The organism is Lysobacter sp. N42 (assembly GCF_004344885.1).
In genome coordinates, this window is the sequence record NZ_SKFB01000024.1 from 1 (window position 1) to 52,585 (window position 52,585).

The 52,585-nt window shown below is 72.2% G+C and carries 42 protein-coding genes, 1 tRNA gene and 1 pseudogene; 13 read left to right on the top strand and 31 right to left on the bottom strand.

From position 1 onward, the window contains the following. From EYQ95_RS19610 to EYQ95_RS19625, 4 genes are all read right to left on the bottom strand, one after another. A partial coding sequence (locus EYQ95_RS19610; RefSeq protein WP_132329622.1) for a LemA family protein occupies positions 1 to 686 on the bottom strand: 686 nt, incomplete at its 3' end. Positions 687 to 827: 141 nt separating this feature from the next. After that, positions 828 to 1,559, bottom strand: a complete 732-nt coding sequence (locus tag EYQ95_RS19615) for a TerC family protein (protein ID WP_132329624.1) — start codon at positions 1,557 to 1,559, stop codon at positions 828 to 830. Positions 1,560 to 1,601: 42 nt separating this feature from the next. Then, entirely contained in the window at positions 1,602 to 1,985 is a 384-nt protein-coding gene (locus tag EYQ95_RS19620) for a diacylglycerol kinase (protein WP_132329626.1), read from the bottom strand. A 125-nt stretch (positions 1,986 to 2,110) separates the two neighbouring features. Beyond that, on the bottom strand, positions 2,111 to 3,145 hold the full coding sequence (locus tag EYQ95_RS19625; protein ID WP_132329628.1) for an isoaspartyl peptidase/L-asparaginase family protein: 1,035 nt from the start codon (positions 3,143 to 3,145) through the stop codon (positions 2,111 to 2,113). 394 nt (positions 3,146 to 3,539) lie between these two features. Here EYQ95_RS19625 and EYQ95_RS19630 point away from each other — a divergent pair, with 394 nt between their 5' ends. After that, positions 3,540 to 4,736: a S8 family peptidase gene (locus EYQ95_RS19630; protein WP_132329630.1), complete on the top strand. Its 1,197-nt coding sequence runs from the start codon at positions 3,540 to 3,542 to the stop codon at positions 4,734 to 4,736. 46 nt (positions 4,737 to 4,782) lie between these two features. On the opposite strand, the gene EYQ95_RS19635 is transcribed toward EYQ95_RS19630, so the two are convergent. The 5 genes from EYQ95_RS19635 to EYQ95_RS19655 form a co-directional block, all read right to left on the bottom strand. Next, positions 4,783 to 6,015 carry an ABC transporter permease gene (locus EYQ95_RS19635; RefSeq protein WP_132329632.1) on the bottom strand — a complete coding sequence of 411 codons (1,233 nt, stop codon included), beginning with the start codon at positions 6,013 to 6,015 and terminating at the stop codon, positions 4,783 to 4,785. Further along, positions 6,012 to 6,761 carry an ABC transporter ATP-binding protein gene (locus EYQ95_RS19640; protein ID WP_132329634.1) on the bottom strand — a complete coding sequence of 250 codons (750 nt, stop codon included), beginning with the start codon at positions 6,759 to 6,761 and terminating at the stop codon, positions 6,012 to 6,014. Before EYQ95_RS19640 ends, EYQ95_RS19635 begins: the two co-directional genes overlap by 4 nt. Beyond that, on the bottom strand, positions 6,758 to 8,257 hold the full coding sequence (locus tag EYQ95_RS19645) for an efflux RND transporter periplasmic adaptor subunit (protein WP_132329636.1): 1,500 nt from the start codon (positions 8,255 to 8,257) through the stop codon (positions 6,758 to 6,760). The genes EYQ95_RS19640 and EYQ95_RS19645 overlap by 4 nt, the downstream gene beginning before the upstream one ends. Before the next feature lie 87 nt (positions 8,258 to 8,344). After that, positions 8,345 to 9,619: a HAMP domain-containing sensor histidine kinase gene (locus tag EYQ95_RS19650; protein ID WP_132329638.1), complete on the bottom strand. Its 1,275-nt coding sequence runs from the start codon at positions 9,617 to 9,619 to the stop codon at positions 8,345 to 8,347. An 11-nt stretch (positions 9,620 to 9,630) separates the two neighbouring features. Next, a complete protein-coding gene (locus tag EYQ95_RS19655) occupies positions 9,631 to 10,341 on the bottom strand; it encodes a response regulator transcription factor (protein ID WP_132329640.1) in 711 nt (236 codons plus the stop codon). A 95-nt stretch (positions 10,342 to 10,436) separates the two neighbouring features. Here EYQ95_RS19655 and EYQ95_RS19660 point away from each other — a divergent pair, with 95 nt between their 5' ends. After that, the gene (locus EYQ95_RS19660) at positions 10,437 to 10,784 is read left to right on the top strand and encodes a DMT family protein (protein ID WP_132329642.1); all 348 of its coding nucleotides are present in this window, start codon (positions 10,437 to 10,439) and stop codon (positions 10,782 to 10,784) included. Between the two features lie 73 nt (positions 10,785 to 10,857). Here EYQ95_RS19660 and EYQ95_RS19665 read toward each other — a convergent pair whose 3' ends face one another. Continuing rightward, positions 10,858 to 11,169 (bottom strand): hypothetical protein, encoded by a 312-nt coding sequence (locus EYQ95_RS19665; protein WP_132329644.1) that lies wholly within the window; start codon positions 11,167 to 11,169, stop codon positions 10,858 to 10,860. Between the two features lie 23 nt (positions 11,170 to 11,192). Here EYQ95_RS19665 and EYQ95_RS19670 point away from each other — a divergent pair, with 23 nt between their 5' ends. Next, entirely contained in the window at positions 11,193 to 11,489 is a 297-nt protein-coding gene (locus EYQ95_RS19670; RefSeq protein ID WP_132329646.1) for a DUF962 domain-containing protein, read from the top strand. Positions 11,490 to 11,499: 10 nt separating this feature from the next. On the opposite strand, the gene mazG is transcribed toward EYQ95_RS19670, so the two are convergent. Genes mazG through nudE form a run of 3 tightly spaced genes read right to left on the bottom strand, consistent with a single transcriptional unit; the run spans position 11,500 to position 13,695 of the window. Then, entirely contained in the window at positions 11,500 to 12,327 is an 828-nt protein-coding gene (gene mazG, locus EYQ95_RS19675) for a nucleoside triphosphate pyrophosphohydrolase (RefSeq protein WP_132329648.1), read from the bottom strand. Further along, positions 12,320 to 13,153: a 3'(2'),5'-bisphosphate nucleotidase CysQ gene (gene cysQ / locus EYQ95_RS19680; RefSeq protein ID WP_132329655.1), complete on the bottom strand. Its 834-nt coding sequence runs from the start codon at positions 13,151 to 13,153 to the stop codon at positions 12,320 to 12,322. Before cysQ ends, mazG begins: the two co-directional genes overlap by 8 nt. Then, positions 13,150 to 13,695 (bottom strand): ADP compounds hydrolase NudE, encoded by a 546-nt coding sequence (nudE, locus tag EYQ95_RS19685; RefSeq protein WP_132329657.1) that lies wholly within the window; start codon positions 13,693 to 13,695, stop codon positions 13,150 to 13,152. Before nudE ends, cysQ begins: the two co-directional genes overlap by 4 nt. A gap of 41 nt (positions 13,696 to 13,736) precedes the next feature. On the opposite strand from nudE, the gene bioA reads away from it, so the two are divergent. Together bioA and EYQ95_RS19695 are read left to right on the top strand one after the other, a co-directional pair. Next, entirely contained in the window at positions 13,737 to 15,152 is a 1,416-nt protein-coding gene (bioA, locus tag EYQ95_RS19690; protein ID WP_132329658.1) for an adenosylmethionine--8-amino-7-oxononanoate transaminase, read from the top strand. A gap of 129 nt (positions 15,153 to 15,281) precedes the next feature. After that, on the top strand, positions 15,282 to 16,016 hold the full coding sequence (locus tag EYQ95_RS19695; protein WP_132329660.1) for a 16S rRNA (uracil(1498)-N(3))-methyltransferase: 735 nt from the start codon (positions 15,282 to 15,284) through the stop codon (positions 16,014 to 16,016). A 54-nt stretch (positions 16,017 to 16,070) separates the two neighbouring features. Here EYQ95_RS19695 and EYQ95_RS19700 read toward each other — a convergent pair whose 3' ends face one another. The 7 genes from EYQ95_RS19700 to pilG all read right to left on the bottom strand — a co-directional run bounded on the left by EYQ95_RS19700 (position 16,071) and on the right by pilG (position 28,277). Continuing rightward, positions 16,071 to 16,538: a chemotaxis protein CheW gene (locus EYQ95_RS19700; protein WP_132329702.1), complete on the bottom strand. Its 468-nt coding sequence runs from the start codon at positions 16,536 to 16,538 to the stop codon at positions 16,071 to 16,073. Between the two features lie 253 nt (positions 16,539 to 16,791). Next, positions 16,792 to 18,267 (bottom strand): chemotaxis protein CheB, encoded by a 1,476-nt coding sequence (locus tag EYQ95_RS27050; protein ID WP_132329662.1) that lies wholly within the window; start codon positions 18,265 to 18,267, stop codon positions 16,792 to 16,794. Further along, positions 18,254 to 24,778 (bottom strand): Hpt domain-containing protein, encoded by a 6,525-nt coding sequence (locus EYQ95_RS19710; protein ID WP_132329664.1) that lies wholly within the window; start codon positions 24,776 to 24,778, stop codon positions 18,254 to 18,256. The genes EYQ95_RS27050 and EYQ95_RS19710 overlap by 14 nt, the downstream gene beginning before the upstream one ends. 115 nt (positions 24,779 to 24,893) lie before the next feature. After that, the gene (locus tag EYQ95_RS19715; RefSeq protein ID WP_132329666.1) at positions 24,894 to 26,912 is read right to left on the bottom strand and encodes a methyl-accepting chemotaxis protein; all 2,019 of its coding nucleotides are present in this window, start codon (positions 26,910 to 26,912) and stop codon (positions 24,894 to 24,896) included. A 34-nt stretch (positions 26,913 to 26,946) separates the two neighbouring features. Next, positions 26,947 to 27,495: a chemotaxis protein CheW gene (locus EYQ95_RS19720; protein WP_132329668.1), complete on the bottom strand. Its 549-nt coding sequence runs from the start codon at positions 27,493 to 27,495 to the stop codon at positions 26,947 to 26,949. A 1-nt stretch (position 27,496) separates the two neighbouring features. Then, a complete protein-coding gene (locus tag EYQ95_RS19725; protein ID WP_132329670.1) occupies positions 27,497 to 27,862 on the bottom strand; it encodes a PleD family two-component system response regulator in 366 nt (121 codons plus the stop codon). A 16-nt stretch (positions 27,863 to 27,878) separates the two neighbouring features. Continuing rightward, a complete protein-coding gene (gene pilG / locus EYQ95_RS19730) occupies positions 27,879 to 28,277 on the bottom strand; it encodes a twitching motility response regulator PilG (protein WP_132329704.1) in 399 nt (132 codons plus the stop codon). A 173-nt stretch (positions 28,278 to 28,450) separates the two neighbouring features. Here pilG and gshB point away from each other — a divergent pair, with 173 nt between their 5' ends. Both gshB and EYQ95_RS19740 read left to right on the top strand, forming a co-directional pair. After that, positions 28,451 to 29,404, top strand: coding sequence for a glutathione synthase (gene gshB / locus EYQ95_RS19735; protein ID WP_132329672.1), 954 nt, complete (start codon positions 28,451 to 28,453; stop codon positions 29,402 to 29,404). Positions 29,405 to 29,413: 9 nt separating this feature from the next. Then, positions 29,414 to 30,292 (top strand): energy transducer TonB, encoded by an 879-nt coding sequence (locus EYQ95_RS19740; RefSeq protein ID WP_132329674.1) that lies wholly within the window; start codon positions 29,414 to 29,416, stop codon positions 30,290 to 30,292. A 30-nt stretch (positions 30,293 to 30,322) separates the two neighbouring features. Here EYQ95_RS19740 and EYQ95_RS19745 read toward each other — a convergent pair whose 3' ends face one another. The 5 genes from EYQ95_RS19745 to mrcB all read right to left on the bottom strand — a co-directional run bounded on the left by EYQ95_RS19745 (position 30,323) and on the right by mrcB (position 37,234). Then, on the bottom strand, positions 30,323 to 31,432 hold the full coding sequence (locus EYQ95_RS19745; protein WP_132329676.1) for a hypothetical protein: 1,110 nt from the start codon (positions 31,430 to 31,432) through the stop codon (positions 30,323 to 30,325). Next, the gene (gene tsaB / locus EYQ95_RS19750) at positions 31,429 to 32,133 is read right to left on the bottom strand and encodes a tRNA (adenosine(37)-N6)-threonylcarbamoyltransferase complex dimerization subunit type 1 TsaB (RefSeq protein WP_132329678.1); all 705 of its coding nucleotides are present in this window, start codon (positions 32,131 to 32,133) and stop codon (positions 31,429 to 31,431) included. Before tsaB ends, EYQ95_RS19745 begins: the two co-directional genes overlap by 4 nt. Positions 32,134 to 32,278: 145 nt before the next feature. Continuing rightward, positions 32,279 to 34,291 (bottom strand): ATP-dependent DNA helicase, encoded by a 2,013-nt coding sequence (locus EYQ95_RS19755; protein ID WP_243699993.1) that lies wholly within the window; start codon positions 34,289 to 34,291, stop codon positions 32,279 to 32,281. 1 nt (position 34,292) lies between these two features. Then, the gene (locus EYQ95_RS26880) at positions 34,293 to 34,814 is read right to left on the bottom strand and encodes a tetratricopeptide repeat protein (RefSeq protein WP_132329682.1); all 522 of its coding nucleotides are present in this window, start codon (positions 34,812 to 34,814) and stop codon (positions 34,293 to 34,295) included. Continuing rightward, positions 34,811 to 37,234 (bottom strand): penicillin-binding protein 1B, encoded by a 2,424-nt coding sequence (gene mrcB, locus EYQ95_RS19765; RefSeq protein ID WP_132329684.1) that lies wholly within the window; start codon positions 37,232 to 37,234, stop codon positions 34,811 to 34,813. Before mrcB ends, EYQ95_RS26880 begins: the two co-directional genes overlap by 4 nt. Positions 37,235 to 37,349: 115 nt before the next feature. Between mrcB and EYQ95_RS19770 the strand changes: the two genes are divergently transcribed. Beyond that, on the top strand, positions 37,350 to 39,458 hold the full coding sequence (locus EYQ95_RS19770; RefSeq protein ID WP_132329686.1) for a glycosyltransferase: 2,109 nt from the start codon (positions 37,350 to 37,352) through the stop codon (positions 39,456 to 39,458). A gap of 24 nt (positions 39,459 to 39,482) precedes the next feature. Here EYQ95_RS19770 and EYQ95_RS19775 read toward each other — a convergent pair whose 3' ends face one another. Further along, positions 39,483 to 41,636, bottom strand: coding sequence for a bifunctional (p)ppGpp synthetase/guanosine-3',5'-bis(diphosphate) 3'-pyrophosphohydrolase (locus EYQ95_RS19775; protein ID WP_132329688.1), 2,154 nt, complete (start codon positions 41,634 to 41,636; stop codon positions 39,483 to 39,485). 75 nt (positions 41,637 to 41,711) lie between these two features. Here EYQ95_RS19775 and EYQ95_RS19780 point away from each other — a divergent pair, with 75 nt between their 5' ends. Together EYQ95_RS19780 and EYQ95_RS19785 are read left to right on the top strand one after the other, a co-directional pair. Further along, positions 41,712 to 42,200 (top strand): hypothetical protein, encoded by a 489-nt coding sequence (locus EYQ95_RS19780; RefSeq protein ID WP_132329690.1) that lies wholly within the window; start codon positions 41,712 to 41,714, stop codon positions 42,198 to 42,200. Between the two features lie 75 nt (positions 42,201 to 42,275). Continuing rightward, positions 42,276 to 42,689, top strand: coding sequence for a hypothetical protein (locus EYQ95_RS19785; RefSeq protein WP_132329692.1), 414 nt, complete (start codon positions 42,276 to 42,278; stop codon positions 42,687 to 42,689). Here EYQ95_RS19785 and EYQ95_RS19790 read toward each other — a convergent pair. Beyond that, entirely contained in the window at positions 42,682 to 46,911 is a 4,230-nt protein-coding gene (locus EYQ95_RS19790) for a DUF3418 domain-containing protein (RefSeq protein ID WP_243699996.1), read from the bottom strand. The two genes, EYQ95_RS19785 and EYQ95_RS19790, sit on opposite strands and share 8 nt — an antisense overlap. A 190-nt stretch (positions 46,912 to 47,101) precedes the next feature. On the opposite strand from EYQ95_RS19790, the pseudogene EYQ95_RS19795 reads away from it, so the two are divergent. Both EYQ95_RS19795 and recQ read left to right on the top strand, forming a co-directional pair. After that, positions 47,102 to 47,578 (top strand): annotated as a pseudogene (locus EYQ95_RS19795) (Dps family protein); the annotation flags it as partial. Positions 47,579 to 47,942: 364 nt separating this feature from the next. Beyond that, the gene (gene recQ, locus EYQ95_RS19800) at positions 47,943 to 49,769 is read left to right on the top strand and encodes a DNA helicase RecQ (RefSeq protein ID WP_132329708.1); all 1,827 of its coding nucleotides are present in this window, start codon (positions 47,943 to 47,945) and stop codon (positions 49,767 to 49,769) included. Between the two features lie 12 nt (positions 49,770 to 49,781). Here recQ and EYQ95_RS19805 read toward each other — a convergent pair whose 3' ends face one another. Continuing rightward, on the bottom strand, positions 49,782 to 50,027 hold the full coding sequence (locus EYQ95_RS19805) for a hypothetical protein (protein ID WP_132329696.1): 246 nt from the start codon (positions 50,025 to 50,027) through the stop codon (positions 49,782 to 49,784). A 303-nt stretch (positions 50,028 to 50,330) separates the two neighbouring features. Between EYQ95_RS19805 and EYQ95_RS19810 the strand changes: the two genes are divergently transcribed. Then, a tRNA-Lys gene (locus tag EYQ95_RS19810) sits at positions 50,331 to 50,406 on the top strand. Positions 50,407 to 50,478: 72 nt separating this feature from the next. On the opposite strand, the gene queC is transcribed toward EYQ95_RS19810, so the two are convergent. The 3 genes from queC to ybgF all read right to left on the bottom strand — a co-directional run. Beyond that, positions 50,479 to 51,189 carry a 7-cyano-7-deazaguanine synthase QueC gene (queC, locus tag EYQ95_RS19815; protein ID WP_256432847.1) on the bottom strand — a complete coding sequence of 237 codons (711 nt, stop codon included), beginning with the start codon at positions 51,187 to 51,189 and terminating at the stop codon, positions 50,479 to 50,481. Positions 51,190 to 51,370: 181 nt separating this feature from the next. Next, positions 51,371 to 52,045 (bottom strand): 7-carboxy-7-deazaguanine synthase QueE, encoded by a 675-nt coding sequence (gene queE, locus EYQ95_RS19820; RefSeq protein WP_132329698.1) that lies wholly within the window; start codon positions 52,043 to 52,045, stop codon positions 51,371 to 51,373. Between the two features lie 73 nt (positions 52,046 to 52,118). Further along, positions 52,119 to 52,585: tol-pal system protein YbgF (gene ybgF / locus EYQ95_RS19825; protein ID WP_132329700.1), on the bottom strand; the 467-nt coding region annotated here is incomplete at its 5' end.

The window sequence follows — 52,585 nt, forward strand, 5'->3', positions numbered from 1 at the left end:
GGGGGAAGCGGCTGCGGGCTGGCCGGCTGCGCGCCGGGCGTGGCCGGCCCCGCCTCGGGCAGCACCTGCGGCCGCGGCACGCGGGCAGGCGCCGGCTGCGGCGCCGTGCCGAAGTCGACCGTGGGGGCGTTGGAGATCTGCGCCTCGTTCTCCACGGTGAAGTTCGGCTTGCGGTCGTAGCCGAACATCATCGCGGTGAGGTTGACCGGGAAACGCCGGATGTAGGTGTTGTAGTCCTGCACCGCGGCGATGTAGCGCTGGCGCTCGGTCGAGATGCGGTTCTCGGTGCTCTCGAGCTGCGTCTGCAGCGCCATGAAGTTCTGGTCGGCCTTGAGCTGCGGGTAGTTCTCGCTGACCACCAGCAGGCGCGAGATCGCGCTCTGCAACTGCCCCTGCGCTTCCTGGAACTGGCGCAGCGAGGCCGGGTCGTCGGCGTTGACGTTGATGCTGCCCACCCGCGCGCGTGCCTCGGTCACCTGCGTCAGCACCTGCTGCTCGTGGCTGGCGTAGCCGCGCACGGTGGCCACGAGGTTGGGCACGAGGTCGGCGCGGCGCTTGTAGACGTTGAGCACCTGCGACCAGGCGGCGTCGACCGCCTCTTCCTTCTCCTGGATGGTGTTGTAGCCGCAGCCGCTGAGCGAGGCGGCGAGCAGGGCCAGCAGGAAGGCGGTGAGCAGCTTGCGCATGGGTCTCCTCGTTCGGTTCGGTCGTCGCGCCGGCGGTGGCACTGGACACCAGCGGCAATAAATACGATGTGACGGCAGGGCCGCGGCGACCGTCCGTCCAGAACCGCAAGAGGAAAGGCCGGCTTTCGCCGGCCTTTTCGCTCAGTCGGGCAGCACCTGGCGGTTGGCCCGCCGCTTGGCCGCGAGGTTGAGCACCTCGACCATGGCCGAGAAGCCCATGGCGGCGTAGAGGTAGCCCTTGGGCAGGTGCAGGCCGAAGCCGTCGATGACCAGGTAGGCGCCCACCAGCACGATGAAGGCCAGCGCGAGCATCTTGATCGTCGGGTTCTCGTCGATGAAGCGGCCCAGCGGCTTGGAGGCCAGCAGCATCACCGCCACGGCGAGCAGGATCGCCGCCACCATGACCGGGCGCTGGTTGGCCATGCCCACGGCGGCGATCACCGAGTCCAGCGAGAACACGATGTCGATGACGGCGATCTGCGCGATCACCATGCCGAAGGATGCCGCGGGGCGGGTGTGGATGTCGGCGTCCTCGGCCTCCCCGGCGATCAGGTCGCGGATCTCCGCGCCGCCCTTCACCAGCAGGAACAGGCCACCGACGATGAGGACCAGGTCGCGGATCGAGACGCCGTGGCCGAAGATCGTGAACAGCGCATCGGTCAGGCTCGCCAGCCAGGCGAGCGTCAGCAGCAGCGCGATGCGGGTGATGCAGGCCACCGCGATGCCGAAGCGGCGCGCCGTGTCGCGCTGGTGCGCGGGCAGCTTGCTGACGGCGATCGAGATGAAGACCAGATTGTCGATGCCCAGCACGATCTCGATCGCGCTCAGCGTCACCAGCGTGATCCAGGTCTGCGGGTCGAAAAGCATTTCCATCGTGCGGGTGTTCCTAGGCGGGCGCGGCGGGGCGCGCGGGGATCAGGGGAGAAGACGCGGGCCGAGGATGGCCGCCCATGTCACCACGACGGCGATCATGGAAACGAACACGGCGGCCGAGCCCATGTCCTTGGCGCGGCCGGCGAGCTCGTGGAACTCGGCGCCGTAGCGCTCGATCACCGCCTCGATGGCCGAGTTCAGCAGCTCCACGCTCATCACCATGAGCATCGAGCCGATCAGCAGCGCGCGCTCGACGCCGCTCGCGCCCAGCCACCAGGCCAGCGGCGCGAGCACGGCGAAGAGGTAGACCTCCAGGCGGAAGGAGGACTCGTGGCGCCAGGCGGCGCAAAGCCCCTGCAGCGACCAGCGCGTGGCCTTGATGATCCGCAGGGGGTGGCGCGGCAGGTGGCCGATGGTGTCGGGCATGGGGGCGGGCCGCGGCGGCGGCGCTGGACCGCCGGGACGGGCGGTGTCGGAATCGGGACGGCCGGGCGACCGCGGGACCGCGGATTCTGCCACAGCGCCGGGACGGACTCCGCGGCCGGGGCCGCTCAGCGCGGCGAGGGCACCGTCTCCTCGTGGACCGCGGTGCCCCGGCTGCCGTCCGGCCGGATCCAGCCGCGGAACATGCTCCCGCTGTTGAAGGGCATGGCGATGTTGCCCTCGCGGTCCAGCGCGATCGCGCCGCCATCGCCGCCCATGGCCGGGATCACCCGGTTGATGACCTCGTCGGCGGCCGCCTGCAGGCTGTCGCCGCGGTAGGCCACGCGCGCGCAGATGTCGTGCGCGGCGGCGGCACGGATGTAGTACTCGCCCCAGCCCGTGCCCGACACCCCGCAGCGCTCGTCCGCCCAGGTGCCGGCGCCGATGACCGGCGAATCCCCCACCCGACCCCAGCGCTTGTTGGTCATGCCCCCGGTGCTGGTGGCCGCGGCGATGCGGCCCTCGCGATCGAGCGCGACCGCGCCGACGGTGCCGAAGTAGGGCGGCTGGTCGCTGTCGGAGGCGCGCAGCGCGGCGCGCCCCTCCTTCTCGGCGCGCTGCGCCTTCTCCAGCTGCTCGCGGCGATGCGGGGTGTCGAACCAGGCATTGGGCACGCGCTCGATCTCCGGCAGCGTATCGGCGAAGGCCTCGGCGCCGGCCCCGGCCAGCATCACGTGCGGGCTCTTCTCCATCACCGCCCGGGCCAGCCGGATCGGATTGCGCACGGTGGTGACGCCGGCCACGGAACCGGCGCGCCGCGTGCTGCCGTCCATGATCGACGCGTCGAGCTCGTGCCCGCCCCTCGCATTGAAGACGGCGCCCTTGCCGGCGTTGAAGCGCGGGCTCTCCTCCAGCACCCGCACCGCCGCCGTCACCGCGTCCAGCGCGCTGCCGCCGGTGCGCAGCACGGCATCGCCGGCGTCCAGCGCCCGGTTGAGCGTGGCGTGCACGTCGGCGAGGTCGGCCGGCGACAAGGCCTCGCGCGGCACGAAGCCGGCGCCACCGTGGACGACCAGCGCCGGGCGGCCGGTCGGGGCGGCAGGGGGCTGGGCGGTGGCGGTCATGGAAGCAAGGCTCAGGGCGAGAGCGGCGAGCGCGCGCATGCGGGAGTCCATCGGGGTGCAGCGAGCGAGGATACGGCGATCGCGGCCGTCCGGTGGATGGCCGCTGAAGGTGCTTGGCCGCGTTTAGGCATGCGCAGGCCGGCGATGCAGCGCAACATGAAATTACCGCGGCGTCTTCACACTCGGTGACCTCGCGGAGCCGCGCCAATACGGCCGCTTTCACCCATGAAAGCCCCTGACGGCGGCGTGGGCTTCAGCCGCTTTCACACGGGCCTTCACACCTGCGATGCGTGAAGACGTGAATCCATACGGCGGCGTCCGGTTGACACGATTCAGACCCGGTTCGAAGTCTCGCCGCGCACCGCCGTTTGGCGATGCACGCCGCGGCGCACCCCGCGGCGCCATCCCGAGCCCCCGCCGAAATGGAGTTGCCATGAACCGCAAGTACGCACTCGCCGTTGCCGTGTCCGTCGCCCTTGCCTCGTCCGCCGCCACCGCGGGTGAATTCGCCCGCGCGCAGAACCGCGTGGAAGGCCGCTACATCGTCGTCCTCAAGCCCGACTCGATCGCGCCGCAGGCGCGCTCGGCCACCGCCGATGCCCGCCTCGCGATGCTCGCCGACGCCGCCGAGGCGGCGACGGTAGACCTCGCCGCCAGGCACGGGGGCCGGGTCGAGCGGCTCTACCGGCACGCCATCCAGGGTTTCGTCATGGATGCCGACGAGCGCGTGGTCGCGCGCATGCTCAAGGATCCCCGCGTCGCGCTCATCGAGGAGGACGGCTACGTTTCGATCAGCGCGACGCAAAGCAGTGCGACCTGGGGCCTGGACCGCTCCGACCAGCGCGCGCTGCCGCTCAACGGCACCTACGTCTACGACTACACCGGCTCCGGCGTGCGGGCCTACATCATCGACACCGGCATCCTGCGCACGCATTCGCAGTTCGGCGGCCGCGTGCAGACCGGCTACAGCGCGATCAACGACGGTCGCGGCAGCACGGACTGCAACGGTCACGGCACGCACGTCGCCGGCACCGTCGGCGGGTCGACCTACGGCATCGCCAAGAGCGTGACGCTCGTGCCCGTGCGCGTGCTGGGCTGCAACGGCTCGGGCACCAACTCGGGCGTGATCGCCGGCATCGACTGGGTGCGCACCAACCACGTCAAGCCTGCGGTGGCGAACATGTCGCTGGGCGGTGGCGCTTCGTCGGCGGTGGATACGGCAGTCAACAACCTCAACAATGCGGGCGTGACCGTCGTGGTGGCAGCCGGCAACGACAGTGCCAATGCCTGCAACTATTCGCCCGCACGTGCCTCGGGCGCATACACGGTGGGTTCGACGGCCTCGAACGACGCCCGCTCGTCGTTCTCCAACTACGGCAGCTGCCTGGACATCTTCGCGCCCGGCAGCTCGATCACCTCGGCCTGGCACACCAGCACGACGTCGACCCGCACCATCAGCGGCACCTCGATGGCCGCGCCGCACGTGGCCGGCGCCGCGGCGCTGTACCTGCAGCGCAGCCCGTCGGCCTCGCCATCGACCGTCAAGAGCTGGCTCACCAACAATGCGACGACGGGCCGCGTCACGAGCCCGGGCACAGGCTCGCCCAACCGCCTGCTCTACACGCGCTGACCACGCTCGACCGCAGGCGAAGGCGGCCTCCGGGCCGCCTTCGTCGCTACTGCGAGCGCAGCGCCTCGATCGGATCCAGCCGCGAGGCCTTGCGCGCGGGGTAGTAGCCGAAGAACAGGCCGGTGGCGATCGAGAAGCCGGCGGCGAGCAGGATGACCTGCGCGTCGAGCCGGGCGGGAAGCGACCCGAACTTCTCCACCGCCAGCGCGCCCAGCACGCCGATCACGATGCCCAGCGCGCCGCCGATGAGCGAGATCAGCATGGCCTCGGCGAGGAACTGGCGGCGGATGTCGCGCGGACCCGCGCCCACCGCCATGCGCAGGCCGATCTCCCGGATCCGCTCGGTCACCGACACCAGCATGATGTTCATGATGCCGATGCCGCCGACGATCAGCGAAATGCTGGCCACCGCACCCAGCAGCAGCGACATCAGGCGCGTGGCCTGGGTGCGCGTGGCGACCACCTCGGCGATGTTGCGCACGCTGAAGTCGTCCTCCTCGCCGGGCTGGATCCTGTGGCGCTGGCGCAGCAGGGCTTCGATCTCGCCCTGCACGTAGGCCAGGTCCTCCGCATTCGCCACGCCGACCGCGATTCCGGTCACCGCGCCCGGCGGCAGGCCCATCGCGCCCATCAGCCGGCGGCGCGCCGTCTCCAACGGCACCACCACGATGTCGTCCTGGTCCTGCCCGAAGCCGCCCTGTCCCTTCGACTTGAGCACGCCGACGACGGTGAACGGCACACGGCCCATGCGCACGGTCTGCCCGATCGCCTCCTCGTCGCCGAACAGCTCGCGTCGCACGGTCTCGCCGAGGATCACCACCTTGCCGCCGTTGTGGTCGGACGGTTCGAAACCCTCGCCGCTGGCGATCTCCCAGCCGTTGATGGCGAACCAGTCCGGCTGCACGCCCTGCCACTGCGAGGACCAGTTGTTCTCCGCGTACACGATCTGCGTGCCGCCGCGCAGGCTGCCGGAGATGTACTGGATCCCGGGGATCTCGTCGCGGATCGCCTCGGCGTCGTCGAGGTTGAGCGTGTTCGACGAGCCCGCGCCCATGCGCACGCCGCCGAAGCCGCGGCTGGAGCCGCCGAAGATGTCGAGGCGGTTGGACCCCAGGCCCGAGACGAGCTTGTCGATCTCCGCCTGCGTGCCCTGCCCCACCGAGACCATGACGATGACCGCGGCGATGCCGATGATCACGCCCAGCGAGGTGAGTGCGCTGCGCAGCCAGTTGCCGCGCAGCGAGAACGTGGCGGTGCGGACGACCTCGGCGAACCTCATGCGCCGCCTCCGCGCGCCGCGCCGGCCATTGCCCGGGCGACGCTGGCCAGCTGCGCGGCCTCCTGCTCGGTTTGCGCGTGCAGCTCGCCGTCGCGCATGACGAACACGCGGTCGGCGCAGGCGGCGACCTCGGCATCGTGCGTGATCAGCACCACCGTGTGGCCCTGGTCGCGAAGGCTGCGGAACAGCGCGAGGATCTCCTCGCCGGTCTTCGTGTCGAGCGCGCCGGTGGGCTCGTCCGCCAGCAGGACGGGCGGGCGGTTGATCAGCGCCCGCGCGATGGCCACGCGCTGCTGCTGGCCGCCCGACAGCTCGCTCGGCCGGTGGTGCACGCGCGTGCCCAGCCCCACCGCCTCCAGCGCGGCCTGCGCGCGCGACAGGCGCTCGGCGGGTGCGACGTCGGCATAGCCCAGCGGCATCGCCACGTTCTCCAGCGCGTCCAGCCGCGAGAGCAGGTTGAAGCCCTGGAAGACGAAGCCGATCTTGTGCAGCCGCAGGCGCGCGCGCTCCTCGGCGTCCAGCGTGGAGACGTCCACGCCGTCGCAGAGGTAGGTGCCGTGGCTGGGCGTGTCCAGGCAGCCGATGAGGTTCATCAGCGTGGACTTGCCGGAGCCCGAGGGTCCCATGATCGCCACGAACTCGCCGCGGCCGATGACCATGTCGACCCCGCGCAGCGCGACGACCTCGGCCTCGGTGCCGGCCGAGTAGACCTTGCCGAGGCCGCGCGTCTCGATGACCGCGCTCATTTCGCCGCGCGCTCCGCCCCGGTGATCACCACGTCGCCTTCCTTCAGCGCGCCGGAGACCTCGGTGAAGCTGCCGTCGCTGGCGCCCACGCGCACCATCACGCGCTCGGGCCGGCCCGCCACCAGCCGGTGGACCGGTGCGCGGCGCGCGGCGGCGAGTTCGGTCAGGCCCGCATCCCAGCGCTGCTGCTGTGCGGGCGCGAGCGTGGCGCGGAAGGCGGCGAACTGCTGGGCCATGCGCTCGAGCATGCGCTGGCGGAAGGCACCGGAATCGACGGGACTGCCGCCCCTGCGGTTGCCGCCCGGGCCACTGGGGCCGCCGGCGAAGAGGCGGTTGCTCCCCTGGCCCGCTGCGGCGGTCGCCTGCCGCGCCTGCTGGCGTTCGCGCATGCGGGCCATCGCCGCGTCGAAGGCGCTGCGCTGCACCGGCGCCAGCGACAGCGATCCGGCCAGCTGCTGCAGGTCGTCGGCCACGCCGCCGCCCGCCCCGCCCGCCGCTGGCGCCGTGGCGTCCTCGTCCGCCGGCTTGTAGCGCAGCGCCGCGTTCGGCACGCGCAGCACGTTCTCCTTCTGGCTGACCACGATCTCGGCATTGGCGGTCATGCCCGGCAGCAGCGCGCCGTCGGCGTTGTCGACCGCGATGACCACGGGATACGTGACCACGTTGTTGGTCGTCGTCGCCGACAGCCGCACCTGCGCCACGCGCCCGGCGAAGCGGCGCTCGGGGAAGGCGTCGACGGTGAAGATGGCCGCCTGGCCCACCTTGACCTGGCCGATGTCGGCCTCGTCCACGGCCAGCTCGATCTCCATCTTCGACAGGTCCTCGGCGAGCTTGAACAGCTCCGGCGCCTGCAGGCTGGCGGCCACGGTCTGGCCGGGCTCGATCGTGCGCGTGAGCACCACGCCGTCCACCGGCGAGCGGATCTCGGTGCGCCCCAGGTTCAGTCGCGTGGTGCGCGTGCCGGCCTGCTGCTGCGCGATCTGCGCGCGCGCCGCGGCGAGCTGCGCGCGCGCCTGGTCCAGCGCGGCACGGGCAAGGTCGACTTCCGCGCGCGCCACCAGCTGCTGTCGGCCGAGGTCGGACTTGCGGCGCCAGTCGGCCTCGGCATTGCGCAGCGCGGCCTCGGCCTGCGCGGCGTTCGCCTGCGCGCTGTTGATGGCCGCGTTGCCCTGCGCGATCTGCGCCTGGAACGTGCTCGGGTCCAGGCGCGCCAGCACCTGGCCCTTGCGCACACGGTCGTTGAAGTCGACCAGCACCTCGGTCACGCGCCCGGAGATCTCGCTGCCGACCACGACGGTGGAGATCGCGCTCAAGGCGCCCGTGGAGGAGATGCTGACGCGGATGTCGCCCCGCTCGACCTGCGTGGTACGCCAGCCGCCGCCTTCGGCCCCGCCGTCACGCCGGGACCAGGCCCAGGCCCCCAGGGCGAGGGCGGCGACGAGCACGGTGGCGACGAGCGCGGGCGTGCGCCAGCGGGCGCGGGTCGGGGTGGGCATGGGGCGAGTGCTCATTGGAGGGTCGTGGGAACGCACGCCGTGAACGCATGCGCGCGCCGCCGGTTGACCGCGCGGCGCGGGATGGGTTCAGCGGCGGAAGCGGATGACCGCCACGGTACCTTCCCCGGGCTGGCTGTGCAGTTCCACCGGCCAGCCCATACGCTCGCCCAGGCGTCGCACCACCGACAGGCCGATGCCCATCCCGTCGCCGCGCTCGCGGTCCTCGCGGTAGAAGGGATCGAAGGCTTTTTCGACGGCCTCGGCGCTCATGCCGATGCCGGTGTCGCGCACCTCGATGCGGTCCGGCGCCAGCACCACTTCGATGCGTCCCCGTTCGGTGAAGCGCACCGCATTGCTGAGCAGGTTGCCCACCATGAGGGAGAGAACGCGCCGCGGCGCGTCGATCGGCCCCCCGCCCTGGTCGAGAACGGCCAGTTCCACCGGCTTGCCGGCCAGGAGCGGGCGCAGGACCTCGACCTCCGGGTCGACCACCTCGTGCAGGTCGAAACGTTCGGATTCGGCGTCGATCTCGGCATCGCGCGCGAGGATCATGAAGGCATCGATCACCGACTGCATGTCGTGCCCCGCCCGCTGGATGCGCGACACCGCGCGTTGGGTGCGCGGCGGCGCGTCGGGATCGCCGGCCATGATGTCGGCGGCGACACGGATGACGGTGAGCGGCGTGCGCAGCTCGTGGCTGGCGTCGCGCGTGAACTTGCGCTCGCGTTCCAGCGCCTCGCCCACGCGGCCGGCCAGGCCGCGCAGCGCGAACGCGAGCCGGCGCACCTCGGTGCCCGAGTCCAGCGGCAGATTGCCCGGGGAGAGCGCGGCGGCATTGGGCGCGCGCGCGTCCCAGTGCGCCACCACGTTCGCCAACCAGCTCACCGGCCCCACCATGCGCTTGGACGTACGGTAGGTCAGCCAGGCCGAGAGCAGCGTGACCGCCAGCGCCAGCAGCAGGCTCAGGCCGCCGGTCCAGAGGATGGCGCGGTCGCTGAGGCTGGCGTCGAACTCCAGCGCGACGGTGCCCTGCGGGCGGCGGTCGACGATCACCGCCCTGCCGCCCCACAGGGGCACGTGCGCACCCGGCGGCAGGCTGCCCAGCCCGTCGGGCAGGCGCGAGGCATCGCCGCCCGCCGGCACGAAGTACGTGCGCATGCGGGAGTTGCGCGGCATCGCGGCACCGGGGTCGCGGGCGAGGCTGGCCCAGGTGGCCTCGACCTCGTCGCGCAGGCGCTCCTGCACGAGCGCCTGGCGCACGCCCAGTTCGATGCCCAGGATGCCCAGCGCGAGCACGAGGCTCGCGATGAGCGCCTGGACGATGAACGCGAGTTTGATGCGGCGGGGAAGCGCGTTCGCCATGGAGTCGCCGGTTACTCCGGCGGCTGCGAGATGTCGGCGATCCGGTAGCCTGCGGACTGGACGGTGTGCAGCAGCTGCTTGTCGAATGGCTTGTCGATGGTCTTGCGCAGGTTGTAGAGGTGGCTGCGCAGGGTGTCCGAATCCGGCAGGCCGTTGCCCCAGATCTCGCGCTCGATCTCCTGGCGGCTCACCACGCGGGGCGACTCTCGCATCAGGATCGTGAGCAGGCGCAGGCCGATCGGCGAGAGCTGCAGCTCCACGCCGCCGCGGGTCACGCGCAGGCTGGCGGGATCGAGCACGAGGTCGGCCACCTTGAGCACCTCGCCACCCACCTGGCGGCGCTCGCGGCGGATCAGGGCGCGCAGGCGCGCTTCCAGCTCCTGGATCGCGAAGGGCTTGGTGAGGTAGTCGTCGGCGCCGGCCGACAGGCCGGTGAGCTTCTCGTCCAGCGTATCGCGCGAGGTGAGCATGAGCACCGGCGTCGACTTGCGCGCTTCCTCGCGCAGCCGCTTGCACACTTCCACGCCGTCCAGGCGCGGCAGCATGAGGTCGAGCACGATCACGTCGTAGCTGTTCTCTGCGGCCAGGCGGTAGCCGTCGAGGCCGTCGGCAGCATAGTCGACCTCGAAGCCGCGGCTTTCGAGATATTCGCCCATCATTTCGGAGATGTTGCGGTTGTCCTCGATGATGAGCACGAGGCCGCCGTCGCGGTTGGTCTGCATCGGAAAGAGCCCTCCTTCAGTTTTGTGAAAGGTGCCCGGCGTGAAGTCTAGGCGCCGTGAAGACCCGTGAATTCACTCAGACGCCCCCCACGACCATGAACGACCGCACCGCCGCCCTGCTCGCGCCGCTCCTGCTGCTGGCCTCCAACGTCTTCATGACGTTCGCCTGGTACGGCCACCTCAAGTACCGCAGCGCCCCGCTGACGCTGGCGATCCTGGTGAGCTGGGGCATCGCCTTCTTCGAGTACACGCTGATGGTGCCGGCCAACCGCATCGGCGCCAGCGTCTACAGCGCGCCGCAGCTCAAGGGCATGCAGGAGGTGATCACGCTGCTGGTGTTCGCCGGCTTCTCCGCCTGGTACCTGGGCCAGCCGCTGAAGTGGAACCACTGGGCGGGCTTCGCGCTGATCGTGGTGGCGGCCTGGCTGATCTTCCTGGACTGAGCCGGCCCGCGATGGCGCCGGAGCCGGCGGCGTACGCGCCACCGCGTGCCCGCCACGGCCAGCGATCACGCGGCTAGGGCAGCGTGAACTTCCTCGCCATGCGCTGCGGCCAGAGCGAGGTGAACTGCGCGCCTCCGTTGAGGCGGTAGGCGGCCGACAGACCCTTCTCGACGCCCGCCCGCTCGAAGACCTCGCGCGCCTTGCGGAAGGCCGCACGCGGGTCGGCGGTGAGCATGAAGAAGTTGATCTCCTTGGCGCTCACGTCGAAGCCTTCGGGCTCGACGGCGGCGCCCAGCGCGGCGGCGAGGTCGGCCTCGATCGTCGACAGGAAGGCCTCGCTGTCGAGCGATTTGCGCCAGAGCTTGATGACGAGCTGATAATCCATGGGCCTATCCTGGGGGACGCGGCATGAAGCGCTTCGCAAGTTTCCGGGAGTTCTACCCGTACTACCTGGCCGAGCACGGCCACCGCACCAGCCGGCGGCTGCACTTCGTCGGCAGCTGCGGCGTGCTGGCCTTCATCGCCCTCGTGCAGCGCGACGCCCGCTGGCTGCTGGCCGCGCCGGTCTGCGGCTACGGCTTCGCCTGGGTGGGGCATTTCGTGTTCGAGAAGAACCGGCCGGCCACGTTCCGCCATCCGGTGTATTCGCTGATGGGCGACTGGGTGATGTTCAAGGACATCCTCACCGGGCGCATCCGCTGGTGAGGCGCGCGGCTCACGCGCCGCGCTTTTCCTCGGCCTTCGCGCGCAGCCAGTAGGCGTCCTGGGCGTCGAGGTCGAGCGATGCGAGTTCGACCCCGTCGGCCGCCGCGAAGCGCTCCATCGCCCGGAAGCGGCGCTCGAATTTCGCGTTGGCGCGGCGCAGCGCGGCGCCGGGGTCGACCTTCGCATGGCGCGCGAGGTTGGCCGCCACGAACAGCAGGTCGCCCAGCTCGTCCTCGAGGCGGTCGCGCGCCCCGGGCTCGCCGCGCGCGAGTGCATCGAACTCGGCGCGCACCTCGTCGATCTCCTCGTGCAGCTTGTCGATCACCGGGCCCGGGCCGGGCCAGTCGAAGCCGATGGTGGCCGCGCGCTTCTGCAGCTTCACGGCGCGCTGCCACTCGGGCAGGCCACGCGCGATGCCGGCGAGCACGGACGTGTCCGCCTCGCCCCCGTGCTCGCGCTCGGCGCGCTTGATGGCCTCCCAGTTCGCGGTCTGTGCCTCCGCGTCCGCAACGGACGCATCGCCGAACACGTGTGGATGGCGGCGCTCCATCTTGTCGCTGATGGCGGCGACCACGTCGCCGAAGTCGAAGGCGCCCTGCTCGCTCGCCATCTGGGCGTGGAAGACCACCTGAAGCAGCAGATCGCCCAGCTCGCCGCGCAGGTCGTCGAGGTCGCCTCGCCCGATGGCATCGGCCACCTCGTAGGCTTCCTCGATGGTGTAGGGCGCGATGCTGGCGAAGCTCTGCTGCACGTCCCAGGGACAACCGCGCTGCGGATCGCGCAGGCGCGCCATGATCGCCAGCAGGCGGCCGATGTCGCGGGCCGCCGCGTCAGGCATTCGCGCCACCGTTCGCGGCTTCGGCCCAGTCGCGCCAGGGTTGCGCCGGGTCGCCGATGGCGACGAAATCGCCGTTGAGCAGCGTGTCGCGCAGGTTGTAGCGCAGCGGGCGCCCGCGGGGATCCACGACCGCGCCGCCCGCGCCTTCCAGGATGGCCTGGCCGGCGGCGGTGTCCCATTCGCAGGTGGGGCCGAAGCGCGGGTAGAGGTCCAGCCCGCCCTCGGCGATGCGGCAGAACTTGAGCGAGGAGCCGAGGTTGAGCTGCTCGACCTCGCCCGCATGCGCCTGCATCGCGGCGATGAAGGCCTCGCTGCGGCCGTCGCGGTGCGAGCGGCTGGCCGCCACGCGCAACGGCGCGCGGGCGTTGCGGATGGCGATGGAGCGATCGGCCGCATCGACGGCCTCGCGCCGGAACGCGCCCTGCCCCGCGCCGCCATGCCAGGCCACGCCGGTCACCGGCGCCTGGATCACGCCCCAGACCGCCACGCCGTGCTCGACGAGTGCGATGTTCACGCTGAACTCGCCGTTGCGCTTGACGAACTCGCGCGTGCCGTCGAGCGGGTCGACGATCCACAGCCGCGGCCAGCTGCGGCGGATGTCGGGCGCGACCTTGTGCTCGGCCTCTTCGCTCAGCACCGGCACGTCGGGCGTGAGCCGCGACAGGCCGTCCATGATGCAGCGGTGCGAGGCGAGGTCGGCCGCGGTCAGCGGCGAGGCATCGCCCTTGTGGGCCACGCCGAAATCGCCTTCGTAGACCTCGAGGATCGCGCGGGCGGCATCGAAGGCGAGCGCGATCACGTCCTCGCGCAGGGTGGGGTCGATCATGCGTTCGCCTTCAGCCATTCGCGGGCGATGAACAGGGCCGCGATGGAGCGGCCCTCGGAGAAATCCTCGCGCAGGATCAGCTCGTGCAGCGCATCGAGCTTCCAGGGCACGAGCTCGAGCGGCTCGGGCTCGTCGCCGGGCAGGCGCTCGGGGTAGAGGTCGCGCGCGATCACCAGCTGCGCCGTGTGCGACATGTAGGTCGGCGCCAGCGTGAGCTCGCGCAGGCGAAGCAGCGAGCGCGCGCCGTAGCCGGCCTCTTCCTTCAGTTCGCGGTCGGCGGCCTGCTCGGCGGTTTCGCCGGCGTCGACGCGGCCCTTCACCAGCCCCAGCTCGTAGCGGTGGAAGCCGGCGGCGTATTCGCGCACCAGCAGCACGGTGTCGGCATCGAGCATGGGCACCACGATCACCGCGCCATGCCCGCGGCCGTGCAGGCGCTCGAACTGGCGGCGCTCGCCATTGCTGAACTCGAGGTCCAGCCGCTCCATGCGGTAGGGGCCGGCCTCGTGCTCGGTCACGCGGTGGATGGTGGGCAGCGTCTTCATGCATGCCCCCGGCGGGCCGCGCGCGGCGGGATAATGGCGGGATGAACGGGTTCGATCACGATGCGGCCATCCTAGCAGCCGGCCGCGAACGCCTTGCCGATGGCTGGCGCCAGCGCGACCTCGAGGTGCTCTGGCACCCCTGCACGCAGATGCGCGAGCACCCGCACGTGCTGCCGCTGGTGCCGATCGCGCGTGGCGAGGGCGAGTGGCTGGTGGGCATGGACGGGCGGCGTTACCTCGACGCGGTGTCGAGCTGGTGGACCTGCATCCACGGCCACGCCGAGCCGCGCATCGCCGCGGCCATCGCGCGGCAGGCGGCCACGCTGGAGCACGTGATCCTTGCCGGCTGCACGCATGCGCCCGCCGTGGAGCTGGCCGAGCGCCTGCTCGCCATCGCCCCGCGCCAGCCCGGGCGCGCGCCGCTGGCGAAGGTCTTCTATGCCGACAACGGCTCGGCCGGCGTGGAAGTGGCGCTGAAGATGGCCTTCCACTGGTTCCGCAACGCGGGCGAGCCGGGGCGCACGAAGTTCGTCGCGCTGGAGAACGGCTACCACGGCGAGACGCTGGGCGCGCTCGCGGTGGGCGACATCCCGCTGTACCGCCGGGTCTACGCGCCGCTGCTGGCCGAGGCGCTGTTCGCCCCGTCGCCCGACGCCTTCCTCGCGCAGCCCGGCGAGGACGCCGAAGCCTGCGCCCACCGGGCCGCCGACGCCCTGGCGGCATTGCTGGAGGCCCACCGCGGCGAGGTCTGCGCGCTGATCCTCGAGCCGCTGGTGCAGTGCGCCGGCGCCATGCGCATGCACCATCCGGCCTACCTGCGCCGCGCGCGCGAGCTCTGCGACGCGCACGGCGTGCTCCTGATCGCCGACGAGATCGCCGTGGGCTTCGGCCGTACCGGCACGATGTTCGCCTGCGAGCAGGCCGGCATCGCGCCGGACCTCCTGTGCCTGTCCAAGGGCCTCACCGGCGGGTCGCTGCCCTTGGCGGCGGTACTGGCCACGCAGGCGATCTTCGACGGCTTCCTCGACGACTCCCGCGAGCGCGCCTTCCTGCATTCGCACAGCTACACGGGCAACCCGGTGGCCTGCGCGGCGGCGCTGGCCTCGCTGTCGATCTTCGATTCCGACGACCTGCTCGCCCGCAACCGCGCCACCGCCGCCGCCATGGGCGAGCGCGCGACGGCGCTGCGCGCGCATCCGGGCGTGGTCGACGTGCGCCAGACCGGCATGGTCGTCGCCATCGAGATGGCCCACGACACCGCCGCCCGCGACGGCACCGCGGTGGAGATCGCCGGCGGCCGCGGCCTGCGTGCCTACCGCCACGCCATCGATCGCGGCGTGCTGCTGCGCCCGCTCGGCGACGTGCTGTACTGGATGCCGCCTTACTGCATCGGCGACGAGGCGCTGGACCACCTGGCCGACGTCACGCGGAGCGCGATCGATGCGGCGATGGGCTGACTGCATGCACGGCGTCGCACCCGGGCTGCGCCTGCCCGGCGGCAATGCGGCCGGCCCGCTCCCGGCCTGCGCCCCTTGCCGCCCGGGGCTCCTCCATCCGACTTCCCGCGCCTTCCACCGCGAGCCGCCATGCGCCTGACCCGCGTCCACATTCCGCAACCGCTGCACGAGGGCGCCGAGGTCGTGCTGCCCGAGGGCCCCGCGGCCCACCTGACGCGCGTGCTGCGGCTGGCGCCGGGCGATGCCTGCATCGCGTTCAACGGCGACGGCCACGACTACGCGGCCACGCTGGCCTCAGTGGGCAAGCGCGAGGCGCGGCTGCGCATCGGCGCGGCCGTGGCGGTCGACCGCGAATCGCCTCTGCGCCTGGTGCTGCTGCAGGGCGTGGCCAAGGGCGAGAAGATGGACCTGATCCTGCAGAAGGCCACCGAACTGGGCGTGCAGGCCATCGTGCCGGTGTGGTCGCAGCGCAGCGACGTGAAGCTCGACGGCGAGCGCGCCGCCCGGCGCCTGGAGCACTGGCGCGGCGTGGTGGCCTCGGCCTGCGAGCAGTGCGGGCGCGCGGTGGTGCCCACGGTGGAGGCCCCCGTGCCGCTCGGCGGCGCCCTGCAGGCCCTGTCGGACGTCGGCCTGCGGCTGCTGCTGGACCCGCACGGCCCGCATGCGATGCGCTCGCTGGAGCTGCCGGGCACCGCCGCCTGCATCGCCGTCGGGCCCGAGGGCGGCTGGTCGCCGCTGGACCGCGAGCAGTTGCAGGCCGCCGGATTCAGCGGCCTCCGCCTCGGGCCGCGCATCCTGCGCACGGAGACGGCGGGGCTCGCGGCGATCGCGGCGCTGCAGGCACGGTTCGGCGACCTGGCCTGAAACGACGAACGCCGCGACGGGCGCGGCGTTCGTGGGCGCAGCAGGGAGCTGGCGTCAGGCCGCTTCGCGCTGGGCCTGCAGCAGGTGCTCGATGCGCAGCAGGTCGGGCAACAGCGCCGGCTCGTCGTTGAGGCGCACGCGCGCCTGGATCGCATCCGGCAGCGCCTCCCCGCCCGCTTCGACCTCGAGTGCGCTGCGCGAGACGGTGACCAGCCGCGGGAAGCCCTGCGTCAGGATCGCGAAGTAGGGAATGCGGCGGTCGCCGCCGAGCGCCTTGAGCACGATCACCTTGCTGCCCAGGCCCGGCTGTTCCTGGCCGATGCCGGCCAGGCGCGAGAACGCGATCAAGGGCAGCTGCCAGCCGCGCCAGCGGAAACGGCCCAGCAGCCAGTCGGCCGAGGCCTCGACAGGCTCCGGCTCGGCATAGGACAGCACCTCGGCGATGGTCGCGTTCGGCAGCAGCAGGCGGCCGCCGCCCACCTGGATCAGCACGCCGCGGATGTCGCCGGATTCATGCGGCACCCAGCCTGCGGCTGCTGCCGGGGCCGGCGCGGAGGGCGTGGCCGCCGCGGCGGGTGGCCGTGCGGCGCCCGTGTCCTGCGCGAGCGCCACGACCGGCTCCGTGCCCTGCACGGGCGCGGCGGCTTCGACCGGCGCCTCGTCGGCTTCGTCGAGCTCGGCCAGCGCAACGGCGCCGCTGGCCGCCTGCGGCGTACCGGTGGCGGCGGGTGGATGGGGACGACGGTTTCGCTTCTTCTTGGACACGACGGACCTCTCAGGAGCTCCAGCGACGGGCGAGCCGGCGCGCGAGTTCGGCGGGCGCGGCCGCGACGGCGCCGCGTGCGGCCAGCGCCTCGGGTGCGGCGGGGTCGTAGCAGCCATCGCTCGACTGCGCGCCGAGCCAGGTGGCCTGCGCGGCGAACGCGGCCACGCGGTCGACCTCACCCACGTCGCTTCCGCTCAGCAGCACGATGGCGCCGCCCGCGGGCAGCGATTCGAGAAGGCCGATGCCCGCGGCGAAGCGCAGGCCGCCGGAGGCGTCCAGGCCGACGTCGTCGCCGACCACGTAGACCGTGCCGGTGGTGACGGCGCGTCCGGCCTCGGCAAGCGCGACGGGCAGCGCGGTCGCGCGCTGCATCTGCGCGACCAGCTTGTCGTAGCGCGCGCCGTCCAGGCGCTGGCGGACAAGCACGGGACAGGGAAAATCGGCAGGCAGCGCGCCCAGGAACTGGCGGACCGCGTCGGGCCCGCCCAGACCCGCCATGACCAGCACGACGCCCGGGGCCGGCGGTCCGTCATCGACCAGCTGAAGGCCCGAGATGCGCCGTTCCAGCTCGGCCAGGTCGTGCGTCCCGCGAGCGCGGGCAGGCGCGACCGGCGCGGCGTCGTCCGCCAGGCTGAGCTCGCCGAAGCCCGGCCGTGCCGGCGCAGGCTCGGGCTCGACCGGTGCCGGTGCCTCGGCCGTGCCGAAGCCGTCCACCAGGCCGCCCTCCCAGTCGCGCGCCGGCACGCCCAGCGGGGCGGGCTCGGGCAGCTCGGCGTCGAGTTCGGCCAGCAGCGGATCGAAGTCGCTGGCGCTGAAATCCGGGCCCGTGACGGGCACGGGCGCGCCTTCGCGGATGTCGGCCGGGGCATCGAGCGCCGCGGCGTCGAGCAGGGCCGGGTCGAACGACGTGGCGTCGAAGGCGCCGGCGTCGTACTCCAGGCCTTCGATGCCGATCACCGGCGCGGCGGTTTCCGCAGTCTCCGCGGCGGCGGGATCGAAGATGGAGAAATCCAGGCCTGCCGCCGCGTCGGGCGGGAGGTCGGCGACCGAAGCCCCGCCCTCGTCGTCCGACGCGATCAGTTCCTCGATCCGCACCGAGAGCGCATCGATCGCGGGCACCTCGCCCGCGCCCGCCGGGGGCAGCACGTCACCGGAGCGGTGCAGCTTGGCGGCCAGGTGCCGGCGCCAGCGCGCGGCCTCCCAGCCTTCCCTGGACAGCGCGACGTCGGCCTCCTCGAATATCACCTCCACTGCAGGATCGCCGATGACCGCATCGAAGCGCCCGAGGGCATCCTCCGCCGCGGCATCGAGCACGATCATCAGCACCTGCGGCGCGGCCGCGCGCACCGCCTGCGGATCGGCCGAGGTCGGGTCCTCCTCGGCGACGAGTTCCACGCCCACGTCCAGCAGCGCGGCGCGCACGCAGTCGCGGGCGGCGCCGGGGCGCGCGAGCAGCGCGACGCGGCGGGACTCAACCGTGCTCACGGGCGATCCCGAGCAGGTCGAAGACGTTGCGCATCAGTTCCGGCTCCTGGTACGGCTTGCCGAGGTAGCGGTTGACGCCGAGGTCCATCGCACGCTGGCGATGCTTGTCGCCGGTACGCGAGGTGATCATCACGATGGGCACCTCGCGCAGGCGCGGGTCGGACTTCATCGCCGCGGCCAGCTCGTAGCCGTCCATGCGCGGCATCTCGATGTCGAGCAGCATGAGGTCGGGCACGCGCTCGGCCATGCGCTCCAGCGCGTCCACGCCGTCCTTCGCGGTGAGCACCTCGAAGTTGTGGCGCTCGAGCACGCGGCCGGTGACCTTGCGCATGGTGACCGAGTCGTCCACCACCATGACCAGCGGCACCGCGCGCTTCTCGACCGCCGGCGCCACCGGCTGGTAGTCGCGCGGCAGCGTGGCCTGGCGGCGCACCAGCGGGGCGACGTCGAGGATCACGACGACGCGGCCGTCGCCCATGATCGTCGCGCCGAAGATGCCCGGCACCGAGGCGACCTGCGGGCCGACGGGTTTGACCACGATTTCGCGGTTGCCGATGACCTGGTCCACGGTGACCGCCGCGCGCAGCTCGCCCGCGCGGATGAGCAGCAGCGGCACCTGCAGCAGGCCTTCGGCCTTGGCCGGCGCCTGGCCGAGCAGGCGGCCGAGGTCGTGCACGGCATAGTCCTCGCCGCCGTAGCGGAAGCTGCCGCCGTCCTCGCTCGCCATCGCGCGGGCGAGGTCGTCGCGCGAGATGCGGCCCACGCCGCGCACCGACGCGATCGGCACGGCGAACGCGGTCTCGCCGATGCGCACGAACACCGCCTGGGTGACCGCGAGCGTCTGCGGCAGGCGCAGGGTGAAGGTCGTGCCCTGCCCCGGGACGGACCGGATGTCGATGGTGCCGCCGAGCTGGCGCACCTCCGACGCGACCACGTCCATGCCCACGCCGCGGCCGGCCAGGCGGCTGACCTCGTCGGCCGTCGAGAAGCCCGGCTCGAAGATCAGCATGTCGAGGTCGGCGTCGCTCAGCGCCACGCCCTCGCGGATCAGGCCACGATCGAGGCCGCGGCGGCGGATCGCGTCGCGGTCGAGCCCGCGGCCGTCGTCGCCCACTTCCAGCACGACTTCCGAACCTTCGCGGCGCACCGCGATGCGGATCGTGCCCTCTTCCGTCTTGCCGGCGGCAACGCGCTTGTCCGGCGGTTCGAGGCCATGCGCGACGGCGTTGCGGAGCATGTGCTCCAACGGCGCCGTCATGCGTTCGAGCACGTTGCGGTCGAGTTCGCCCTGCGTGCCCTCGAGCTTGAGCACTACCTGCTTGCCGAGCTCGCCCGACGCCTGGCGCACGACGCGGCGCAGGCGCGGCAGCAGGCCGTCGAAAGGCACCATGCGCGTGCGCATGAGGCCTTCCTGCAACTCCGACGACACGCGGCTCTGTTGCAGCAGCAGCGTCTCGTACTGGCGGGTCAGGTCGTCGAACGTGGTCTGCAGCGAGGTCTGGTCGGCCGCGGACTCCGAGAGCGCACGGGTCAGCTGCTGCAGGGTGGAGAAGCGGTCGAGCTCCAGCGGGTCGAACGTGGCTTCCGCATCCTCGCGCTGGTAGCGGGCGACGATCTGCGCTTCCGTCTCGATCTCGAGGCGGCGCAGCTGGTCGCGCATGCGCGTGTTCGTCGCTTCCATTTCCGCGATCGCGGTGCGGAAGGCGCCGAGCTGCTGCTCCAGTCGGGCGCGATAGATCGCGACCTCACCGGCGTAGTTGACGAGGCGATCGAGCAGGTCGGCGCGGATGCGCACCTGCTCCTGCGGGGCGCGGACGGCGATGTCGTCGTCCTCGGCCAGCAGCGGCTGGTCCCCGAGCGGCGCCGACAGCGGTTTGAGGTCGGCGACCGGTGCCGGGGCCTGGACCGGGGCCTCTTCGCCTCCGCCCGCGAAGGCCGGCATCGGCAGGCGCTCGCCGCGGGCGCGCGCCTCGAACATCGCGATCAGCGCCAGCGGCATGCCGATGGCACGGCGATCGCCGACGCGGGTGACCATCGCATGCAGGCGGTCGAAGCCCTGCTCGAGCAGGCCCACGCCGTCGCGGCCGAGCTCGCTGCGGTGGTCGACCACCGCTTCCAGCAGCGATTCCATGACGTGGCCGAGTTCGCCCACCGCCATGATGCCGGCCATGCGCGCGCCGCCCTTGAGGGTGTGCAGGTCGCGCTGCAGGCCGACCAGCGTCTCGCGGTCCTCAGGCTGCTCGCGCAGGCGCGCCAGCAGGCCGTCGGAGTGATCGAGCAGGTCGGCGCCTTCCTCGACGAAGATGTCGACCAGTTCCGGGTCCAGGCCCGTCAGGTCCAGCGCAGCGTCCGGGTCGGCCTCGTCGACGACGCCGGCCGGCATCGCCTCGCCCGCCTGCGCTGCGGCGACCGCAGCGGCGATGGCGGCACGGACCTGCTCGACCATGCGCTGCTCGGCGGCCATGCGTTCCAGGCGTTCGGCCTCGGCGCGCTGCGCTTCCAGACGCAGCTGCTCGCGCCGCTGGGCTTCCTCCTTCTCGCGCGCCTGGCGCTCGGCCTCGGCACGCTCGGCTTCGATGCGCTCGCGCTCGGCACGCTCGGCCGCCAGCCGCTCTTCCTCGACGCGGCGTGCTTCGGCCTCCTCGGCCTCGCGACGCGCGGCCTCCGCGCGCTCGGTTTCGATGCGCTCGGCCTCGAGGCGCTCGGCTTCGGCCCGTGCCGCCTCTTCCGCGGCGAGGCGCTCGGCCTCGAGGCGCTCGGCCTCGAGGCGCTCGGCCTCGGCACGCGCGGCTTCTTCCGCGGCAATGCGTTCGGCCTCGACGCGCGCCGCCTCTTCCGCCGCAAGGCGTTCGGCTTCCAGGCGTGCCGCTTCTTCGGCAGCAAGGCGTTCGGCCTCGACTCGTTCGGCTTCCAGACGCTCGGCTTCGGCGCGTGCCGCCTCTTCCGCCGCAAGGCGCTCGGCCTCGACGCGCGCGGCCTCTTCCGCCGCAAGGCGCTCGGCCTCGATGCGCGCGGCCTCTTCCGCCGCAAGGCGCTCGGCCTCGGCACGCGCGGCTTCTTCCGCGGCAATGCGTTCGGCCTCGACGCGCGCCGCCTCTTCCGCCGCAAGGCGTTCGGCTTCCAGGCGTGCCGCTTCTTCGGCAGCAAGGCGTTCGGCCTCGACTCGTTCGGCTTCCAGACGCTCGGCTTCGGCGCGTGCCGCCTCTTCGGCGGCAAGGCGCTCGGCTGCGCTCCATTCGGCCTCTTCGGCGGCCCGACGCTCGGCTTCCAGGCGGACCTGCCCGGCGGCTTCGGCCTCGATGCGCGTGCGTTCGGCCTCCTCGGCCGCAAGGCGTTCGGCTTCCAGGCGCGCCGCTTCGTCGGCGGCCAGGCGCTCGGCCTGTGCACGCTCGGCTTCGATGCGGGCCTGCTCCTCCGCGGCCAGGCGTTCGGCCGCGGCCAGGCGTTCGGCCTCGGCCACCCGCTCGGCTTCCTCGGCAGCGGCGCGTTCGGCTTCGGCGCGCACCTGCGCTTCGCGCTCCTCCGCTGCCAGGCGCTCGGCCTCCGCGCGCGCGGCCTCCTCGGCGGCGAGGCGCTCGGCCTCGGCCTGCTCGGCTTCCAGCCGGGCGAAATCCTCGTCGGCCGTGGTGTCCACCACCGCATGGCGCACGTCCGGCAGGCCGTCGCGCAGCGCGATCATGCGCTCGGCCAGGCCGGCGAACTGCGGCACGTGCGGGCGGTCGGCCTGGAGGCTCGCGAGGGTGCTGCGGATCGCCGCGGCGACCTCGCCGATGGCTTCCACGCCCTCGACCGTCGGCACCGCGCCGCTGGCCAGCAGGCGCCTGATGTAGGTCTCGGTCGGACCGGTGATCGCCGGGATCACCGGAACTTCCGTCATCGCGAAGGCGCCGTTGAGCGTATGGATCGCGCGCTGCAGGCGGTCCTCGGCAGGCTGCGGCTGCGGGCGCGCGCCCTCCAGCCATGCGTCGATGGTGGCGAGGTGGCCGTCGACCTCGGTCGCGAGGATCTCCAGCAGAACCGGGTCGACGTAGGCAGGCTCGCCTTGGTCTTCGAAGACCGGCAGCGTCGGCACGGGGGTCGCGGCTTCGGCCACGGGCTCTTCGGCCGCCACCACGGGCGCGGGCGCTGCCGAGGGCGCGTACACGGCGTCCTCCCCTGCGGCCACGCGGTCGGCCACCGCCTCGATCGCGGCCAGGTCGGCCGACACGGACGCCTTGCCCGCCAGCGCCTCGTGGAACTGCGGCAGCACGGAGGCGGCCAGGTCCACCAGCCCGATCACCGCGGAAGACGCGGGGCGCGTGCCGTCCAGCACGCGGTTGAGCATGTTCTCGATCTTCCAGCTGAACTCGCCCAGCACCTTGGCGCCGACGAGGCGGCCACTGCCCTTGAGCGTGTGGAAGACGCGGCGGATCGGGCGCAGGCGCTCGGCATCGTCCGGCGCCATGCGCCACGCGGGCAGCAGCGCAGCCAGGTTGCCCATTTCCTCGGCGAGCTCCTCGAGGAAGACCTCGCGGATGTCGTCGTCGATGTCGGCGCTGGCCTCGAAGCCACCGAAGATGGCGTCGTCCGCGGCCGGCGCCACGGGCCCGGCGTCCACGACGGGCGTGGCCGCCTGCGCGGCTTCCAGCTGCGCGTGATTGGTCGACTCGTCCTCGTGTGCCTGCAGCTCGACGGTCGCGAGCGCATTGGTCAGCTCGTCGATGAGCGCCTCGGCCTGCGGATCGGCCGCGTCCTGCGGCGCGATCGCCGCGGCCTCGGCATCGGCCAGGGCGTCGACCACCACGTTCTCGGCGGCGGGGAACGCCGTGGCCGCCATCGCCGGCGCGCGAGCAGCGGCGTCGGGCACCGGCCAGTAGTTCAGCAGTTCGAGGCTCGAACGCGCGATGTCGAGCATGCCGTCGCGGTTCGGGCGATGGTCGCGCAGCGCTTCGAGGTAATACTCGAGGCTGGCCAGCGCGTCGGCGAGCGCGTCGAGCTGCTGGCCATCCGGCACGCGGCGGCGCGCGATGAGCTCATGCTGCGTGTAATGCGCGATCGCCTGCAGGTATGCGGCCGGCGCCGGCAGGTTGACCATGCGCATCGCGCCGGCCACCTCGTCCAGCAGCCGCGGGACTTCGGCGAGTTCGGCATGGTCCCAGCCGGTCTCCACGAAGGCCACGAACGACTGGCGGGCGTCGCCGAAGTTGGCGATGGCCTCGCGCACGACGATGTCGAGCACCTTGCGCGATTCGCGCGCCAGCGCGTCGTCGTCGACCTGCTCCTGGTCGAGGCCCAGGCGGGCGACCTGGTCGTCCAGCGAGGCGTCGACGTAGAGCAGCGCGCCCGCGATGTCCAGCAGCGCGTGCTCATCGGCCGGGCGGCGGCCATGCACCACGTCGGCCATGGCGTCGCGCTGCTGCATGACCACCGAGCGCGCGACGCCCAGGCCCATCATGCCCAGCGTGTCACCGACCTGGGTCAGGGCGTCGACCTGCGGGCGCAGCTCGGCCACGTCGATGCGGCCGGTGCGCAGGTGGATGTCCAGCGCGTCCTTGACCCGCAGCAGGTCTTCCTTGATCGCCGCCGACACGGTATCGAGCAGGGCGCGGTTGCGGCCGCTGAGCGACCCGCGCGCGTGCGCCAGCTCGCTTTCACTGGGGCGCTGCGTATCGAGCTCGAAGGTGGCGCGCAGGTCGTCCAGCTGCGGATGCGGGGTGGCGTTCTGCGCCACGTGGTACAGCAGCTGGCGGGTGGGCTCGGCCATGGCGTCGCCACGGGCGAAGGCCATGCCGTCCTGGTGCTCGCGCAGCACGCGCTCGACGCCGGCGAAGGCCTGGCGCAGCGAGCGGCTGGGCGCGATCGCGCCGTCGTGCATGGCCTGCGCGACGCTCGCCGCGACCCACAACATGCGGCGCTGGGCCTCCGTCGACGCGGCGCGCACGCCCTCGCCCAGCACGTCCGCCAGCGCCGCGGCGTCCGCCGGGGCGCCGTCTTCCGGCCAGCGCGCGAGTTCACCCGACAGGCGGGCGACGGCATCCGCCGCGGCACGCGGCGCGTCGGCGCCGGGCGCGACGGTTTCCGGGAGCGGCCGCTCGATGTCGGGCGCGAACAGCACGCTCTCGGACAGCCCCGCCTCGCCGCGCGCGGCGCGCAGCTCGTTGAGCAGCGGCAGCAGCACGATCGGGATGTCGCGGTGGCCGCCCTGCAGGCGCTCGAGGTAGTCCGGCAGCTGCACGAGACCGCGCAGCAGCGCCGCGCAGGCCTCGTCGCGGTCGGGCACGCGCGCATTGGCGAGGGCTTCGGCCAGGCGCTCCATCTCGCCGGCCACCATCGCCGGCGCGTCCAGCTCGATCATCGCCAGCGTGCCGTGCACCTGGTGCAGCAGCGCCACGCAGGAATGCATGCGCGCCGCGTCGCCGGGATCGTCCAGGAAGGTCTCGATCTCCTGCCGCGCCTGGCGCAGGGTCTCGTCGATCTCCGGCTTGATCCAGCCGAGCGTGGTCGTGTCGATCACTTCGCGCATCGCGATCATCGTGCACCTCGCGCCGTGTCGCCCGCGCGCCTCGCGTCCCCTTCAACGGGGAGCGCGCTCGAAGCGCGGGGGCGGCCAGGTGCGTGCCAAGTCATTCGTAAGTGTCCGTTCGCGATCAGGCCGGGAGCTTGAAGTCGGCGACCGAGCGGCGCAGGTCGGCGGCGAGCTGCGCCAGGTTTCCGATCGAGGCCGCCGTCTGGCTCGCGCCCTGCGAGGTCTGCGCGGTGATGGACTGGATGGTGGTCATCGTCTGGGTGATGTTCGACGCCGCGTAGGACTGCTGCTGCGCCGCCGACGAGATGTTCTGGATGAGGTTCGACAGGTCGGTCGACACCTTTTCGATCTCGCCCAGCGCCGTACCCGCGTCCTCGGCCAGCCGCGCACCGGCGACCACTTCCGAGGTCGTCTGCTCCATCGAGCTGACCGCCTCGTTGGTGTCGGACTGAATCGTCTGCACCAGCGTCTCGATTCGCTTGGTCGCGTTGGACGCGCGTTCGGCGAGTCGCTGGACTTCGTCGGCCACGACCGCGAAGCCGCGGCCGGCCTCGCCCGCCGAGGCCGCCTGGATCGCCGCGTTCAGCGCGAGGATGTTCGTCTGCTCGGAGATGTCGTTGATGAGTTCGACGATCGAGCCGATCTCCTGCGAGCTCTCGCCCAGGCGCTTGATTCGCTTCGAGGTTTCCTGGATCTGGTCACGGATGCTGTCCATGCCCTGGATCGTCTGGCGCACCACGCCCGCGCCCTTGGTCGCGATCTGCACCGAGCGCTGCGCCACGTCCGCGGATTCGGCGGAGTTCTTCGACACTTCCTCGATCGAGGCCGCGATCTCGTTGATTCGCTCCGAGGCCGAGCCGATCTCCTGCGCCTGGTGCTCGGCGGCTTCCGCGAGCTGCATGGCGGTGGCCTGCGTCTCCTGCGCGCTGGCCGCGACCTGCACCGAGGTGTCGGTGATCGTCTGCACGAGGCTGCGCAGCTGCTCGACCGCGAAGTTGATCGAGTCCGCGATCGCGCCGGTCATGTCCTCGGTGACCGTCGCCTTCACCGTCAGGTCGCCTTCCGCGAGCGAGCCCATCTCGTCCAGCAGGCGCATGATGGCCTCCTGGTTGCGGTCGTTGAGCTCCTTCGTGGTCTGGTAGCGGCGCTGCTGCTGCTTGTTGAGCGAGTAGAGCAGGCCGAGGATCGAGAGCACCGCGGCCAGGCCGGACAGGATCGAGATCCAGACGTTGCCGAGGACGCTGGTGTCGGTCAGCGAGCCGGTCGAGGTGAAGGCGCGGAAGACGTCGCGCGCCTCGGTCAGAAGCTCGTCGGAGTTGGCACTGATCGCCGCGGCGGCGGTCTGCGCGCCGATCAGGTTGCGTGCGGAAGCCGTGATGGCGTCCACGTCCTTGCGCATCTCGGCCCACTGCTTCTCGGCCTGGCCCAGCTGCGCGAGCGCGGCGCCGTTGGTGAGCGCGGTGATCTGCCCCTGCTGGCCGCGGCGCAGGCCGTTGAGCACGTTCGTCAGGCCGTTGGCGTCGCGCGCCAGCGCATCGGCGGCGATCTGCGCGTTCTGGCCGCCCGCGCGGATCTCGGCGATGCGGCGTGCCATGTTGCCAGTGGCCACCACCTGGCGCAGCGCGATGTACACCTGCGAGGCCGGCGAGCCGGAGGCCGACATGGCGCGGACGAGTTCGTCGAGCGTGGCCTGCAGGCCCGGCACCTTGTCGGTGAAGCTGTTGGCGCGGGTGGCGAGCTGCACGATCGCCTCCTGGCTCTCGAGCACCTGGTCGGCGCTCTTGCCGAGCGGCGTCCAGGTCCGCGTCAGGTCGGCGATCGGGCCGGACACGCCCGCCGTGCTGCCGAAGTTGTCGTTCAGGCTGCGCACGTTCTCGTCGATCTGCGCCTTGGCGGCACGGAAGCGTTCGAACGCCTGCGCATCACCGCCCACCGCCTGCTGGCCCTGCGCGGCAAGCGTCTGCGAGAGCACCTGCAGGTCCGACGCCGCGCCGCTGGCGCCGGAGAGCCGGCCGGCCTTCCAGGTCGCGTAGCCCGTGTTGGCCGCGAACACGAGAACCGACACGCCCAGCACGGTCAGCCAGGTGTTGACGCCGATGTTGCGTCCCTTGCCGGCGACGGTGTCCATAACGCTGCTCATGGTTGAACCTCGGTCTGTTGCTCTTGATGCGCCGTCAGACGGCGGCCTGTCGGAATTCGGGGGTGCGGGCGAGGCGGTCGAGGCTGAAGATGCCCCACAGGTGCCCGCCCACGCGGTAACCACGCTCGACGAAGTGCGCGTAGCGGCCCTGTGCCAGCGGCTGGAGCGCCTCGTCGTCGAGCTTCTGCTCCTCGACGAAGGAACGCTGGCCGAACAGCTCGTCCACCAGCACGGCCACGTCGCCGCCGGGCTGGCGCACCAGCAGCACGCGCAGGGACTCGTGCAGCACCGTGCGCTCGCCTTCGAGGAACTGCTTCATGTCGACGATCGGCAGCAGCTGGCCGCGGACGTTGGCCACGCCGAGCATCCACGGCTGCGTGCCGGGTACGGGCGTGATCTGCGGGACGGTGAGGATCTCGCGCACCTCGCCGAACTCGGAGGCAAGCCGGCGGCTGCCGACGCGGTAGCCCACGCCGCGCCAGAGGCCCGGCGCGTCGAGCTGCTCGGGCAGGCCGGGCACGTGCGCCAGCGAGCGGCGCTCGTAGTCGGCGAGGACGTCGAACGGGCTCGTGGCGAGGTCCATCTCAGGCACCCAGCAGTTCGTTGATGCGCGAGATCAGCTCGTCCTCGCGCGGCGGCTTGACGATGTAGTCCTTCGCGCCCTGGCGAAGGCCCCAGGCCTTGTCGGTCTCCATGCCCTTGGTGCTGACGATGAGCACGGGGATGGACTTGGTCTCGGCGTCACGCGACAGCGCGCGGGTGGCCTGGAAGCCGTTCATGCCGGGCAGGACGACGTCCATGAGCACGAGGTCGGGCCGCTCGCGGCGGCAGGCCTCGATGCCGTCCTCGGCGCTGCCCGAGGTCAACACGACGTGGCCGTTGCGCTCGAGCAGCTGGGTCATGACCGCCGACTCGGTCGGCGAGTCCTCGATCAGGAGAATGCGTGCCATGTGCCTTACCCCCCGGTCAGGCGTTGACGTGCTTGCGGATCGCGTCGAGGAGTTCCTCGCGCGTGAACGGCTTGGTGAGGTACTGCTCGGAGCCGACGATGCGGCCGCGCGCCTTGTCGAACAGGCCGTCCTTCGAGGACAGCATGATGACCGGCGTGGAGCGGAAGCTCTGGTTGTTCTTGATCAGCGCGCAGGTCTGGTAGCCGTCCAGCCGCGGCATCATCACGTCGACGAAGATGATCTGCGGCTGCTGGTCGGCGATCTTGGCCAGCGCCTCGAAACCATCCGAAGCCGTGACCACGTCGCAGCCCTCTCGCTTGAGCAGCGTCTCGGCCGTGCGGCGGATGGTCTTCGAGTCGTCGATGACCATGACCTTCAGACCGCCCAGGCTGCCGGTGCGGGCGTCGTCCTGCATTCCGTATTCCCCCAGCGCCACGGAAACGGTGGCGCGCAAGCCTTTATTCCAAGCCCGGAAGGGGCTGTCAAGCAGGCAATTTTCGTCACCACGAACCTGAAGTACTGGCAATTTGCGTCAGGCTCGGCCGACCCCGGCTGCTACCATCGGCCGACCCCGCCCGTGCCCGAGCCATGCCCCTCAACATCGTCGTGGTGATGGATCCCATCGGGTCCATCAGGATTGCCAAGGATTCCACCTTCGCCATGCTGCTGGAGGCCCAGCGCCGCGGCCATGCGCTGTGGTACGTGCTGCCCGGCGGCCTGGGCGTGCGCGACGGCCGTGCGACCGCGAGCGTCGCGCCCCTGAAGGTCGCGGACGATCCGCGCGGATGGTTCGAACTGGGCGATGCGTCACAGGTCGAACTGGACGGCCGGCACGTCGTGCTGATGCGCAAGGATCCGCCGGTGGACGAGCAGTACGTGCACGACACCCAGATCCTCGGCATCGCCCAGCGCGCGGGCGCCCTCGTGGTGAACGATCCGCAGGGGCTGCGCGACTACAACGAGAAGCTGGCCGCGCTGGAGTTCCCGCAGTGCTGCCCGCCGACGCTGGTCACGCGGGACGCCGCCGCGATCAAGGCCTTCGTCGCCGAGCATGGCGACGCGGTGCTCAAGACGCTGGACGGCATGGGCGGCCGCTCGATCTTCCGCGCGCGGGTGGGCGACCCCAACCTCAACGTCATCCTCGAGACGCTCACCGACGGCGGCAGGCACCTGGCCATGGCGCAGCGCTACATCCCGGAGATCGTCGAAGGCGACAAGCGCATCCTGCTGGTGGACGGCGTGCCGGTGGACTACTGCCTGGCCCGCATCCCGCAGGGCGACGAGTTCCGCGGCAACCTGGCCGCCGGCGGGCGCGGCGAGGGCCGTCCGCTGACCGAGCGCGACCGCCGGATCGCCGCCGAGGTCGGGCCGGACATGAAGGCGCGCGGGATGCTCTTCGTGGGCCTGGACGTGATCGGCGGCTGGCTGACCGAGGTCAACGTCACCAGCCCCACGTGCATCCGCGAGCTGGATGCGCAGTTCGGGCTCAACATCGCGGGCCTGCTGTTCGACGCGATCGAAGCGCGCGCCGGGAGCCGCTGAGCCGGTCGGATGGCGACGATCGAGCCGGCCCGGACGATCTCCGACGAGGGCGCGCGGCGGCTCTCGATGGCCCTGGCGCTGTCGGTCGCGCTGCATACGGGGCTGATCGTGGCCGTGGGCTTCGCGCCGGAAGCGGCCGCGCCGGTGGTGCCGACGCTCGATGTCATCTTCACCGAGACGCAGTCCAGGCTCACGCCGAAGCAGGCCGATTTCCTCGCGCAGGCCAGCAACGTCGGCGGCGGCGAGCACGAGAAGACCACGCGCCCGCGCGAGGCGCAGAGCGGCACGTCGCCGCAGCCCGAACCGGGCGTGGCGCCGCGCGAGCTGCTCGCGCAGTCGCCCGCGCCCTCGGCGGCGCCGCGCGAGCGCGTCGCAAGCACGCCGCGCGGCGAAACCGTCGTGCCCATGCCCGAGGACACGCCGGCCCCTGCGACGCGGCCGCTGCCCGTGGGGCGCGAGAAGATCGAGCGCGACATGCGCATGGCCCGACTGGCCGCCGAGATCCACCTGCGCTCGGAGCGCTATGCCAAGCGGCCCAAGCGCAAGTTCATCTCGGCCAGCACGCAGGAATACGTCTGGGCCGAATACCTGCGCGGCTGGGTGGACCGGGTGGAGCGCGTGGGCAACCTCAACTATCCCGACGAGGCGCGCCGGCGGCGGCTGGCGGGCCAGGTCGTCATCACCATCGCGATCCGCCGCAACGGGTCGGTGGAACGCGCGGACATCGTGCAGTCCAGCGGCATCCGCCTGCTGGACGAGTCGGCCCTGCGCATCGCGCGGCTGGCCGAGCCCTATGCGCCGCTGCCGCGCACGCAGGAAGATCCCGACATCCTGCACGTCACGCGCACGTGGCAGTTCCGCCCCGAAGGCGCGCTGGTCGACGACTGAGCATCGCCAGGGCCCGTCCGCCCCGCCCGCCTAGGGCGCGATGCGGACCGCGCCGGGATGGGCGCGCACCTCGTGCCAGGGGAGCAGCGTCCACTCCGGGTATTCGCAGGCGCGGGCCACGCGCGGGAACGACGGCCCCAGGTACAGGCCGGCGTCCGTGGCGTACCAGGACGGCAGGCTCCACACCTCGGGATCGGTGTAGTCGCAGCCCTCCGACTCGCCGTCGCCGGCGATACGACGGGGATGGTGGCGCGCCATCGCCTCGGCCAGCCATGGGGCCAGCACCGCCTGCCGGTACTCGAAGAACGCGGACTCGCTGGCGCCGCCGATACGCGGCGGCGTGCCCGTGCCGAGCCAGAGCACGTCCTCCAGCGCGAGGTCGCGACCGGTGCGCGGGTCGAGGTTGAGCGGCACGTCGCCGAAGTCGGGATGGGCCCCGCCGCAGCTGTAGCTGACGAACACGCTCACGCTCAGGAGCGTGGGCGCGATGCGGCGCAGGGTGGTGCGCACGGCGTAGTCGCCATGGGGCAGTCCCTGGCATTCGGCGGCGTTGGCGATCTCGGCCCAGTGCCGCTGCGCGAGGAGGCGATTCAGGCGGGCGCGGGTCGCCGCGTCGTAGCCGGCGACGATGCGGAACAGCTCGACGCCGGAAACCGGCTCCACCTGCCAGAGCAGGCGGTAGGGCCCCACCGCCTGCTCGCGCCCGGGGCGCAGGCGCCGGCCGGCGACCCGCAGGGCGGCATAGGGGTCGCGACGCGCGAGTTCGGCACGCTCGGGGTCCTGTGCGGCCGTGCGCGCCGGCGTGAGCCGCACGGGCAACCGCCGGCCGTCGGCGCGGCGCCAGTCGCCCACCAGGACATCGGGGCGCGAGGCGTCGAGCGTCCACTCCGGGTCGTCCGGCGTCGTCTCGTAGCTTTCATGCTCGCGAAGGCTCAGGCGCGCGCCGTCGCGCATGCCCTCCAGCTGCAGGTCGCGCCCGTGGCGCTCGTAGAAGTAGCGACCGAAGACCTGCGCGCCGTCGTCGGAGAGTTCGACCACGACGCGTGCGTCGCCGATGCGCCCGGTCCAGGCGCGCGTGCCCGCAGCGGCCGGCATGGCCACCGACGCAAGCGCCAGCAGGACGGCAAGCCACGCCCTCACCGCCGCGACTCCCGCAGCGCCTGCTGTTCCCGCAGTGTCAGCGCCACGTTGTCGCGCAGGTAGGCCGGCTCCACGCGCTCGGGCGCGAGCGCCTCGCCCCGCGCGAAGGCACGCGCGGCCAGTGCGGCAATGTCCGCGGCATGCGGCAGGGCGGCGGCGTCCGCGCCGGCCAGCTGCCCGGCGAGGCGAGCCGCCAGCACGCCGCCCGCTGCCGCGAACCCCGTGCCGGCGCCGCGCCAGCCGTCCCCGTCCACGGCCACGCCGTCGGGTGCCTGCAGGCGCTCATCGTCGAGGGCGACCAGGTCGCCGCCATCCATGCGGAACGCGCCGACGTAGAGCTCGCCCATGCGGGCGTCGATGGCGGCGAGCACCGGCGTGCCCGCATGCGCCTGCGCCGCGGGCCGCGCAAGGGCGGCGAGCGTGGAAACCGGCACCAGTGGGCGGTCGAGCCCGAGCGCGACGCCCTGCGCGATCGCGATGGCCAGCCGCACGCCGGTGAAGGCGCCAGGGCCGCGTCCGACGGCGATGGCGTCGAGATCGCGCCGAGGTACGCCGGCCTCGGCGAGCAACGCATCTGCCCAGGGCAGCGCGAGTTCGGCATGACGACGCGGTACGACGTCGTAGCGCTCCCTCACCTCGCCGTCGATCCACAGCGCGACGGAACAGGCTTCGGTGGCGGTTTCGAAGGCGAGCAGTTTCATCGACGGGATTCGGGATTCGGGACAGGCTGCGGGGTCGTCGGGCGGGCCCGGTCGCACAGCCGCCGCGGAGCGCGCGAGCCGGACCGCGGCCGGGAGCGGGCGATCGGGATTGTGCGCGAAGCCGGGGGCACCGTACTTGCCGGCGCTACGTCGATTCCACCGGAGCATCCGCGAAGAAGTCGATCACGTCGTCGACCCGGCGCGTCCTGGGAAACGGTGGCAGCGAGTTCATGAACACGCTGCCGTACTGCCTGCCGGTCAGGCGCGGGTCGCAGAGCACCAGCACACCGCGGTCGGTTTCCGTGCGGATCAGCCGCCCCACGCCCTGCTTGAGCGCGATGACGGCCTGCGGCAGCTGCTCGTCGCGGAAGGGCACGCCGCCGCTGCGCCGGATGGCGTCCAGCCGCGCCTCGAACACCGGATCGTCCGGCGATGCGAACGGCAGCTTGTCGATCACCACCACGCTCAGCGCGTCGCCCGCCACGTCGACGCCCTCGCGGAAGCTCGCCGCGCCCAGCAGTACGCCATTGCCCGATGCGCGGAAGCGCTCGAGCAGCACGCCGCGCGGCGCCTCGCCCTGCACGAACAGGGGCCAGGGGCCGCCCTTGAGCAGCTCGGCGGTCTCGCGCAGCGCGCGGTGCGAGGCGAACAGCAGGAAGGCGCGGCCGCCCGAAGCCTCCAGCACCGGGCGCACGGCGTCGACCAGTGCATGCTGGTAGTCACGCGATCCCGGGTCCGGCATGCGCGGCGGCAGGTAGCACAGCGCCTGCGTGCCCCAGTCGAACGGGCTGGGCACGAGCATCGTGGCCGGCTGCCACAGGCCCAGCTTGATCGCGAAGTGCTCGAAGCGCGAATTGACCGCGAGCGTGGCCGAGGTGAACACCCAGGCCGCCTGCGTGCGCGCGCGGTGCTGCGCCAGCGGGCCCGAAACGTCGAGCGGCGTGCGCGAAAGGCGGAAGCCGCGCGCGGTGAGCTCGTACCAGAGCACGTTCTCGTCGCCGGCGCGCCTGTCCGCGGACTCGCCCTGCCCGTCATCGTCCGCATCCCGGGCGTCGACCCCGATGGCCGTGTCCTCGCCGTCGCGCCAGCGCTGCAGCCGTCCGCGGAACTCGATGGCCCGCGCCGCGCAGCTGTCGAAGCCCGGCGACGTCGCGGCCAGGGCCTGCACCGCCGCCAGCAACGCGGCCAGGGCCTGGTCCAGAGCGTCGAATGCCGCCTCGGCCCCGGGCGACTCGGCCACGCGCTTGCGGGTGCCGCGCACGGGCAGCTCATCCATCGCGATGCGCAGCGTGCGCACGCGGTGCTCGAGCGCGCGCGCGGGCTCCTGCACCGTGGCCGCGGCGCCCGTGACGGCGCGCGCCTCCGCCAGCACGTCGCGCGCGAGCTCCACCAGCGGCCGCGCGCTCAGCGATTCGCCGAAGAACTGCGCGGCCAGCTCGGGCAGCTGGTGGGCCTCGTCGATCACGAAGGCCTCGGCACCGGGCAGGATCTCGCCGAAGCCTTCCTGCTTGAGCGCCAGGTCCGCCAGCAGCAGGTGGTGGTTGACCACCACGATGTCGGCGGCCTGCGCGCGCTGGCGCGCCTGCACGACGAAGCACTCGCTGAAGAACGGGCATTCGGTGCCGAGGCAGTTCTCGGCCGTGCTCGTCACCAGCGGGATCAGCGGGGAGTCGTCGGTGAGATCCTCGAGCTCGGCGAGGTCGCCCATGCGCGTGCGGCCGGACCAGGCCACGATGCGCTGGAACTGGGCGACCTGCTCGCGCGAGGTGAAGCGCGGCTCGCCCTGCGCCTGCCGCATGCGGTAATGGCAGAGGTAGTTCGCGCGGCCCTTGAGCAGCGCGCTGGAATGGCCCACGCCCAGCGCGTTGCGCACGCGCGGGAGGTCGCGGTGGTAGAGCTGGTCCTGCAGCGCGCGGGTGCCGGTGGAAACGATCGTCTTCTTGCCCGAAAGCAGCGCCGGCACCAGGTAGGCGAAGGTCTTGCCGGTGCCGGTGCCGGCCTCGGCCAGCAGCGTGCCGCGCTCGACGAAGGCGTCGGCGATCGCGGCGGACAGGTCCTGCTGCGCGGGTCGCGTCCGGAAGCCGGCGATCTCGCGCGCGAGCGCACCGTCGTCGGCGAGCGCCTCGCGGCACGCGCGTGCCAGTTGCGAGCCGGCCACGTCAGTAGCGCGGTGGCGGGGTGACGGTACAGGCCTCGCGCTCGCGGCGCGCGGCCTCCGCGCGCGTGGCGGCGCCCGCGTCGCCCAGCCGGGCCTGCGCGAGCGCCACCTGCAGCCGCGTCTCCTGCTGGCGGCGGCAGAGCGGGCCGACCTTCGGACCCGATGCATGGCTGCGCTCGGCCAGGGCCAGGGCCTCGTCGAAACGCCCCTGCGCCAGCGCGACTTCCGCGCGCGCCTGCAGCAGCGCCGGATCGTCCGCCGCGATCTCCAGCGCCTGGTCCAGCGCCTGCGCGGCGGCGTCCAGGCGTCCGGCGGCCTCGTGGGCCGCGGCCTGCGCCTGCAGGTCGGCGACGCCGGGGTCGACCAGCGGACGCACGGCAAGCTCGTCGGCCGAGGCCACGCCGGCCGCACGCACGGCCTCGACGGCGGCCCGCGTGTCCACTTCCACGCGCGGCACCACCGGCGTGCCGGCACACCCGGCCAGCGCGAACACCGACATCAGGACGGCGGTTCGCTGCCTCATTCCTGGTCGACCGGCACCGGCTCGGGCGGCAGGCGACGCGCGGGATCGGCCGGCACCGACGGCTCGGCCGGCTGCGGATCGCCGCCGCCGAACAGCGACTCCCAGAAGCCCGGCCCCTCGGCGTCGGCCGGCGCCGCCGGCTGCGCGGCCGGGCACGGCACCTGCGCCGGCGCGAAGCCCCGCACGAACGGGAAGCGCTGCGCGCCCGGGCAGCCGTCCTCGGTGGTGTTCGAGCCGATCACCCAGCGCCAGTCCAGCCCCTCCTCGGGCACGCGCAGCGGCGAGGTCGGCAGCCGCGCGAACAGCGCGGACCAGACGCGCATGCCGCCGGTGGCGCCGTAGAGCCCGGTGGGCTTGTTCTGGTCGTTGCCGACCCAGACCACCGCCAGGTGATCGCCCGTCCAGCCGGCGAACCAGCTGTCCTTGCCATCGTTGCTGGTGCCGGTCTTGCCGGCGGGCGACAGGCGCCCGAGGCCGTCGGCCACCAGCTGGCGCGCCGTGCCATTCGTGACCGCGCGCTGCAGTGCGACCGTGATGAGCCGCGCGGCGATCGCGTCGCCTTCCTGCGCCGGGGCCGGCGCGGTGTCGTAGCGGTTCACCGCGCGGCCGTCGGCATCCAGGACGCCGCGCACGGCGCGCAGCGGCTGGATGCGCCCACCCGAGGCGAGGAACTGGTAGAGCTGCGCCATCGCATACGGACTCTGGTCGACCGAGCCCAGGATCAGCGCCGGATTCGGCTCGGCCTCGATGCCCGCCAGCGTGCGCACGAGCTCGGCCAGGCGCTCGGGCGTGACCTGCATGCCCACGCGCACGGTGGCCTGGTTGTACGACTGGGCCAGCGCGTCGATCAGGCGCACGGTGCCGTGGCTGCGGCCGTCGGAGTTGTCCGGCGACCAGCGGCGCCCGTCGGTGCGCACGGTGATCGGCGTGTCCTGCACGTAGGTGGCGAGCGAGTAGCGGTCCGGCTGGGCGAGCGCGAGCAGGTACACGAACGGCTTGAGCAGCGAACCCACCGGCCGCTGCGCCTCCACCGCGCGGTTGAAGCCGTGCTCGGCCACGTCGCGTGCGCCGACCACCGCCACGACCTCGCCACGGTGCACGTCGGTGACGACCATGCCCGCCTGCAGCGGCACGCGGCGCTTGCCGATCGCGTCCAGCGTGCGCGTCACCGCGCTTTCGGCATAGGCCTGCGCCGAAGGCGACATGCCCGTCATCACGCTCAGGCCCGCACCCATGAGCGCGTCGGTGGGGTAGTCGCGCGCGAGCTGGCGGCGCACCAGTTCCACGTAGGCCGGGAAACGGTTCGGCGCGAGCGTGGTCGGCTTCGCCGTCACGCCCAGCGGTGCCTTCGCCGCGCGGTCGTGCTCGGCCTGGTCGATCAGCCCGGTCTCCAGCATCTCCCCGAGCACGAGGTCGCGGCGATCGCGCGCACGATCGGGGTTCTTGCGCGGGTCGTAGTACGACGGCCCCTTCACCAGCCCGATCAGCAGCGCGACGTGTTCGGTCTTGAGGTCGGCCAGCTCGCGGCCGAAGTAGAACTCAGAGCCGGCCGCCACGCCGTGGATCGCCTGCGAGCCACGCTGGCCCAGGTAGACCTGGTTGAGGTAGGCCTCGAGGATCACGCTCTTGTCGTAGCGCGCCTCGATCAGCATCGCGTACAGGATCTCCTTGAACTTGCGCCGCCAGGTCTGCTCCTTGCCGATGCCGAGCAGGCCGCTGCGCGCGAGCTGCTGGGTGAGCGTGCTCGCGCCCTGGCGCTTGTCGCCCTCGCGCACGTTGACGAACACGGCGCGCAGCATGCCGCTCATGTCGATGCCGAAGTGGCTGTTGAAATCGCGGTCCTCGACGGCCTGCAGGCCGGTGACCAGCAGCTCCGGCACCTCGTTGATGCGAACCAGGCGCCGCTCCTCCTGCTTCTGGCCGTAGAGCGTGGCGATGCGCGCGGGGTCCAGGCGATGCGCGCGCAGCGTGCGGCGCGTGTCGGCATCGCGCACGCCGGCGATGCGGCCGCCCGAGAGCGTGACCTCGACGCGCCGCGCGCGCACCACGCCGTCCACGTCGTTGAAGCCCCGGCTGGCGATCGTCCAGCGCGAACCATTGCGCGCGTAGGAGCCCGGGCGACGCCCGTCGCCCTCGCGGTACGCCGCGGCCTCGAGCTCGGTCTTCAGCGTGGCCGCATCCATCGCCACGCCGGGCGCCACCACGAGCGGTCGCGCGTACACGCGCGTGGGCAGCTGCCAGCGCAGCTGGCCGAAGCGCTGGCCGACCTCGTGGTTCAGGTAGAGCGTGTAGGGGATGAGGAACCCAAGGCCCAGCGCGACGGCGGCGAGCGTCCAGGTGACCAGCCGGCGGCGCCAGCCGGAGGCCGGGGCGGCGCCGGTGTCGTCGGCATCGTCTTCGTCGTAATCGATTCGGGCCACGGAGTGCGAGAATGAAGGGCTGGCGCCCGCCTGGGGCGAGTCTAGCGCAGGCGGCCACGCGCCCCGCCCGATGCCGCCGGCCGCGATTCACGCCCGATTGGAGTCCCGTTTGCCGATGGCTGTCACGCAGGCCCGCTGGGCCGACCTGCGCTTCTATGTCTCCCGCCTGCTCGGCCTCGTGCGGCGCGCGCGCACCAGCCTGCGCACGCGCGGCCTGCGCGCCACCTTCGAGCGGATCGCGGCCCACCTGCGGCCCGCGCCCGCCGCCGCGCGCGCTTCCGTCTACCTGCCCGCCCCCGCGCCCTTCACGCCCTTCACGCTGCCGTCGAGCGACGCGCCGGTGGCCAGCATCGTCGTGCCCGTCTACGGCCAGATCGCGCACACGCTCACCTGTCTGCGCGCGATCGCCGCCCATCCCCCGCGTACGGCCTTCGAGGTCGTCGTGGTGGACGATGGCTCGCCGGACGATACCGCGCGGGTGCTGGCCAACGTGGAAGGCCTGCGCTTCCACCGGCGCGCGGCCAACGGTGGCTTCATCGCCGCCTGCAACGACGGCGCCGCGCTCGCGCGGGGCGAGTACGTCGTGTTCCTCAACAACGATACGGTGCCGCAGCCGGGCTGGCTGGACGAGCTGCTCGGAACGTTCGCCACGCATCCCGATACCGGCCTCGTCGGCGCGCAACTGCTGTATCCGGACGGACGGCTGCAGGAATGCGGCGGGATCGTGTTCTCCGATGCCAGCGCCTGGAACGTGGGGCGCTTCGGGGATCCTTCCGATCCGCGCTACTCGTACGTGCGCGAGGTCGATTACTGTTCGGGTGCGGCCATCGCGATTCGGCGCGCACTGTTCGAGGAGATCGGCGGGTTCGACGCGCGCTACGCGCCGGCCTACTACGAGGACACCGACCTCGCCTTCGCGGTGCGCGAACGCGGGCTGAAGGTGCGGGTGCAGCCCTTCGCGAAGGTCGTCCACGTCGAAGGCGCGACGGCGGGCACCGACGAGACCCGCGGTGCGAAGGCCTACCAGGTACGCAACCGAGGGGTGTTCGCCGCCAAATGGTCGCAGGCGCTGCAGCGCCAGCCGAAGCGGGACGATTCGACGCCGCCGCAGCTGGCACGCGGCACCGCCGTACTCGTAGTGGATGCCCTCACGCCCGACCCGACACGCGATTCCGGCTCGGTGCGCTTGGTGAACATCATGCGGCTCCTGCTGCGGGAAGGCGCGCACGTGACGTTCCTGGCGGCGAACCGGCGCCATGACGGCGTGTCGACGCAAGCTCTGCAACGCCTTGGCGTGGAGGTCTGGTTCGCGCCCCATGCCGGGCGCCCGCCCGTCTGGCTGAAACAACATGCGAAAGCGCTCGATGTCGCGCTCGTATGCCGGCACTACGTCGCCCGCGAGTTCCTGCCGCTTCTGCGCCGCCATGCACCTCGGGCGCGCGTCCTGTTCGACACCGTAGACCTCCACTACCTGCGCGAGCGTCGCGGCGCACTGGTCACGGGGGATCCGGCCCTGGCGCGCGCTGCGGAAGCGACGCGCCAGCTGGAACTGCAGGTGGTGCGCGGCAGCGACGTCACGCTGGTGGTGAGCGAGGCCGAGCGCCGGGTACTCGCTGACGACGCGCCCGGCGCCCGTGTGGAAGTGCTGTCGAACGTGCACGAGCTCGGCGGTCGGGGGCGCCCTTACGCAGAACGCCGGGGGCTGGTCTTCGTCGGCGGCTTCCGCCACCCGCCGAACGTGGACGCCGTCGCCTGGTTCGTCCGCGACGTGTTCCCGCTCATCCGCCGGGTCCGCCCCGACCTGGAATTCCATTGCATCGGCAGCGATGCGCCACCCGCAGTCCTCGCGCTCGCCGGCTGCGACGGCGTGACGTTGCACGGCCACGTGCCCGACCTCTCTCCCTTCATGGACGGCGCGCGAATCGCCGTCGCGCCGCTGCGCTTCGGCGCCGGGGTGAAGGGCAAGGTGAACCTCAGCATGGCGCATGGCCAGCCGGTGGTCGCCACGTCCTGTACGGTGGAGGGCATGCACCTGCGCGACGGCGAGGACGTGCTCGTGGCCGACGACCCCCAGGCCTTCGCCGACGCGGTGCTCCGGCTGTACGGCGACGAGGCGCTGTGGAACCGGCTTGCCGCCAACGGGCTGGACAACGTGGCGCGGCATTTCTCGATGGATGCCGCGCGCGGCGTGGTGCGGCAGGTGATCCTCGGCCTGCCCGGCTAGCGCCTGCCGGGCATCACCGCCGGGCTAGGCCCTCCGCGCCTGCTCGACACCGGGCAGGGCCGCGAGCCTGCCGAGCAGCCCCGCCAGCTGCCCGTAGTCGCCGACCTTCACCCGCAGCCGCAGGCGCAGGCGCCCGCCGCCGCGCTCGTGCTCGGTATTGAGGCTGGCCAGGCCGGCATTGGCCTGTGCGACGACGTTCGTGACTTCCTTGAGCAGCCACTTGCGGTCCAGCGCCACGAGCTCGACGTCGACCTCGTAGCCGGAGCCTGCGCGCCGCCATTCCACGGGCAACACGCGCTGGGGCTGCGCACCGGCCAGCCGCTGGAACGAGGCGCAGTCGGGGCGGTGCACGCTCACGCCGCGCCCGCGCGTCAGGTAGCCGGCGATGGGCTCGCCGGGCAGCGGCTGGCAGCAGCGCGCCAGCTGCACGAGCAGGTTGCCCACGCCCTCGACCGTGAACTCGCCGCGCCCCTTCGATTCGACACGGGCGCGACGCTGCGGAAGCTCCGGCTCCGCGCGCGGCTCCGGCTCGCGCTCGTGCTCGAGCAGCACGCGCGCGACCTGGTGCGGGCCGAGGTCGCCCAGGGCCACCTGCACGTAGAGCTCGCCGTCGCCGGCGAGGTGGAAGCGCTCGCGTGCAGGCGCGAGGTCCGCGCCCAGCAGGCCCATGCGCCGCAGCTCCTTGTCGAGAAGCTCGCGCCCGGCCTGTTCGTTGCGCTCGCGGTCCAGGCGGTTGAACCAGGTGCGCACCTTCTCGCGCGAGCGCGCGCTGGCGAGGAAGCCGTTGGAGGCCACCAACCAGTCGCGCCGCGGCTCGGACACCTTGCCGGTGAGGATCTCCACGCGATCGCCGCTGCGCAGCTTGTGGTCCAGCGGCACGATGCGGCCGTCGACCTTCGCCCCGCGGCAGCGATGCCCCACTTCGGTGTGCACGTGGTAGGCGAAATCCAGCGGCGTCGCGCCGGCCGGCAGGTCGACCACCTCGCCCTTGGGCGTGAGCACGTAGACACGGTCCTCGACCAGTTCGCTGTCGAGCTCGTTGGCGAGCGCGCCGTCCTGCCCGCTGTGCTCGAGCAGCCTGCGCATCCAGGCGATCTTGCGCTCGAAGGCGGCGGCGGCCTGCGCCGACGCCCCGCCCGGCCCGCCGCCCTCCTTGTACTTCCAGTGCGCGGCGACGCCGAGCTCGGCCTGCCGGTGCATGTCGTGGGTGCGGATCTGCACTTCCAGCGTCTTGCCTTCCGGGCCAATCACCGCGGTATGCAGCGAGCGGTAGTCGTTGCGCTTGGGCCGCGCGATGTAGTCGTCGAACTCGCTGGGGATCGGCACCCAGGTCGAGTGGACGACGCCGAGCGCGGCATAGCAGGCGGCGACGTCGTCGACCAGCACCCGCACCGCGCGCAGGTCGTAGAGCTCGCCGATGGGCACGCCCTTGCGCTGCATCTTTTTCCAGATGCTGTAGATGTGCTTGGGCCGGCCGACCACGTCGGCCTCGATGCCCTGCGCGCGCAGCGCATCGTCGAGCACGTCGCGCACCTGGGCGACATAGCGTTCGCGGTCGGCGCGCTTCTCGTCGAGCAGGCGCGCGATCTGCTGGTAGGTCGCGGGCTCGAGGAAGCGGAAGGCGAGGTCCTCGAGCTCCCACTTGAGCTGCCAGATGCCGAGCCGGTTGGCCAGCGGCGCGTGGATGTCGCGGGTAAGCGCGGCCAGGCGCCGGCGCTCGTCCTCCGGGCGCGAGGTGGCCAGGCGCATGCGTGCCAGCTGGCGGGCCAGCAGGATCGGCACGACGCGCAGGTCGCGCACCATCGCCAGCAGCAGGCGGCGCAGGCCTTCGCTGCCCTGCCCGCGCGTCTGCTGCGCGTGCAGCGTCCACACCGGCTCGGCCGCGCGCTGCCCTTCCAGCAGCGAGGCGATGCCCGGAAAGCGTGCGTCGAACGCGGCGCGCGCGTCCGGCGCAGGCAGGTTGAAGGCGTGCAGCACGGCGGCCGCCAGCATCTCGCCGTCGGCGCCGAGCCGCGCCAGCGCATCGAGGGTGGCGTCGAGCTCGGCCGCGCCCACCCCGTCCAGGCGGGTCGACGGCATGGTGGCCACCGCGTCGCGTAATGCCGCGGGCACCGCGCCACCGGCACGCGCCAGGGCGGCGACGGGGTCGCTGGCTGCGGGGGCGGTCTGCGCGTTCATCGGCCGGGGCGGCGGGCGGGAACAGGTCGGGAGCGAGGGTCTACACTAGCCCGCGACCGCCCGGAGGAACAGGACATGCCCAGCCCGCGACTGCCCCGCCTGCTCGTGCTCGCCACCGCGCTGGCCGCGCTGCCCGTGCTCGCCGCCCCGCCGATCCAGCAGCAGATGACGCCCGAGGAGTTCCGTGCCGCGGGCCTGGACAAGCTGAGCGCCGACGAGCTTGCGCGACTGAATGCCTGGCTGGGGCGCACGATCGAGACCGAGACCGAGAAGGCGGCCACGGCGGCGAAGAAGAAGGTCGAGGACGACAATCGCGGCTTCTTCAACTTCGGCTCCAGTGAGCCAGTGCGATCGACCCTCGCCGGCGAGTTCCGGGGCTTCGCGAACGGTCGCAGCTATACGCTCGCCAACGGCCAGGTATGGCGGCAGGTCGACGACGCCAGCCTGGCCGGCGTGCGTCTGACCGACCCCGCGATCACGATCACGCCCAGCCTGGTCGGCAACGCCTGGTACATGTCGGTGGGGCGCTACGGCACGCGCGCGAAGGTCATCCGCATCAAGTAACCCGAGGAGGAAGGTAGGCAGCGTCGCATCGCCGCCCTGGTCATCCCCGTCCTGCTGCTTGCCGCAGGCGCCGTCATGGCGCAGCAGGCGTACGTGCCGATCGAGAAGCGCCTGACCGCCGAGCAGATGCGCGCGACGGGGCTGGATCAGCTCAGCGCCGCGCAGCTCGAACTGCTCAACCGCCTGTTGAACGAGGAGCGCGCGGACGCGCTGGGCGAAGCACGTGCGGCAGAACGCGAAGTGGCCGCGCGCGAGGCCGCGGCGGCCCGCCAGCCTGTCGAGAGCCGCATACTGGGCCGCTTCAATGGCTGGCAGCGCGGCACCGTGTTCACCCTGGAGAACGGGCAGCAGTGGCGCGTGGTCGACGGCGAGCTCAACGCGCGCCCGGTCGCATCTCCACGCGCCAGCGTGCGCCCGGGGCTCATGGGTGCCTGGTACCTGCGCGTGGAGGGACAGGTGCCCATGGCGAAGGTCAGCCGCGTCAGGTAGAGCGCCCGCCGCGCAGCGCCTCCAGCCGCGCGGCGAGCTTCTTCGGCGAGACGCCGCCGCGTGCACCCAGCTCCTGGGCGAACAGCGAGACGCGCAGTTCCTCCAGGTCACGCCGGAACGCCTGCCAGTCCGGATCGCCCGGGTCGGCCTCGTCGAGCGCCTGCGCGAACGGGCGCACTTCCAGCATTCGCGCCTGGTCCTTGGCCGGATCGCGCAGGGCGCGCTCGGCGCGCAGGGCCAGCGCCCTGAGATAGCGCGGGTACTCGCGCAGGAGGTCGGCGGGCGCGTCCCGCAGGAAGCCCGGCGGCGTCAGCGAGGCCAGGTGGGCGCGCATGTCGTCGAGGTTGCCGCTGGCCCAGCCCATGAGCGGCGCTTCCAGCTTCGCCCGCACCTCGGCGACCGCGGCCAGGATGGTTTCGGCCTGCCGCAGGCGCGAGGTGGCCTCGGGGAACAAGTTCCTGGCGACGTGGTCCCGTCGCGATGCAAACGCGTCGGCGTCGCGGACATCGCCCAGCCCCTCGGCAGCGAGCGCCTCGAAGGCGCCTTCGACCAGGTCCAGGCGCAGCCGGTCGCCTTCCTTCAATGTCGCGGCCTCGCCCGTTCGCGGCGCGGCGGACTCGATCGCCGCGTACAACAGGGCGGTCTTCGGCGACACCGGCAACTGCTTGCGCGCCTGGCGCATGCGATCGGCCAGGGCGATGCGCAGCAGGCGCCGCACGCCGGCGGGATGCGCGCGCTCGGCATCGCTTTTCTGCGCGAAGACCTGCAGCGATGCGGCATCGCCGTCGTCCTGCAATGCGGGGAACGCCGGTACGCCGCCGGCGCCGCGCACCGCGTCGGGGATCGGCGAGGACGGGAAGGCGGTCAGGCCCGGCTGCGCCAGCCCGCTGGCGGCCTTCTCGGCGAAGGCGTCGGCCGCCATCGCACCGAAACGCGCGCGCAGATCGTCGAGGTCGCGCGACTCGGCGAGCACGCGGCGGCCGTCGCGGTCCAGCAGGCGCAGATTCACGCGCAGGTGCGGCTCGATGGCGGACTCGTCGAACTCCGTGGCTGCGAGGCCCGCGCCCGTGAGCTTCGAAAGAAAGCGTGCGAGAGCGCCCTTGATGTCGTCGGGCTCGGCGGGCCGGCCGCCCTGCCATGCGCCATGCGCCTCGGCGAATGCACGGGCGAAGTCCGGCGCCGGCACGAAGTTGCGGCGCTGCGCCTTCGGTAGCGAACGGATCAGGGCCGCCGCCTTGTCGGCCACGAAGCCCGGCGCGAGCCAGGAGAGCTGCGGTGCGTCGAGCGCGTTGAGCAGATGCAGCGGCACGGCGATTGTCATGCCGTCGTCCGGCGCGCCGGGCTCGAAGCGGTATCTCACCGCGAGTTGCACGTCACCCATGCGCAGGAAGGGAGGAAAGCGCGAGGCGGTGCTGGCCTCGCCGATCATCAGGGCGTCCAGCGACCACTCGAGCGCTGCCTTCTCGCCCGGCGGCAGCTTCGCGTACCAGGCATCCAGCGCCTGCACGTTGTGCACCTGCGGCGGCAGGCGGTCGAGGTACCACTGCGTCATCCAGTCCTCGTCGACGACGAGGCCGGCGCGGCGCTGCTTGGCTTCCTCGTCCTTGGCCTTCGCGAGCGTCGCGAGGTTCTTCTTCAGGAAGGCCGAGCGGGTGTTGATCTCACCGGTGACCAGCGCATCGCGCGCGAAGATCGCGCGGCTTTCCTCGGGGAACAGCGCGCCGTAGTGGATCGGGCGTTTGGGCGCGAGCACGAGCCCGAACAGCGAGATCTGCTCGCTGCCGATCACCCGCCCCTGCGAGCGCGACCAGCGCGGATCGCTCTGCCGGCGCGAGAGCAGGTGCGGCAACTCGTCGATCGCCCAGTGCGGTTCGATCGCGGCATTGGTCAGCGCCCAGACGCGCTCGGTGTCCAGCAGCGTGGCCGACAGCACCCAGGGCGGTGGCTTCCTCGCCAGCGGCGAGCCCGGAAAGAGCTGGAACTTGCGGCCGCGCGGGCCGTCGTAACCGCGGTCGGCGCGCTGGCCGACCTGTGTGGGCAGGCCGGCGAGGATGGCGCGGTGCAGGCGCATGTAGCGGACGGCGGCGGCCTTGCCATCGTCCACCCCGATCGTGGCGCCCGCCGCATCGCCAGGCCCGGCGCGACCGGCCGATGACTCGGTGCGCGGCATCGGCTGCGGCGCTCGGCTCGCTTCGCTTCCGGACACTCCGCCTCGCCGCTGCCGCGCCTGCAGGCCCACCTTCGATTCGCCCTGCACGCCCGAGTCCGGGCGATCGCCCGCCGCTGCAGGCACGTCCGGCGCCCGGCTGCCCGGGCCGGCCCAGCCCAGCTCCTCCGCCATCAGCTTCAGCTGCCTGTGCAGCTCCCGCCATTCGCGCATGCGCAGGAAGCCGAGGAAATGCCTGTCGCACCACGCGCGCAGCTTCGACTGGGTGAGGTCGGCATGCGCCTGCTCGTAGGCCTCCCAGAGCTTGAGGATGCCGATGAACTCCGAGCGCGGATCGACGAACTGCGCATGCGCGGCGTCGGCGGCGGCGCGCTGGTCGGCCGGCCGCTCGCGCGGGTCCTGGATGCCGAGGAAGGAGGCGATCACCAGCATGTCGCGCAGCACGCCCTGCGCCTCGGCCGCCACCAGCATGCGTGAGAGCTTCACGTCCACGGGGAGCTTCGCCATCACGCGGCCGATCGCCGTCAGCCGGCGCTCGCCGTCCACCGCGCCCAGCTCGGCGAGCTGCTGCCAGCCGTCGGCGATCGCGCGCGGATCGGGCGGCTCGAGGAACGGGAAGTCCTCGATCCGCCCCAGCCCCAGCGACAGCATGCGCAGGATCACGCCCGCGAGCGCGGCACGGCGGATTTCCGGGTCGGTGAACTCCGCGCGCGAGAGGAAGTCGGCTTCGGAGTACAGGCGATAGCACGTGCCCTCGGACACGCGCCCGCAGCGGCCCATGCGCTGGTTCGCGCTGGCCTGGCTGACCGGCTCGATGTGCAGGCGGTCGAGCTTGGCGCGCGGGCTGTAGCGCTTGACGCGTGCCAGCCCCGGATCGACCACGTAGCGGATGCGCGGCACCGTGAGCGAGGTTTCGGCCACGTTGGTCGCGAGCACGATCCGTCGCTGCGGGCCCGGGTTGAAGACGCGGTCCTGGTCGCGGGCGCTGAGCCGGGCGTAGAGCGGCAGCACCTCCGTGTGGCGGTACTTGCGCCGCTCCAGCGCCTGGTGCGCGTCGCGGATCTCGCGCTCGCCGGGCAGGAAGACGAGCACGTCGCCACGCGGATCTTCCGCGGTGATCTCGTCGCAGGCAGCGACGATGGCCTCGTTGACCGTGCGCGCGCCGTCGCCGTCTGCTTCGCCAAACGTCGTCGATGCCGTCCCTGGCGCGAACCCGCGACCTTCGGATGCCCCGGCCCGGCCATCGATGGCCGGTCGCTCCGACACGCGGCGAAGGCCTTCGCCATCGCCCGCATGCGCGGCGTCGCCCAGCGGCCGGTAGCGCACGGATACGGGATAGCCGCGCCCTTCCACGCTCACCACCGGCGCATCGGCGAAATGGGCCGCGAAGCGGGCGGTGTCGATGGTCGCCGAGGTGATGATCACCTTCAGGTCCCGGCGGCGTTCCAGCAGCTGCTTCAGGTAACCCAGCAGGAAGTCGATGTTGAGGCTTCGTTCGTGGGCTTCGTCGATCAGCAGCGTGTCGTAGCGCGAGAGCCAGCGGTCGGACTGGATTTCGGCCAGCAGGATGCCGTCGGTCATGAACTTGACGACGGTGTCGTCCGACACGTTCTCGGTGAAGCGCACCTGGTAACCGACCGCGCCGCCGAGCGGCACGGCGAGCTCCTCCGCCACCCTGCGCGCCACGGCGCGCGCGGCGATGCGACGCGGCTGCGTACAGCCGATCATGCCGGCGGCGCCACGGCCGGCGGCGATGCACAGCTTGGGGATCTGCGTGGTCTTGCCCGAACCGGTTTCGCCCGCGATCACCACGACCGGGTGTTCACGGATCAGCGCGACAATGCGTTCGGCTTCGGCGGCGATCGGCAGCCCTTCGTCGACCGCCACTGCCGGCAGGTTGCGCTGCCGCGCCTCGCGCCGCGCGATCGACTGGGCCAGCGCGGTCTCGAAAGCCGCGCGCGCGCCGGCGTCACCGGGCGCCCGGTTCCAGCGGGTCCAGAGGCCATGCAGCCGGCCGCGATCCCGCGTCATGGCCTCATCGAGACCACGGCGCATGGCCTGCGGATGGGCATCGATAGAGGGCGTGGATCGGTTCAAGTCGAACGGTCTATTTCACAAACGCCGGGCGGCCGGCCTATTGTCGCCGCTGTTACGGCAGGACATCGGGAGAACGAAGATGCAGAGCGGATCCGACCTCGGCCAGACCATGACCGGCAACGGCGGGATACAGGTGGCCGACAGCATGCCGCAGGTCAATATCGGTATCAGCGAGGACGATCGCAAGGCGGTCGCCGAAGGGCTTTCGAGCTTCCTCTCGGACGCGTTCACGCTGTACCTGAAGACCCACAACTTCCACTGGAACGTGACGGGGCCGATGTTCAACGCCCTGCACAACATGTTCGAGACGCAGTACACCGAGCAGTGGGGCGCGCTCGACGACATCGCCGAGCGCATCCGCGCGCTGGGCTTCAACGCGCCGGGCTCCTATGCCGAGTTCATCCGCCTGACCTCGCTGCCCGAGGAACCCGGCCTGACGCATACGGTCGACTGGCGCGAGATGGTCCGCCAGCTGGTCACGGGGAACGAAGCCGTCTGCCGCACCGCGCGCGCGGTGCTGTCGCGCGCCGACGAGGCGGGCGATGATCCGACGGTCGACCTGATGACGCAGCGGCTGCAGACGCACGAGAAGTACGCCTGGATGCTGCGCTCGCTGCTGCAGTAAGCTGCTGCCGTGTCATGAAGTCGCCCCGGACGCCTGGTACCAGTCGTCCACCAAGAGCCTCAACCGACTGCGCGTCCGGGGCTATGTGCAAGGGTGGCTGGGCCCGCCTGAATATCGGCTACCCTCCAGGCCGCCTCGATTCAGCATGGAAAGGCGACAGCGAACAAAAAAGCCCCGGCACCAGCCGGGGCTTTTTCCTTCCTGACAGGGAAGCGGCTCTCTTCGAACCTTGCTCGAAATCCTAGGCTCCGAAACGTTGAATTCCGGTTATCCCTGTCGCATTCAGGATCTATAAGACGTTCGACGTTCAGGCACCGGCAGAGTGTCTGAACCGGACCGCGCCCAGCCTGCCCTTCCCAAGTACATGAATCCGCTCCCGATCGAAGAGCATGCGCTCACCCTGCTCCACCGCATCTTCGGCCACACGGCCTTCCGCGGCGAGCAGGCCCACATCGTCGAGCACGTGGCTGGCGGCGGCGACGCGCTGGTGCTCATGCCCACCGGCGGTGGCAAGTCGATCTGCTACCAGATCCCGGCGCTGCTGCGGGAGGGCTGCGCGATCGTGGTCTCGCCGCTGATCGCGCTGATGCAGGACCAGGTGGAGGCACTGCGGCAGGTGGGCGTACAGGCGGCCTACCTCAACTCGACACTCGACGCCGGCGAGGCGGCGGCGGTCGAGCGCCAGCTCCTTCAGGGCGAGCTGGACCTGCTCTACGTCGCGCCCGAGCGCCTGCTGACGGGCCGCTTTCTCGCCCTGCTCGACCGCGCGCGGCTCGCGCTGTTCGCCATCGACGAGGCGCACTGCGTCTCCCAGTGGGGCCACGACTTCCGCCCGGAGTACCGCCAGCTCACGGTCCTGCACGAGCGCTGGCCCGACGTGCCGCGCATCGCGCTCACCGCCACGGCCGACGCACCGACCCGGCGCGAGATCGTCGAGCGGCTCGGCCTGGAGGACGCGAAGCAGTTCGTCAGCTCCTTCGACCGGCCCAACATCCGCTATACGGTGGTGCCCAAGGACGGCGCAGGCACGCGCGCGCTGCTGGACTTCCTGGCGCGCCACCCCGGCCAGAGCGGCATCGTCTACGCCATGAGCCGCAAGCGCGTGGAGGCCGTCGCCGAGCAGCTCTGCAAGGCCGGGCTCAAGGCCCTGCCCTACCATGCCGGGATGGACGCCGCCTTGCGTGCCGCCAACCAGCGCCGCTTCCTGCAGGAGGACGGCATCGTGATGGTGGCCACCATCGCCTTCGGCATGGGCATCGATAAACCCGACGTGCGCTTCGTCGCCCACGTCGACCTGCCCAAGTCGATCGAGGGCTACTACCAGGAAACCGGCCGCGCGGGCCGCGATGGCGGCGCGTCGGAGGCCTGGCTGAGCTACGGGCTGGGCGACGTGGTGAGCCTGCGGCAGATCGTCGAGCAGGGCGAGGCCTCGGAGGAGCGCAAGCTGCTGGAGCTGCGCAAGCTCGACGCGCTGCTGGGCTACTGCGAGGCCACCGGCTGCCGGCGCCAGGCCCTGCTGCGCTGGTTCGGCGAGGAGCATCCGGGCGCCTGCGGCAACTGCGACAACTGCCTGTCCCCGCCCGAGAGCTGGGACGGCACGGAAGCGGCACGCAAGGCGTTGTCGGCGATCTACCGCACCGGCCAGCGCTTCGGCGTGGGCCACCTGGTCGACGTGTTGCGCGGCAGCCGCACGGACAAGGTCGCGCAGTTCCGCCATGACACCCTGGGCGTGTTCGGCATCGGCAAGGACCTCGACGACCGCCAGTGGCGCAGCGTCTTCCGCCAGCTGGTGGCCGGCGGCTACGTGGACATCGACGTGGAGCACTTCGGCGCGCTGCGCCTGGCCGAGGCGAGCCGGCCGGTCCTGCGCGGCGAGGCCAGCCTGCGCCTGCGCGCCGAGCCCAGGTCCCTGCCGCGCACGCGCCGCGACCGGCGCGCCTCCGACGCGGAGCTGCTCGACCTCGACGGCGACGCGCTCGCCCGCTTCCACGCGCTGCGCGAATGGCGGTCGCTCACCGCCCGCGAGCAGAACGTGCCGGCCTACGTGATCTTCCACGACGCCACGCTGCGGGCCATCGCCGAGGCCGACCCGGCCGATCTGGACGACCTCGCCCGCGTCCCGGGCATCGGCACGAGCAAGCTCGAGCGCTACGGCGAAGCCGTGCTGCAGAAGCTGTTCGACGCGGCCTGAGGCAGGCTGCGGTCAGGCCGGCGTGTCCACCTCGTCGGTGGGCCCGTTGCGCAGCAGCGCCTCGTCCGCCCCGCTTGCCACCGCGTAGCCGTGCAGGCCGATGTCCCGCACCAGCTCGTCGCCCAGCAGGCCGAGCTCCATCCGCACGCGGCGGACGAAGCGCAGGGAGGCGGCGTCGGGGGCGGGCGAAGCGTCGGCAAAATGCGACGGCACCACCACCAGCGCGCCGTCATGGCGGCGGAAGAGGTCGAACTTCAAGCAGGGTCCCCAGGAGCGAAGCGGCACGCTAGCGCGTCGCAGGCGTGCAGCCTATAGGGACAAGTCTGGATGCGGCTGAACGGTTCGGCTTGTTCAAGGCCGGCGCCTGACGATCTGCGATGAAGGCCCCCAGAACGCGGCGTCACCCACCCCGGCCGCCGGGATCGCGGCGAGCGCCAGGCACGCACGGATGCCTGCGGCAACCGCCAATGCGGCGGATGCGCGCCCGATCCCGCGGGTTCGGTACCGTGGCACCACCTGCGGTAAGATCGCGCCCCCAACGCGGCAGTCCGCGCGGCACGTGGGCCGTTAGCTCAGTCGGTAGAGCATCGGACTTTTAATCCGCTGGTCGTTGGTTCGATTCCAACACGGCCCACCATTAGAACAGGCACTTGCGAGGCGCGGCTCACCGCCTCCGTAGATCACTCCGTAAATTCCCGGCGGCTGCGCTTCAGGCCACGTAGCGCGTCGGGTCGGCCACGCCCGCGGCCGCGAATCCCTGCGCGCGCAGGCGGCAGGCGTCGCAGGCCCGGCAGGCGCGGCCGTCGCGGTCGGCCTGGTAGCAGGAGACGGTCAGCGCGAAATCGACGCCCAGGCGCACGCCTTCGCGCACGATGTCGGCCTTGCCCATGTGCTGCAGCGGGGCGTGCACGCGCAGGCCGGCGCCTTCCACGCCCGCTTTCGTCGCGAGGTTGGCCAGGCGCTCGAAGGCGTCGACGAATTCGGGGCGGCAGTCGGGGTAACCGGAGTAGTCCACCGCGTTGACGCCGCAGAAGATGTCCGCCGCGCCCAGCACCTCGGCCCAGCCCAGCGCGAGCGAGAGCATGATCGTGTTGCGCGCGGGCACGTAGGTGACCGGGATCGTTCCGGCGGTGTCGCCCGAGGTGGGCACGTCGATGCCGGCGTCGGTGAGCGCGGAGCCGCCGATGCCGCGCAGGTCCACGTCGACCACCTTGTGCGCCGCCACGCCCTGCGCCGCGGCGACCCGCGCGGCGGCGTCGAGTTCGGACGTGTGCCGCTGGCCGTAGCGCACGCTGAGCGCATGCACGTCGAAGCCCCGCTCGCGCGCGATGGCGACGACGACGGCGCTGTCCATGCCGCCGGAGAGCAGCACCACGGCGCGGGGACGGGGGGTCGGGTCGGGGGGCTGGCGAGTCGTCAAGGCCGGGCCTGCAAGGTCGAAGCGTTGTCCTGGAGTTCGGTGTCACGGTCGCGACGGGGATGCCGCGCGCATCGCGCATGGCCGGAGCGTCGGCGGCGATCCCGCCGCGTGCGGCCACGGGCGCATGCCCGTGCGCGCGCCGGGCGACGGTGCGCGCCGCTCACGGTTGCGCCGGCGCGGCTCAACGCCCCGGCTCGTCGCCCCACAGCACCTTGTGCAGCTGCAGCTGGAAGCGCACCGGCAGGCGGTCGTCGACGATCCACTGGGCGAGTTCGCGCGGGGCGACCTGGCCGAAAGCGGGCGAGAACAGCACATCGCAGCGCGCGGCCAGCGCATGCTCGGCGACCACCGCGCGCGACCACTCGTAGTCCTCACGCGAGCAGATCACGAACTTGACCTCGTCGCGCGGGGTCAGCAGCGCGATGTTCGCCCAGTGGTTGCGGTGCACCTCGCCCGAGCCCGGCGTCTTGATGTCGACCACGCGGGCCACGCGCGGATCGACCCCGCCGATGTCGAGCGCGCCGGAGGTTTCCAGCGAGACGGCGTGCCCGGCGTCGCACAGGCGCTGCAGCAACGCCAGGCAGCGCTTCTGCGCCAGCGGCTCGCCGCCGGTCACGCAGACGTGGCGCACGCCCAGGCGCGCGACTTCCGCGACGATGGCGTCGATCTCCCACCACTGGCCGCCGTGGAAAGAATACGTGGTGTCGCAGTAGCGGCAGCGCAGCGGGCAGCCGGTCAGGCGCACGAAGACGGTGGGCCAGCCGACGGAATTCGACTCGCCCTGCAGCGACAGGAAGATCTCGGTCAGCCGCAGCCGCTCGGGCACCGCGGCGGCCACGGTGACGGGGGCGCTCATGCCGCGATTTTACCCCTGCACCACGCCGGCCGCCTGCATGGCGGCCGCCCGCCGCGGCGCGTGCCGCCAGGATTCAGCGTCCCGGGCGCGCCGCCTTCAGCCGGTCGCCGGCCAGCCGCGCGGCGTCGGTGCCGGGATAACGGGCGACCACGTCGGCGAACGCCGCCTGCGCGGCGTCCTCCTGCCGCAGGCCCAGCCGCGACAGCCCGACCTTCAAGAGCGCGCCGGGCGCCTTGTCGTGCGTGGGGAAGCGGTCGAGCAGCTGCTCGAAGGATTCCAGTGCAAGTGCGTAGTTCTGGGTGACGTAGTAGCTCTCGCCCAGCCAGTACAACGCGTTCGGGGCGTAGACCCCGCCCGGGTGGCGGTCGAGGAAGGCGGCGAACAGGCGCGCGGAGTCGGCATAGCGGCCGGCCTTGAGGGCGTCGAAGGCCGCGTCGTAGGCCGTGCGCTCGTCGCCGGTGGGCAGCGCCGCGGCACTGCCGGGGCGCGTGTCGGCACGGGGCGCCGGCGTGGCGGCCGCGCGGGACGGGGCCGACGCCT

Excerpts from the sequence above, each read along its gene's own strand:
- tsaB (WP_132329678.1), bottom strand. The coding sequence starts at position 32,133 with ATGAAACTGCTCGCCTTCGAAACCGCCACCGAAGCCTGTTCCGTCGCG.
- EYQ95_RS19710 (WP_132329664.1), bottom strand. The coding sequence starts at position 24,778 with ATGATCGCGATGCGCGAAGTGATCGACACGACCACGCTCGGCTGGATC.
- EYQ95_RS19715 (WP_132329666.1), bottom strand. The coding sequence starts at position 26,912 with ATGAGCAGCGTTATGGACACCGTCGCCGGCAAGGGACGCAACATCGGC.
- EYQ95_RS19655 (WP_132329640.1), bottom strand. The coding sequence starts at position 10,341 with ATGCAGACCAACCGCGACGGCGGCCTCGTGCTCATCATCGAGGACAAC.
- EYQ95_RS19650 (WP_132329638.1), bottom strand. The coding sequence starts at position 9,619 with ATGGCGAACGCGCTTCCCCGCCGCATCAAACTCGCGTTCATCGTCCAG.
- EYQ95_RS19740 (WP_132329674.1), top strand. The coding sequence starts at position 29,414 with ATGGCGACGATCGAGCCGGCCCGGACGATCTCCGACGAGGGCGCGCGG.
- queE (WP_132329698.1), bottom strand. The coding sequence starts at position 52,045 with ATGAGCGCCCCCGTCACCGTGGCCGCCGCGGTGCCCGAGCGGCTGCGG.
- EYQ95_RS19725 (WP_132329670.1), bottom strand. The coding sequence starts at position 27,862 with ATGGCACGCATTCTCCTGATCGAGGACTCGCCGACCGAGTCGGCGGTC.
- EYQ95_RS19790 (WP_243699996.1), bottom strand. The coding sequence starts at position 46,911 with ATGCGCCGTGGTCTCGATGAGGCCATGACGCGGGATCGCGGCCGGCTG.
- EYQ95_RS19660 (WP_132329642.1), top strand. The coding sequence starts at position 10,437 with ATGAACGACCGCACCGCCGCCCTGCTCGCGCCGCTCCTGCTGCTGGCC.
- EYQ95_RS19640 (WP_132329634.1), bottom strand. The coding sequence starts at position 6,761 with ATGAGCGCGGTCATCGAGACGCGCGGCCTCGGCAAGGTCTACTCGGCC.
- EYQ95_RS19665 (WP_132329644.1), bottom strand. The coding sequence starts at position 11,169 with ATGGATTATCAGCTCGTCATCAAGCTCTGGCGCAAATCGCTCGACAGC.
- EYQ95_RS19620 (WP_132329626.1), bottom strand. The coding sequence starts at position 1,985 with ATGCCCGACACCATCGGCCACCTGCCGCGCCACCCCCTGCGGATCATC.
- EYQ95_RS19720 (WP_132329668.1), bottom strand. The coding sequence starts at position 27,495 with ATGGACCTCGCCACGAGCCCGTTCGACGTCCTCGCCGACTACGAGCGC.
- EYQ95_RS19695 (WP_132329660.1), top strand. The coding sequence starts at position 15,282 with ATGCGCCTGACCCGCGTCCACATTCCGCAACCGCTGCACGAGGGCGCC.
- EYQ95_RS19775 (WP_132329688.1), bottom strand. The coding sequence starts at position 41,636 with ATGAACGCGCAGACCGCCCCCGCAGCCAGCGACCCCGTCGCCGCCCTG.
- EYQ95_RS19670 (WP_132329646.1), top strand. The coding sequence starts at position 11,193 with ATGAAGCGCTTCGCAAGTTTCCGGGAGTTCTACCCGTACTACCTGGCC.
- EYQ95_RS19625 (WP_132329628.1), bottom strand. The coding sequence starts at position 3,145 with ATGCGCGCGCTCGCCGCTCTCGCCCTGAGCCTTGCTTCCATGACCGCC.
- pilG (WP_132329704.1), bottom strand. The coding sequence starts at position 28,277 with ATGCAGGACGACGCCCGCACCGGCAGCCTGGGCGGTCTGAAGGTCATG.
- cysQ (WP_132329655.1), bottom strand. The coding sequence starts at position 13,153 with ATGATCGACCCCACCCTGCGCGAGGACGTGATCGCGCTCGCCTTCGAT.
- EYQ95_RS26880 (WP_132329682.1), bottom strand. The coding sequence starts at position 34,814 with ATGAGGCAGCGAACCGCCGTCCTGATGTCGGTGTTCGCGCTGGCCGGG.
- EYQ95_RS19645 (WP_132329636.1), bottom strand. The coding sequence starts at position 8,257 with ATGCCCACCCCGACCCGCGCCCGCTGGCGCACGCCCGCGCTCGTCGCC.
- EYQ95_RS19785 (WP_132329692.1), top strand. The coding sequence starts at position 42,276 with ATGGCGCAGCAGGCGTACGTGCCGATCGAGAAGCGCCTGACCGCCGAG.
- EYQ95_RS19770 (WP_132329686.1), top strand. The coding sequence starts at position 37,350 with ATGGCTGTCACGCAGGCCCGCTGGGCCGACCTGCGCTTCTATGTCTCC.
- bioA (WP_132329658.1), top strand. The coding sequence starts at position 13,737 with ATGAACGGGTTCGATCACGATGCGGCCATCCTAGCAGCCGGCCGCGAA.
- EYQ95_RS19615 (WP_132329624.1), bottom strand. The coding sequence starts at position 1,559 with ATGGAAATGCTTTTCGACCCGCAGACCTGGATCACGCTGGTGACGCTG.
- EYQ95_RS19630 (WP_132329630.1), top strand. The coding sequence starts at position 3,540 with ATGAACCGCAAGTACGCACTCGCCGTTGCCGTGTCCGTCGCCCTTGCC.
- nudE (WP_132329657.1), bottom strand. The coding sequence starts at position 13,695 with ATGAAGACGCTGCCCACCATCCACCGCGTGACCGAGCACGAGGCCGGC.
- EYQ95_RS19635 (WP_132329632.1), bottom strand. The coding sequence starts at position 6,015 with ATGAGGTTCGCCGAGGTCGTCCGCACCGCCACGTTCTCGCTGCGCGGC.
- EYQ95_RS19780 (WP_132329690.1), top strand. The coding sequence starts at position 41,712 with ATGCCCAGCCCGCGACTGCCCCGCCTGCTCGTGCTCGCCACCGCGCTG.
- recQ (WP_132329708.1), top strand. The coding sequence starts at position 47,943 with ATGAATCCGCTCCCGATCGAAGAGCATGCGCTCACCCTGCTCCACCGC.
- gshB (WP_132329672.1), top strand. The coding sequence starts at position 28,451 with ATGCCCCTCAACATCGTCGTGGTGATGGATCCCATCGGGTCCATCAGG.
- mazG (WP_132329648.1), bottom strand. The coding sequence starts at position 12,327 with ATGCCTGACGCGGCGGCCCGCGACATCGGCCGCCTGCTGGCGATCATG.